The organism is Dictyobacter kobayashii, from assembly GCF_003967555.1.
GTDB lineage: Bacteria > Chloroflexota > Ktedonobacteria > Ktedonobacterales > Ktedonobacteraceae > Dictyobacter > Dictyobacter kobayashii.
In genome coordinates this window covers 3,171,155-3,228,825 of the sequence record NZ_BIFS01000001.1, presented here as the reverse complement: position 1 = coordinate 3,228,825, position 57,671 = coordinate 3,171,155, and the positions used below count along the sequence as shown (strand labels likewise).

At 49.5% G+C, this 57,671-nt stretch carries 52 protein-coding genes, 1 tRNA gene and 2 pseudogenes; 29 read left to right on the top strand and 26 right to left on the bottom strand.

What is annotated here, in order from left to right; all coding sequences use genetic code 11:
- Nucleotides 1–580 precede the first annotated feature (580 nt).
- Nucleotides 581–1,081, bottom strand: a complete 501-nt coding sequence (locus tag EL645_RS14190) for an HIT family protein (protein ID WP_126551065.1) — start codon at nucleotides 1,079–1,081, stop codon at nucleotides 581–583.
- A 115-nt stretch (nucleotides 1,082–1,196) separates the two neighbouring features.
- Nucleotides 1,197–1,523, bottom strand: a complete 327-nt coding sequence (locus EL645_RS14185; protein WP_126551063.1) for a winged helix-turn-helix transcriptional regulator — start codon at nucleotides 1,521–1,523, stop codon at nucleotides 1,197–1,199.
- A gap of 320 nt (nucleotides 1,524–1,843) precedes the next feature.
- Here EL645_RS14185 and EL645_RS14180 point away from each other — a divergent pair, with 320 nt between their 5' ends.
- Nucleotides 1,844–2,977: an ABC transporter ATP-binding protein gene (locus EL645_RS14180; protein ID WP_126551061.1), complete on the top strand. Its 1,134-nt coding sequence runs from the start codon at nucleotides 1,844–1,846 to the stop codon at nucleotides 2,975–2,977.
- A gap of 86 nt (nucleotides 2,978–3,063) precedes the next feature.
- Here the strand turns inward: EL645_RS14180 and EL645_RS14175 are convergent, their stop codons facing one another.
- The 4 genes and pseudogenes from EL645_RS14175 to EL645_RS14160 all read right to left on the bottom strand — a co-directional run bounded on the left by EL645_RS14175 (nucleotide 3,064) and on the right by EL645_RS14160 (nucleotide 6,509).
- Nucleotides 3,064–3,576, bottom strand: coding sequence for a hypothetical protein (locus EL645_RS14175; protein WP_126551059.1), 513 nt, complete (start codon nucleotides 3,574–3,576; stop codon nucleotides 3,064–3,066).
- 162 nt (nucleotides 3,577–3,738) lie between these two features.
- Nucleotides 3,739–5,007 (bottom strand): annotated as a pseudogene (rho, locus tag EL645_RS14170) (transcription termination factor Rho).
- 354 nt (nucleotides 5,008–5,361) lie between these two features.
- Nucleotides 5,362–5,868 carry a hypothetical protein gene (locus EL645_RS14165; RefSeq protein ID WP_126551057.1) on the bottom strand — a complete coding sequence of 169 codons (507 nt, stop codon included), beginning with the start codon at nucleotides 5,866–5,868 and terminating at the stop codon, nucleotides 5,362–5,364.
- A 221-nt stretch (nucleotides 5,869–6,089) separates the two neighbouring features.
- Nucleotides 6,090–6,509 carry a hypothetical protein gene (locus EL645_RS14160; RefSeq protein WP_126551055.1) on the bottom strand — a complete coding sequence of 140 codons (420 nt, stop codon included), beginning with the start codon at nucleotides 6,507–6,509 and terminating at the stop codon, nucleotides 6,090–6,092.
- A gap of 414 nt (nucleotides 6,510–6,923) precedes the next feature.
- On the opposite strand from EL645_RS14160, the gene EL645_RS14155 reads away from it, so the two are divergent.
- A complete protein-coding gene (locus tag EL645_RS14155) occupies nucleotides 6,924–7,397 on the top strand; it encodes an FtsB family cell division protein (protein WP_126551053.1) in 474 nt (157 codons plus the stop codon).
- A 627-nt stretch (nucleotides 7,398–8,024) separates the two neighbouring features.
- Nucleotides 8,025–9,233: a M20 family metallopeptidase gene (locus EL645_RS14150; RefSeq protein WP_126551051.1), complete on the top strand. Its 1,209-nt coding sequence runs from the start codon at nucleotides 8,025–8,027 to the stop codon at nucleotides 9,231–9,233.
- Nucleotides 9,234–9,395: 162 nt separating this feature from the next.
- On the opposite strand, the gene EL645_RS14145 is transcribed toward EL645_RS14150, so the two are convergent.
- Both EL645_RS14145 and EL645_RS14140 read right to left on the bottom strand, forming a co-directional pair.
- A complete protein-coding gene (locus EL645_RS14145; protein ID WP_126551049.1) occupies nucleotides 9,396–12,089 on the bottom strand; it encodes a LabA-like NYN domain-containing protein in 2,694 nt (897 codons plus the stop codon).
- 282 nt (nucleotides 12,090–12,371) lie between these two features.
- The gene (locus EL645_RS14140; RefSeq protein WP_126551047.1) at nucleotides 12,372–12,758 is read right to left on the bottom strand and encodes a hypothetical protein; all 387 of its coding nucleotides are present in this window, start codon (nucleotides 12,756–12,758) and stop codon (nucleotides 12,372–12,374) included.
- Between the two features lie 48 nt (nucleotides 12,759–12,806).
- On the opposite strand from EL645_RS14140, the gene EL645_RS14135 reads away from it, so the two are divergent.
- The gene (locus EL645_RS14135; RefSeq protein WP_126551045.1) at nucleotides 12,807–13,040 is read left to right on the top strand and encodes a hypothetical protein; all 234 of its coding nucleotides are present in this window, start codon (nucleotides 12,807–12,809) and stop codon (nucleotides 13,038–13,040) included.
- A gap of 398 nt (nucleotides 13,041–13,438) precedes the next feature.
- Here EL645_RS14135 and EL645_RS14130 read toward each other — a convergent pair whose 3' ends face one another.
- The 4 genes from EL645_RS14130 to EL645_RS14115 form a co-directional block, all read right to left on the bottom strand.
- Complete coding sequence (locus EL645_RS14130) at nucleotides 13,439–14,260, bottom strand: PHP-associated domain-containing protein (protein ID WP_126551044.1); 822 nt, start codon at nucleotides 14,258–14,260, stop codon at nucleotides 13,439–13,441.
- Nucleotides 14,261–14,617: 357 nt separating this feature from the next.
- Entirely contained in the window at nucleotides 14,618–14,962 is a 345-nt protein-coding gene (locus tag EL645_RS14125; protein WP_126551042.1) for an ArsR/SmtB family transcription factor, read from the bottom strand.
- Between the two features lie 233 nt (nucleotides 14,963–15,195).
- Nucleotides 15,196–15,267 (bottom strand) — tRNA-Lys (locus EL645_RS14120).
- 80 nt (nucleotides 15,268–15,347) lie between these two features.
- A complete protein-coding gene (locus EL645_RS14115; RefSeq protein ID WP_126551040.1) occupies nucleotides 15,348–16,358 on the bottom strand; it encodes an AraC family transcriptional regulator in 1,011 nt (336 codons plus the stop codon).
- A 146-nt stretch (nucleotides 16,359–16,504) separates the two neighbouring features.
- Here EL645_RS14115 and EL645_RS14110 point away from each other — a divergent pair, with 146 nt between their 5' ends.
- Nucleotides 16,505–17,308, top strand: a complete 804-nt coding sequence (locus tag EL645_RS14110) for a phytanoyl-CoA dioxygenase family protein (protein ID WP_246035361.1) — start codon at nucleotides 16,505–16,507, stop codon at nucleotides 17,306–17,308.
- Between the two features lie 107 nt (nucleotides 17,309–17,415).
- The gene (locus EL645_RS14105; RefSeq protein WP_126551038.1) at nucleotides 17,416–18,207 is read left to right on the top strand and encodes a phytanoyl-CoA dioxygenase family protein; all 792 of its coding nucleotides are present in this window, start codon (nucleotides 17,416–17,418) and stop codon (nucleotides 18,205–18,207) included.
- Nucleotides 18,208–18,290: 83 nt separating this feature from the next.
- Here EL645_RS14105 and EL645_RS14100 read toward each other — a convergent pair whose 3' ends face one another.
- Entirely contained in the window at nucleotides 18,291–19,640 is a 1,350-nt protein-coding gene (locus EL645_RS14100) for a hypothetical protein (protein ID WP_126551036.1), read from the bottom strand.
- Nucleotides 19,641–20,520: 880 nt separating this feature from the next.
- Between EL645_RS14100 and EL645_RS14095 the strand changes: the two genes are divergently transcribed.
- The 7 genes and pseudogenes from EL645_RS14095 to EL645_RS14070 all read left to right on the top strand — a co-directional run bounded on the left by EL645_RS14095 (nucleotide 20,521) and on the right by EL645_RS14070 (nucleotide 25,124).
- A complete protein-coding gene (locus tag EL645_RS14095) occupies nucleotides 20,521–21,186 on the top strand; it encodes an MBL fold metallo-hydrolase (protein WP_218031837.1) in 666 nt (221 codons plus the stop codon).
- A 4-nt stretch (nucleotides 21,187–21,190) separates the two neighbouring features.
- The gene (locus EL645_RS14090) at nucleotides 21,191–22,606 is read left to right on the top strand and encodes a UDP-glucose dehydrogenase family protein (protein WP_126551034.1); all 1,416 of its coding nucleotides are present in this window, start codon (nucleotides 21,191–21,193) and stop codon (nucleotides 22,604–22,606) included.
- Nucleotides 22,607–22,627: 21 nt separating this feature from the next.
- The gene (gene acpS / locus EL645_RS14085; protein ID WP_126551032.1) at nucleotides 22,628–23,053 is read left to right on the top strand and encodes a holo-ACP synthase; all 426 of its coding nucleotides are present in this window, start codon (nucleotides 22,628–22,630) and stop codon (nucleotides 23,051–23,053) included.
- On the top strand, nucleotides 23,050–23,181 hold the full coding sequence (locus EL645_RS44155) for a hypothetical protein (RefSeq protein ID WP_281276303.1): 132 nt from the start codon (nucleotides 23,050–23,052) through the stop codon (nucleotides 23,179–23,181). The genes acpS and EL645_RS44155 overlap by 4 nt, the downstream gene beginning before the upstream one ends.
- A pseudogene (dtd, locus tag EL645_RS45415) lies at nucleotides 23,178–23,625 on the top strand (D-aminoacyl-tRNA deacylase). Before EL645_RS44155 ends, dtd begins: the two are co-directional and overlap by 4 nt.
- Before the next feature lie 240 nt (nucleotides 23,626–23,865).
- Nucleotides 23,866–24,579: a YIP1 family protein gene (locus EL645_RS14075; RefSeq protein ID WP_126551030.1), complete on the top strand. Its 714-nt coding sequence runs from the start codon at nucleotides 23,866–23,868 to the stop codon at nucleotides 24,577–24,579.
- A 293-nt stretch (nucleotides 24,580–24,872) separates the two neighbouring features.
- Nucleotides 24,873–25,124 carry a hypothetical protein gene (locus tag EL645_RS14070; protein ID WP_126551028.1) on the top strand — a complete coding sequence of 84 codons (252 nt, stop codon included), beginning with the start codon at nucleotides 24,873–24,875 and terminating at the stop codon, nucleotides 25,122–25,124.
- Nucleotides 25,125–25,204: 80 nt separating this feature from the next.
- On the opposite strand, the gene EL645_RS40010 is transcribed toward EL645_RS14070, so the two are convergent.
- Nucleotides 25,205–25,588: a hypothetical protein gene (locus EL645_RS40010; RefSeq protein WP_126551026.1), complete on the bottom strand. Its 384-nt coding sequence runs from the start codon at nucleotides 25,586–25,588 to the stop codon at nucleotides 25,205–25,207.
- Nucleotides 25,589–25,933: 345 nt separating this feature from the next.
- Between EL645_RS40010 and EL645_RS14060 the strand changes: the two genes are divergently transcribed.
- From EL645_RS14060 to EL645_RS14035, 6 genes are all read left to right on the top strand, one after another.
- The gene (locus EL645_RS14060) at nucleotides 25,934–26,215 is read left to right on the top strand and encodes a hypothetical protein (RefSeq protein ID WP_126551025.1); all 282 of its coding nucleotides are present in this window, start codon (nucleotides 25,934–25,936) and stop codon (nucleotides 26,213–26,215) included.
- Nucleotides 26,172–26,909 (top strand): ROK family protein, encoded by a 738-nt coding sequence (locus tag EL645_RS14055; RefSeq protein ID WP_126551023.1) that lies wholly within the window; start codon nucleotides 26,172–26,174, stop codon nucleotides 26,907–26,909. The genes EL645_RS14060 and EL645_RS14055 overlap by 44 nt, the downstream gene beginning before the upstream one ends.
- 121 nt (nucleotides 26,910–27,030) lie before the next feature.
- A complete protein-coding gene (locus EL645_RS14050; protein ID WP_126551021.1) occupies nucleotides 27,031–27,798 on the top strand; it encodes a TlyA family RNA methyltransferase in 768 nt (255 codons plus the stop codon).
- Between the two features lie 461 nt (nucleotides 27,799–28,259).
- Nucleotides 28,260–28,862 carry an NUDIX hydrolase gene (locus EL645_RS14045; protein ID WP_161977366.1) on the top strand — a complete coding sequence of 201 codons (603 nt, stop codon included), beginning with the start codon at nucleotides 28,260–28,262 and terminating at the stop codon, nucleotides 28,860–28,862.
- Nucleotides 28,863–28,896: 34 nt separating this feature from the next.
- The gene (locus EL645_RS14040) at nucleotides 28,897–29,655 is read left to right on the top strand and encodes a response regulator (protein WP_126551018.1); all 759 of its coding nucleotides are present in this window, start codon (nucleotides 28,897–28,899) and stop codon (nucleotides 29,653–29,655) included.
- 24 nt (nucleotides 29,656–29,679) lie between these two features.
- On the top strand, nucleotides 29,680–31,209 hold the full coding sequence (locus EL645_RS14035; protein WP_126551016.1) for a sensor histidine kinase: 1,530 nt from the start codon (nucleotides 29,680–29,682) through the stop codon (nucleotides 31,207–31,209).
- Here EL645_RS14035 and EL645_RS14030 read toward each other — a convergent pair.
- Nucleotides 31,197–32,102 (bottom strand): serine/threonine protein kinase, encoded by a 906-nt coding sequence (locus EL645_RS14030; RefSeq protein ID WP_126551014.1) that lies wholly within the window; start codon nucleotides 32,100–32,102, stop codon nucleotides 31,197–31,199. The two genes, EL645_RS14035 and EL645_RS14030, sit on opposite strands and share 13 nt — an antisense overlap.
- 437 nt (nucleotides 32,103–32,539) lie before the next feature.
- Between EL645_RS14030 and EL645_RS14025 the strand changes: the two genes are divergently transcribed.
- Both EL645_RS14025 and EL645_RS44140 read left to right on the top strand, forming a co-directional pair.
- A complete protein-coding gene (locus tag EL645_RS14025; protein ID WP_126551012.1) occupies nucleotides 32,540–34,615 on the top strand; it encodes a winged helix-turn-helix domain-containing protein in 2,076 nt (691 codons plus the stop codon).
- Nucleotides 34,588–35,313, top strand: coding sequence for a response regulator transcription factor (locus EL645_RS44140; protein WP_126551010.1), 726 nt, complete (start codon nucleotides 34,588–34,590; stop codon nucleotides 35,311–35,313). Before EL645_RS14025 ends, EL645_RS44140 begins: the two co-directional genes overlap by 28 nt.
- A 56-nt stretch (nucleotides 35,314–35,369) precedes the next feature.
- Here the strand turns inward: EL645_RS44140 and EL645_RS14015 are convergent, their stop codons facing one another.
- Entirely contained in the window at nucleotides 35,370–38,096 is a 2,727-nt protein-coding gene (locus tag EL645_RS14015; RefSeq protein ID WP_161977365.1) for a winged helix-turn-helix domain-containing protein, read from the bottom strand.
- Nucleotides 38,097–38,843: 747 nt separating this feature from the next.
- On the opposite strand from EL645_RS14015, the gene EL645_RS14010 reads away from it, so the two are divergent.
- Nucleotides 38,844–39,023: a helix-turn-helix domain-containing protein gene (locus EL645_RS14010; RefSeq protein WP_126551007.1), complete on the top strand. Its 180-nt coding sequence runs from the start codon at nucleotides 38,844–38,846 to the stop codon at nucleotides 39,021–39,023.
- A gap of 100 nt (nucleotides 39,024–39,123) precedes the next feature.
- Here EL645_RS14010 and EL645_RS14005 read toward each other — a convergent pair whose 3' ends face one another.
- Nucleotides 39,124–40,179: an ABC transporter ATP-binding protein gene (locus tag EL645_RS14005; protein ID WP_218031836.1), complete on the bottom strand. Its 1,056-nt coding sequence runs from the start codon at nucleotides 40,177–40,179 to the stop codon at nucleotides 39,124–39,126.
- 28 nt (nucleotides 40,180–40,207) lie between these two features.
- Complete coding sequence (locus EL645_RS14000) at nucleotides 40,208–40,816, bottom strand: RNA polymerase sigma factor (RefSeq protein WP_126551005.1); 609 nt, start codon at nucleotides 40,814–40,816, stop codon at nucleotides 40,208–40,210.
- An 808-nt stretch (nucleotides 40,817–41,624) separates the two neighbouring features.
- On the opposite strand from EL645_RS14000, the gene EL645_RS13995 reads away from it, so the two are divergent.
- Together EL645_RS13995 and EL645_RS13990 are read left to right on the top strand one after the other, a co-directional pair.
- A complete protein-coding gene (locus tag EL645_RS13995) occupies nucleotides 41,625–41,810 on the top strand; it encodes a helix-turn-helix domain-containing protein (protein ID WP_126551004.1) in 186 nt (61 codons plus the stop codon).
- A gap of 621 nt (nucleotides 41,811–42,431) precedes the next feature.
- Nucleotides 42,432–42,803, top strand: coding sequence for a hypothetical protein (locus EL645_RS13990; protein ID WP_126551002.1), 372 nt, complete (start codon nucleotides 42,432–42,434; stop codon nucleotides 42,801–42,803).
- 82 nt (nucleotides 42,804–42,885) lie between these two features.
- Here the strand turns inward: EL645_RS13990 and def are convergent, their stop codons facing one another.
- Nucleotides 42,886–43,392, bottom strand: a complete 507-nt coding sequence (def, locus tag EL645_RS13985; protein WP_126551000.1) for a peptide deformylase — start codon at nucleotides 43,390–43,392, stop codon at nucleotides 42,886–42,888.
- Between the two features lie 100 nt (nucleotides 43,393–43,492).
- On the opposite strand from def, the gene tilS reads away from it, so the two are divergent.
- Together tilS and hpt are read left to right on the top strand one after the other, a co-directional pair.
- A complete protein-coding gene (tilS, locus tag EL645_RS13980; protein WP_126550999.1) occupies nucleotides 43,493–44,968 on the top strand; it encodes a tRNA lysidine(34) synthetase TilS in 1,476 nt (491 codons plus the stop codon).
- A 13-nt stretch (nucleotides 44,969–44,981) separates the two neighbouring features.
- The gene (gene hpt / locus EL645_RS13975) at nucleotides 44,982–45,566 is read left to right on the top strand and encodes a hypoxanthine phosphoribosyltransferase (protein WP_126550997.1); all 585 of its coding nucleotides are present in this window, start codon (nucleotides 44,982–44,984) and stop codon (nucleotides 45,564–45,566) included.
- A gap of 76 nt (nucleotides 45,567–45,642) precedes the next feature.
- Here hpt and EL645_RS13970 read toward each other — a convergent pair whose 3' ends face one another.
- The 5 genes from EL645_RS13970 to EL645_RS13950 form a co-directional block, all read right to left on the bottom strand.
- Entirely contained in the window at nucleotides 45,643–46,617 is a 975-nt protein-coding gene (locus EL645_RS13970) for a sugar ABC transporter permease (RefSeq protein ID WP_126550995.1), read from the bottom strand.
- Nucleotides 46,614–47,534 (bottom strand): carbohydrate ABC transporter permease, encoded by a 921-nt coding sequence (locus EL645_RS13965; RefSeq protein ID WP_126550993.1) that lies wholly within the window; start codon nucleotides 47,532–47,534, stop codon nucleotides 46,614–46,616. Before EL645_RS13965 ends, EL645_RS13970 begins: the two co-directional genes overlap by 4 nt.
- Nucleotides 47,535–47,702: 168 nt before the next feature.
- Entirely contained in the window at nucleotides 47,703–48,956 is a 1,254-nt protein-coding gene (locus EL645_RS13960; protein ID WP_126550991.1) for a sugar ABC transporter substrate-binding protein, read from the bottom strand.
- A 386-nt stretch (nucleotides 48,957–49,342) separates the two neighbouring features.
- Nucleotides 49,343–49,819, bottom strand: coding sequence for a MarR family winged helix-turn-helix transcriptional regulator (locus tag EL645_RS13955; protein WP_126550989.1), 477 nt, complete (start codon nucleotides 49,817–49,819; stop codon nucleotides 49,343–49,345).
- A gap of 110 nt (nucleotides 49,820–49,929) precedes the next feature.
- Nucleotides 49,930–51,822, bottom strand: a complete 1,893-nt coding sequence (locus EL645_RS13950; RefSeq protein ID WP_126550987.1) for a glycoside hydrolase family 13 protein — start codon at nucleotides 51,820–51,822, stop codon at nucleotides 49,930–49,932.
- Nucleotides 51,823–52,273: 451 nt separating this feature from the next.
- On the opposite strand from EL645_RS13950, the gene EL645_RS13945 reads away from it, so the two are divergent.
- The 3 genes from EL645_RS13945 (at nucleotide 52,274) to EL645_RS13935 (ending at nucleotide 54,673) form a co-directional block, all read left to right on the top strand.
- Entirely contained in the window at nucleotides 52,274–53,287 is a 1,014-nt protein-coding gene (locus tag EL645_RS13945) for an NAD(P)H-dependent glycerol-3-phosphate dehydrogenase (RefSeq protein WP_161977364.1), read from the top strand.
- Between the two features lie 20 nt (nucleotides 53,288–53,307).
- Nucleotides 53,308–53,949, top strand: coding sequence for a hypothetical protein (locus EL645_RS13940; protein ID WP_126550983.1), 642 nt, complete (start codon nucleotides 53,308–53,310; stop codon nucleotides 53,947–53,949).
- Nucleotides 53,950–54,295: 346 nt separating this feature from the next.
- Nucleotides 54,296–54,673 (top strand): response regulator, encoded by a 378-nt coding sequence (locus EL645_RS13935; RefSeq protein ID WP_126550982.1) that lies wholly within the window; start codon nucleotides 54,296–54,298, stop codon nucleotides 54,671–54,673.
- Nucleotides 54,674–54,745: 72 nt separating this feature from the next.
- Here the strand turns inward: EL645_RS13935 and gcvPB are convergent, their stop codons facing one another.
- Together gcvPB and gcvPA are read right to left on the bottom strand one after the other, a co-directional pair.
- Entirely contained in the window at nucleotides 54,746–56,230 is a 1,485-nt protein-coding gene (gene gcvPB, locus EL645_RS13930) for an aminomethyl-transferring glycine dehydrogenase subunit GcvPB (RefSeq protein WP_126550980.1), read from the bottom strand.
- A complete protein-coding gene (gcvPA, locus tag EL645_RS13925; RefSeq protein ID WP_126550978.1) occupies nucleotides 56,227–57,579 on the bottom strand; it encodes an aminomethyl-transferring glycine dehydrogenase subunit GcvPA in 1,353 nt (450 codons plus the stop codon). The genes gcvPB and gcvPA overlap by 4 nt, the downstream gene beginning before the upstream one ends.
- Nucleotides 57,580–57,671 lie beyond the last annotated feature (92 nt).

Here is a 57,671-nt window from a genome sequence, read left to right as displayed (position 1 = left end):
GGAGAATGAAGATGTCAAAAACAACCCTTTCTAAGCGCCCGATTGTAATCACTATGATTGCTGTTCTGACACTTGTTCTATCTGTAATCTATTTATTTTTTCAGGAATTACTATTGTCATCATAAGTCAACGATATTTGACTGGACATATAAATACCGTTACACCTGCACAATTCAAGCTCACACTAAACATTTTTATTGGTCTATTTGGGCTTATCATCTCTCTCGGCCTTTTCAGTCTAAAAAAATGGGCTTATTGGACAGAACTTATTCTGCTTAGCTTAGCATTATTAACGGCTATTTTTACTGTCACTTTTCAAATATCTTCCAGTTCCGATTGGATACAAATCATATGGAGTTCTCTCATGCTTGCGTATGTCATATTCAGCAAAAAAGTAAAAAAAGCATTTTTCGGTTGATGGACACAACAAAAAGCACGAATTGTATGTGCGGGCCTTGCCCGCACATACAATTCGTGCTTTTTGAGCTTTTCCTATCATCTTCGCCTTAAATGAGGTGTATTGCATTCAAAGCCAACCCGGATGTGTGCGCTGACTATGCGCACGCACGTACTGGTTTTATTAACGCTCTAACCTGGTCTCAGCCAGCGCCTGCAACAACTTCTGGTATACCACATCCAAATGTTCAGGCATCACCTTAACATCTCCAATTACCGGCATAAAATTCGTATCCCCATTCCAACGCGGTACGATATGGTAATGAATATGTTCAGCAAAACCAGCACCAGCCACCTTCCCCATATTGATGCCCATATTAAAGCCATCGGGCTTCATCGCAGCCTTAAGGGCGCGGATAGCCCATTGCGCCTGAGACATCATATCAGCCAGTGTCTCCGCGCTTAGCAGATCCAGGGCGCCGATATGCTCATAAGGGGCGACCATCAGATGTCCATTATTATATGGATACAGATTGAGCATCATAAAGCAGTGCTCGCCTCGATGAAGAATATGATACTTCGCATCTTCATGCGCGGCTGGTTGCGTACAAAAAATGCAACCTGGCGGCGGCGGATCTTTCGGTTCGATGAACGCCATGCGCCAGGGTGCCCATAAATTTTCCATTGTATTTCGGCCTCAAATCACGTCGAATAACGTTTTTTCTCCCCCGACCATCATCGCGATAGCCGGGGGAGAAAAAAAAGGGAGTCATGCCCCCAAAGGACTATACAATAGTATCTTATTTCTTTTCAGTTGTATCTGCAAACTGTAATGGATCAACCCATTGCTCAGCCCAGGTATGAATTGCATCCGTTACCGGCTTGAGCGCATAACCTTTCTCCGTGAGTTGATATTCAACGCGCACTGGAATCTGTGGATATACAACCCGCTTAACAATGCCTTCGGTCTCTAATTCGCGCAAGCGATCGCTCAAAACGCGGTCTGATAGCCCATCGACAAGTGCAGTCAATTCACAAAAGCGTCGAGGGCCTTCCATCAGAGCGTTTAATAACAATCCAGTCCAACGCTTACATATCACCTGAACGGCATGCTCATAACGGGACATGAAGTTGCAATGGTTGCTGTTGATATTGTTTGTTCTGTCGGCTTCGTCGCCATAAGTGCTCTGCCTACCATTTCCTATGTATCCCCTCTGGAAGAGGTGACAATAGACATATTGAACGCCAGTATACTATCTCTTAATTTTATGTATTTCCTAGTATACCACGCTTTTCTCTCTAAGGCAAGGATTGTTACGTGTAAAAAGTAAGCCCAGGACTGCCACAAAAATGGTGCTACCTCTGCCGTATCACATTTGCTAAACTCACCACTCACACGATAACATAAAAACAATTGTATACATGACAAGATTGGAGTAAGCCTGGTATGTTGGATGTATCGCTTGAGATGGATATTGATACTTTCCATCTGGATGTGGCTTTTACAACACAATCTGGCCGCACCACAGTTCTGTTGGGTGAAAGTGGCGCTGGCAAAAGTACTATACTACGTTTGCTGGCAGGTCTACAGATGCCACAGAGGGGTCATATCATACTCGATGGTACTACCTACTATGATAGTACGGCACGCATCTCTATCCCGCCCCAGAAGCGTCCATTTGGCTATGTGTTTCAGGACTATATTTTGTTTCCACACCTGACGGTATTTGAAAATGTGGCCTTCGGCTTGCGCGCTCAGCATCTGTCACGCTCAGTGATTCGCAGATCCGTACTCGAGGCCCTTGAGATGGTCCAACTATCCGTGCTGACACAGCGCCTCCCGACCCAGCTCTCGGGAGGACAGCAGCAGCGTGTGGCGATTGCGCGGGCCCTGGCTTTACGTCCACAGTTACTGCTATTGGATGAGCCATTGGCTGCCCTGGACGCCCAGACCCGGCGCGAGGTACGCCAGGAGTTGCGCACAATTCTGCGTGAGGTACAGATTACAACGCTGCTGGTAACCCACCATTATCTGGATGGCTTGCTGTTTGGGGATCAATTGCTGGCGGTCGATCAAGGACGGCTGGTACAGCAGGGAGATCAGCGTGAACTACGTGATTTTCCTCGCTCTTCGTACATTGCCGAATTAGTCGGGGTCAATTTTTTCCGTGGCCAGGTCTTACATGCCGAGAACAATACAACCTGCCTGATTCGCCTGCACCAGGAGACATCCTCCAGCCAACCCAATGAGGTGGTCGCGATGCTCAAAGAGGGGGTTACACAGCCTGCTAATGGAACAGAGATCTTCGTCGTCATCGATCCACGTAGTATTACACTCCACCAGAGACAGCCCGAGGGCTCAGCCCGCAATATCTTTCAGGGCACCATTATGCACATTATCCCCCTGGGGACCAGTACAGGATCTCATGATGGTAAGGTGCGTGTCAGCATTGCACTTAGCCAGACCAATGCTCCGCTGACCGCTGAAGTAACAGAGAATTCGGTCGTCCGAATGGGCTTGCAGGAGGGTCAGACAATTTTTGCCACCTTTAAAGCCAGCGAGGCCAGTGCTTACCTTTAAGCTGTTTTTAGCGCACACAAAAAGCGCGCTAGCATTAAGATGAATACATCTACTTTGCTATATGCGCGCTTGATTATCCAGCGTGCCTATTCGTGAACGGTCTCGCTCTGCCAGTCGCAGCCAGCCGGTAACAGTTTTTTCAAGCTCTCTGCTAATCCATCCAGATCGGTAACATCGTCGCGATAGACGGCCCAGGCCTTGGCTTTCTGATTCGGCTCCGTAACTTTGCGATAGACAATCACGCTAATGCGCTTGCCATTAGGAAAAAATTCCTCTTTGATGCGCGTAATATTTTCCCAGGGCAGATCAATTACTTCGCCGCGACGGCTCTGCTTAACCACTGCCTGCGGCCCAACCGTAATGGTAAAAGGGACAGGCGCAACCAGACGTAAATAATAGACGAAACCCGCAAGAAAAACCACGGCGGCAATGGTACTTCCAATCACAGAAGCATCATTGCGGTTCGCATGTTGATAGACCGCGATCCACAAAACGAGTGCTGTTACCCCAATGAGACCCAGGATAGTCACAACACGCTTGAACAGGCTCAATCCGGGCCCGATAAATACTTGCTCTTGTGCTACTGAAGATGATGCCATGTGATGCTCTCCAAAAAAGTGTAAGCAATTTCCTCTGCGTATTGTAACAATGAGAGACGAATCATGCAACGGAGAGAAAAAAAACCAACCAACATCGGTATAATCCAATACGGAGTCGCACCGATGCTGGTGTGGTTGAAATTAGCGAAAAACGTGGGAGATTTACCAGATGTTTTTGTTAAGGGTAGCTAAAAACTCTGTGTTGTTGCTGGTTTTAGCCATGTGCTGCAGTAATGCTTCAGTTGCCTCCAAACTACTCTTGCCACTCTGTTGATCGGCCAGGGTAGAGAACATGCGACGCATAACTACGATTGAACGGAGTGTCTTATCGTCGAGGAGCAATTCTTCGCGGCGGGTACTGGAGCGAGCGATATCGATGGCGGGGAAGACGCGGCGCTCAGCCAACTTACGATCCAACAACAATTCCATGTTGCCGGTACCCTTAAATTCTTCGTAAATTACGTCGTCCATACGGCTACCAGTATCGACCAGGGCCGTAGCAATAATGGTTAAGCTACCACCTTCTTCGATCTTACGGGCTGCGCCAAAGAAACGCTTGGGCGGGATCAAGGCACTTGGATCTAGACCACCGGAGAGGTACGACCACTGGCTGGACGGCCAGGTTATAGGCGCGGCTCAAACGGGTAATACTATCCAGAAGGATGACCACATCGCGTCCACCTTCAACCAGGCGTTTAGCACGCTCAAGCACCATTTCAGCGACGCGTGTGTGGGCCTCAGTTGGCTCATCAAAGGTCGAACTGATAACTTCGGCCTTCACTGAACGCTTCATGTCAGTGACCTCTTCTGGTCGCTCACCAATCAGCGCAATCATCAAGTGAGTATCGCTATAGTTTTCAGTGATGGAGTTTGCAATGGACTTGAGGAGGAGGGTTTTACCAGCTTTCGGGGGAGAAACAATCAATCCGCGTTGGCCACGTCCGATAGGGGCCACCAGGTTCACCAGCCGCCCGATATATTCGATGGGCCAGTCTCTAGATTAAACATTTCTCGCGGGAAAATCGGCGTCAGGTTGTCAAAATGAGGACGCCGTTTAGCGATCTCCGGGTCAACACCATTGATAGCCTCAACACGCAGGAGTCCGTAGTACTTCTCGTTGTCCTTTGGAGGTCGCACCTGGCCAGAAACCATGTCGCCTGTACGCAATCCAAAGCGGCGAATCTGGGATTGAGAAACATAGACATCCATATTGCCTGGCAGGAAACGCTCCTGGCGCAGGAAGCCAAACCCATCCTCGACAATCTCCAACACGCCAGCGCTAAAGATGTTTCCTTGCTGTTCTGTATTGGCTTGAAGTAGTCTGAAGACGAGGTCTTGTTTCTTGAGGGTGCTGTAACCAGAGAGTTCGAGGTCGCGAGCGATGTCGCGTAACTCTGTAATGGTTTTCGTTTCTAACTCAGCTATGTTCACGTTGTGTAAGGGCGCAGCAGATTCTTGAGGGAAACGCCCTTTCTCCTTTCTGCGGTTGAACCAGGATAGTTAATGGTGGGAAATTTACATATCGGGTCATGTTGAAATATTTACCCTGCTTGAAAGACTTGGATCACAGGTGGCTTTGATGGTTGTTAAGAGGTGCCAGCCTTATGTCAAAGACTTATACTACACACCTTGCCGCAGGCGGGAACCCGCAACAATCTGCTCGGTGTTGTATGTATCTCTGAAGCTAGCTAGAATATACCACAGGCACTAAGGGATGTCAAGTGTGTCACCTGCATCTTCTTCTGTTATATAAAGCAGGGAGAATGCCAGTTATTGTATACCATGCTACTTGCTTCCCCTGGGTGAGAAGCTACTTGTTCCCTGAATACCAGCCCAACCAGCTGCCCGTTGCATATCATAGAATGAATACCAGTAGTTGTCAATCCACTCATTGCAAGAATGCAAGTACGCTCCTAGCTCACGCTGCTCCAGTTCACGATCGACGACTTTGTTGGCATGAGGATGTTTATAGAGTCTGGGTAGCGGTGAGCCAAAACCATGAATGTAGTGCACTAATTCGTGCGCGATGGTGGTAATTAATACATGGTCAGGAACTTGCGGCAGTTGGAGCAGGGTGTTGATGCCGATAAAGGTCATGGTGGCATCCACTGAGAGGCGAATCAGCCCCAGCCTTCCTTTCCAGGGATAACAATAGTCAATGGTAACCTCATTCACCCGTGGAATGTCCGCGAAATAGTTGTGCCAGATCCATTGTAAGTAGTCGCTCAAATGATGCCTATCTGTTGGCTGTAGGTATAAGGCTGCTTCACTTATAAGTATTGAAGGTTGCATCCAGGGACTCCTTCATATAAAAAATACCTATTTATTTGAATAGGTAAGAGATTTTTGGTTTGTAAATTCAGTATACCAACAGCGCTAGCAAAGTTTTTATATGACTATTTTTCAATATGAGAGCAGTTTAAGGAGCAACCTGGAGGGAGAGAAGAGTGATGGGAATTGATATACAAGGGGAGAGGCTGTAGTGGTTGTCAGATAATCAGCACGGACCTTCATTAGCGCATTGATAAGACAAGCATTCCCATGATATCAAAACCCATTAAAATAAGCATCAGGGCCAGGCAAACAAATATGATGCTACGCTGCCAGTTGTGACGCAAGAGCGCTATAACCTGGTCATTTAACAGTGGCTCAGTAACAGGAACTACTGACATGACAGAAACTGCTTCTGAGACAGGGGCAACCGGGCTACGAGGAATACTGTTCAAGCTACCATCACTCAAACGCTTCCATTGGCAGAGGCGATTACTGAGAGCCTCTTCAAAGCCAGCGTAAAGCAGCTCTTCATCAACTGGCTGCTGCTGCGGCAAGGTTACCACAGTCATAGGAGTTGTATCATATTCATCTTCGATAGCAACAGACAGATCACAAACCTCTAAATCTAAATCTGTGATGGGACACAGGGTTGCATTCATGGCCTCTACCTCCTTACTAACTTACTAACATATTCTCTATACGATGAATGATAACGGAAGAAAGACAAAAAGGGAATGGGTCAGATGACATGTTTTGAGCTTATAAGGCTGTGCTTAAGGTAAATCTAATCTGATTTCAAGCAGGATTTAATACTCTGAGAACTAGCTTAAAGGCTAAGCACAACGATAGAGGGTATAAATATAACTACAATGGCCACGCAATCTATAAATACGGAAAGTGCCTGATTGCTCTTTATTATCGGTCCCTGGCCACAAAACTGAAATGCGCAATTACAGCCATGCAAAAAGTCCCGGATCAGTATGCCCAGGATTTCCTTGCGTGTAGTTATGGTAAAATAGAGCCACCGATACTTATCAGGTGTTTGAAACGTATTCTATTTGAAAGGGGGTTACGTGCAAAGTCGTCCTAGAAGACCCCAGTTTGCGTCTCGACCCGAGGGAAGTAGTGCCAATGTTACATCAGCCATCGGCATGGAAGAGACATTTGGCCGCTCCCGCGCTCGCCGCACCTCGCTCTTTACACGTACGGTAATGTGGGTTACTGGACTTGTCTGCGCCGCCCTTTTGCTGGCTACCTTCGCTCAGGCCTGGTCAAATAATCATTTGATGGCCCAGGTGCAACAGGAACAGCAGGTGTTGAAACAGGTCCAGGATAAGCATACACAACTATCCCAGAATGCCAGACACTATCAAGATCCAGCAGTTGTGGAGAGTGAAGCACGTCAACAATTAGGTTATATTCGCCCTGGCGAACATGCGGTTGTCATTATCGATGCCAATAATAAGGGTCAGGGTAAGATCCAACCAACCGCTCCTCCAGCGCCGTCACAGGGCCACTGGCAAGACTGGTGGAAGATCTTTTTTTGATACGGCACATTAGGGAATAGAAGAAAGTCATACAATGGCTTCAATTCCTTGACAGCATATGTATGATGAAAGTATAACGTAAGTATATTTACTGCCTACAAATTACCGCTTTTGGAATAACAAATGAATGCGAAGCGTCAACGTAATGTAATAGCTTACCCTATTATGCAGCTCCAGCATTGGCTGGGGCTTCTTGAGCTTTTACTTAGAAAGGTGCGTTTCGCGAAGTAAATTTTGTACTATCCAAAGCGGAGCGCATACAGCGTTCCGCTTTTCTTTTTTTTATACCTTTTTCAGGTAGGTACGGCTTTGGCTTTGGCTTTCTAAGCACAGGGTGTGAATTATACTTTCTCACTTTTGACAGTTGTTATTCTCCTCTCTTGTGGTATCGATGGTGATCCGCCATTAAGAGTTATGGTTGGCTTTTCTCATTGACCAACCATCAACAGGTCAAACCAGGCCAGACCAGTGGTTATGTGGGGATGGGATACGGTTGATTGCACTTATTAGCAGCATGGGCTACAGCTGCCAGAAAATCTGACCGGGATCACAAAACGCCACCAATGAGCTCGGAACTTTCCCGCAAATGGGAGCAGACCGGAAAATTCATTATGAGTAGGAGTTATTATGAGTACACAGTCTCTGGTGTCGGCACAAACTTCTCTGGCTGAACAATCACCCGCGCATAAGGTGGAATGCTATGTACAAGAGCATTTGAAACGCTACTTACATGAATTGAGCGACCTCTGCGCCATTGACTCTGGAACGGCTTATAAGGCCGGAGTCGATGAAGTAGCACTCTATCTTGCTGGACGTATGCGCGGATTGGATATGGATGTCAATCTGTTTGAGAATGAAAAATGGGGCAATGATGTCTATGGTGTGCTAAAAGGTACAGGTAAGGGCATCATTGTGCTTTTAGGCCATATGGATACGGTCTATCCTATCGGGACGGCGGCCGCGCGGCCTTTACGCGTTGAAAATAATAAGATCTATGGGCCTGGCGTTATCGATATGAAGGGCTGTATTCTCTCTGCGATCTATGCTCTTGAAGCTCTTCAATCTATCAATTATCATGATTTTGCTGAAATTCGCTTTCTATGTGTCTCCGATGAAGAAATTAGTGATCGCCATAGTAAAGAAATTATTCGCCAGGTGTGTAATGGTTGTCATGCAGCCCTGGTGCTGGAAGCGGCCCGCGAAAATGGAGACCTGGTAAGCGCGCGTAAGGGCGGGGCCTGGTATAAGTTACGGGCCTATGGCCATTCAGCGCACGCTGGCGTAGAGCCTGAAAAAGGCTCAAATGCCATCCTGGAGCTGGCGCACCAGGTTGTAAAGCTGCAGGCACTTAATGGCTGGCGCGAGGGTCTGACAATCAATACAGGTCGTATTCATGGTGGCACTGCCACCAATGTAGTGCCCGACTTCGCTGAGGCCTTTATAGATATCCGTTTCGCGCGCACTGAGGATCGCGTGGCTCTGGAGCAACACTGGAATGAGCTACTGCAACAACATCTGATACCAGGAGTCGAGCTGAGCATTGAGATTGACCCCGATGATCGAGATCCGATGGCCTGCACCCCCGAGAATCTACATATGGCGCGGCGAGCACAAGAGATTGCACAGGAACTGGGCTTTGAGGTCCGCCATGCTCCGACAGGAGGAATATCTGACGCCAACTATGCTTCTGGCTTTGGCTATCCCGCTCTGGATGGATTAGGACCGGTAGGTGGCCTGGACCATAGTCCCGATGAGTATATGGAACTGGATAGCGTCGCTCCTCGTACCGCGCTCTTAGCAGGTTTGATCGCTTCAATTGGAACGCGGGCCGAGTAATCAACACTTTGGCGGGACTACCTGCATATCACTTTGATCCCCATTTGCTTTTCTATATTCTTTACAAAGCAGACATAGCAGGTAGCTCTGCAAACATTTTAAGATAGCAAGAAGGCGGCCGATTGGCCGCCTTCTCAGTTTTTGTTTAGCTGTCCATCAATGCTAGGCACGAATCTCTTCTAACATCGACAGGTTAATAAACAGGTCACAGCTCTGGCGCAGTGTGGCCGACATAGCCTCGTCAAAAGCTGCTACTTCGACGCGCACACCGTGATCGGAACAGTAGTCCAACATCGGCATAAAGTCGCTATCACCGCTGACCAGAACGATACAATCTACAGCTCCACCATCTACCAGGCGTACTACATCCATACACAGATCCAGGTCCAGGTCGGCTTTTTTGGCTCCGCTGGAGAAGGTTTTGTAGTTCTTGGTTGTAATACGATAGCCAAGGCCCTTAACAGCCTGCAGGAACATCTGCTCGTCTCCAGGTTGTGGGCTGGTTGGACAGTAGGCATGAGCACGCACCAGACGACGGTTGCCGCGCAGGAAGTCTAGCAGCTTGCCAAAGTCTACGCCGATGCGCAGCGTGCGGGCAGAATAGAGCAGGTTGGCAACGTCTACGAACACGCCGACGCGCTCCGTCGATGGGAAAGGCGGCAGGGTTACCGAGACGTTGGTCGGAGCCTGGCTGATACGGCGGAACTCCGCCACCATGCGATCCGTCTGCGTCTGGAGAGCCTGCGAAACGACATTAGCAAATTGGGTCACTGCGGCCGCGGACAAACCACCTTCCGACGAACGCGCTGATGGGTAAAGCGATGGGGTCGGGGTTGGACGAGTCTCCGCACGTGTGTTGCGGCCATCACGTGTCATAACACTGCCGCGCGCAGGAGAGGGGTCCGGCCCCATGAAAGGTCCAGTCACATCATTTCCTTGATTCATCTGACTTACGGTATAGCCAGAAACGATTGTATAAGCTTGATTGTTGTTATCCGCAGCAGAGGCAGCGGGTGTACGCGGCGACTGCGACTGTGCAGGCATTGGCGCCGGGACCGGCGTTGGAGCTGGTGGCGCAATCGGCTCGTCCGCGATGCTTTCGCTATGCTGGGAGGCATGCGAGGCCGGATTGCTCGATCCGGAGCGATGGCGCCGACGACGACGAGAGCTCGCCTTCTGTAATTCTGAGTATTCCAGTGGTGGCAGATCCTCGGGCGCGATCTCTTCTTTGTTGTTGGCACTGGCTGGCTCAACAACGGGCGTCGGTGTCTCAACCACAGGCTCGTGAACGGCTGCTGGCTGTTCTTTCTGACTATGCCGTCTGCGTCCGTGGGGCTGCTCTGCTGGCTGCGCGCTGGCTGCGCTGCTCTCAGCCTCCTGAGTACTGGTGGCAGCGTTAGTATGCTTCTTGTTGTTTTGAGGTTGTGGCTCAGGAGCGGGCGTAACACTGGCAGGCTGCTCCTGGACAGTAGCTTTGGCCTCTTCGGCGCGCTGCAACTTCTCATCAGTTTTACGCTGGGCCACGGTATGGGTGGTATGCGAGGTCGCAGTCGAGCGCGTTGGTGTATGTACGGTTCCGCCCGCTACATTGGTAGCAGGACGATCGAAGCGATAACGGCGAGCAGGGCGGGCCGGAGTCACCTCTGGGGCTGCTTCAGCTGGCGTTTCAGCCTTGGCGGCACTGGTGGTGTTCTCTTCGGCAACGGGCTGCTGCACTTCTTCGCGTGTATGGCGTCCAAATGAGCCGTGGCGCGGTAAGCGTAGGCGCGAGGCTGGACGCAGCAACGGGGAGACAGGTCGTGTCACAGGCTTTGGCTCTTCTTCATTTGCTACAACTGCAGGCTTCTCTTCTGATTCAGCTGCCGGCTCTTCGCTGGCAGCCGCGATCTCTTCTGCTGAAGCATCCGCAGTTTTTCCTTCGGTAACTAAGGACTCAGTAGACTCAATCGATTCAGGCTGTTCCTGGGCATCGGAATTGACAAGATCAGCGGCGGCTGTTGTCAATCGTGTCAGGGCCTCAACCTGTGAATCCCGTAAGGTAGCCTGGAGTGCTGCCTCTGCCTGCCTGAACTCGGCGATAAAGTCTGTAAATGGGCGCACTTCTTCGGCCCGGGCATCTATGAGGTCGGATCCTTCTACATAGGGAAAGGTGGTATCGGGAACAGGGAGCTCATCGACCTGTGCTTCTATCTCAGGCGCAATGATTGTTTCTTCTGCTACAACCGCAACCTCAGGCAGAACTTCTTGCACTGGTTGGGCGGCCTCTTCCTGGGCTCCGTTCGGCTGCTCGAAACTGGTGGCTTCTGTCGCAGGTGCCTCTGAGGCGCCCTCTTCTGTTGCCTCAGAGGGATGGCTGGCAGCTTCTTTTACATCCGAATCAGCAGGTTTCTCATCATGGGCCAGCGTGGTATCGGCGGCCGTTTCTTTTTCCGGATGCGCTTCACTGATACTGGCTGCTTCCTCAGCCTGAGGTGCGTCTTGCTGGGTTTTCACCTCGTCTTTTGACTCATCCTCAGCTTCAGAAGATGCTTCTGGTTGGCCTTCTCCAAAGAAGGATGGCTCGGAACTAACAGTTGCCTCCTCGATAAAATCGGGAGTGGCAGGAACCTCGCCTGATTCTGGCACGTCAGAAGATGCTGTGATAGCCTCAGCTGACGTCTCTTGCTCGGACGCTGAATCAACCGCCGGTACTGATGCTGCATCCTCTTGCTTCTCAGCAGAAGTTGTCAGCTCCTCAGAGGACGCGGTGTCAGATGCAGAGGAGGTAGCCGTCGTTTCGTTTTCGGGGGCAGACGGATATTCCACGACGGATGCATCAGCGTCGCTATGCTCATGATGCGTATGTTGCGTTGTCACTAAGATCTCCAGTCTCAGTCGCTACGAACCGGGGCGCAAGTTACTTCCGTAGAATACTATCGACTGAAGACAGTTGGGGCGAACATGCTTTTTCAAACCTTTAACCAACTTGATGCCGATGCACTTTTTTTATGGGCGGTACAACAAGAGATCTGTTCTGGCGAATTTTAACAATTCCGCCCCCTCATGATCCTCGGCTGTCTTTTCACTCTGCGCTCTTCTACACAATCCCGGTTCGGTCTTGTCTTTGTCAATGCCGTTACTTATGAGTATTGCTGTATGTCACCATTGAACGGCGGAAGACTGGTACATACAGGGCGAACGTTGGAAATTGTTTACCTCGCTCACCATAAACGTTGTTGGCGCACGACGATTGTCCATACTGGCAGTTTGTCGTCGATAATATCTTTGGTCACACACTTCTAGCGGTTGACGTGTACTACGCCATACGGCGATAATGCGTTCCACTGCGGTCACATTGGAAAGGACCGCCAGCAGGGCAAGTGCCCAAACATCTGTATTCGATAAGAGTCCAATAGCCAGTAAGATGACACGCTCTGGGCGAGCCAGTAGACCTGTTTTACACTCTATTCCCAGCCCCTTAGCGCGAGCATTGGTATAGCTGACCATGAGAGAGCCAAAAACAGCTAAGTAAATGAAAACCACCATCCAGGTTTGCTCATGCGGAGCAGGCCAAAGTGTATCTTGAAGGCCTGGATGCTGCAACGCATATATAAGCAGCCCAAACAGGATGATGCTCTCGGAATAATGGTCAGGCGCCGCATCGAAATTGCGCCAAAGGTTGTGACAGCGTTACAGGAACGAGCCAACGCTCCATTCGAACATGTCAAAACTGTCTGCAAACAATATCAGCAGCTCTCTCATAAACATGTATCCCTGGGTGATGACCAGCGCTGTAACAGTGCTAAGCAGCGGTCCGATACCGGTTAACATGCCGAGATTTACACCAATTCAAACCAGTGGCTGTACTGTCCACGCGGCCATTTATCTGGTTCGTTGCTGTATACGTCTGCTAAACATATTCCTATTGTACCACATTTAAACCGGCTGGGACTAGTAGTTTGTCACTATAGATTTGCAATGCTCAGCAGAAATCATGTATTCTTGGGCAGAAGCCTTTTTGCCATAAAAGCTGGATACACTTTATTTATCCTGACACGCCGCCTGCGGCGGCCTGAGGAGAAATAAGTAAGATGGCAGGGGACACCCCTGCTACCCCGGTCAAGGGCTGCTGCCCTTAACAATCCCGCTTTCTTTCTTCATATTTTAATAATAAAGAGGAGCCCGGATGATGTTTCCGGGCTCCTCTTTGGTCTATAGGGGGATTTTTAGGCGATGGCTGGGCGGCGTGCTGCACGCTGCTCTTTGTTCATCAGGTAGCGGGCCCAGTGATAGTAGGCCTGCATGTCCCACATTTTACCGCCGGGGGCGCTGGCTCCTTGTTCAATGGCAGCCCGGATCTCTGCCGCACTCTGACCGTTAAACCAGGTAACACCACTACCGATGGCGCTCAAGGTGTGCGCGTCGCTATTTCCCAGCTCGGGTAAGCGATAGACCTCACGATTAGTGCCCATGGCGATGTAGTTAGCATAAATGCCACAAAAACTGGCGTTCCAGGTTTCGACTCCGTCGAACCAGACGTCTTTGGAGGCGTGAATATGATCCATTACGCTACGCTGGCAGCTATGGCGGAAGAAGCGATGCAGCGGGTGCGCAACTACAGCCAGCCCTCCCTGCTCGTGGATCAAATCAATACTACGCGCCATGCTTAAACCGTTGGGAATCCTTTTTTCAATAAAAAGGCCCAGGAGATGGCCCTGGGTGGTAGAGACTTCTTCTCCCACCACAAAATCAAAGCGGTATGAGCCTTTGGACCAGAGGTCACGGGCCCTCAGGGAACCATCAATCACATCATGATCGGTAATAGCAATCACATCCAGGTCAGTGTTATTCTGCACATGCGCGAGAATTTCTTCGATTGTAGCACAACCGTCGCTATAAGTACTATGCATATGCAAATCTGCCTTGCCATGTCTACCAATATGCTGTGCCTGCTCACTCGTCATCTTGCGGCGTTTTTTGAGCATCGCAGTACCATGGTTTACATTCTCAAGATCTAGCTTCCCTTGATCGCGTTTGCTTGTTAACATGTCTTTCCTTTTCTGCTTCGGCCTGTGTCTGGCTGAGTGCTCTTTTGTACCTTCATCCTCACCTGACGTGAATGGTATTTATCATCTTGTTATCAGAACCAGACATTTGCTCATCCGCTCTAACCCATCCCCTCCATTATGTCAGGTCCAACAGGCCTACCACCCTCGTCCAGGTTCCATTCACACACTACCACAGGTACGTTAAACTTTCGAATTAAAGCTATGTAATTTTTTGTTAAATTTGCGTATACCGGCTCAGTTCTCAGATTTTTACTTAAAACATAACAAAGAGGCAATGCAGTTGAGAGTGGAGGTCGCGAAGTTTTTTGATGTTGCAGGATACAATCATGATCACGCTTACTCTTCTGACCCAGTATCAGCCTCAATGAGCGCGGTACCGGCTGGCAGTGGTTCGGCCAGAATATTCGGATCGATAAGCCCTTCTAAGCGTTGTAGGCAGAGCCGAAAACGCTGCTGATCCAGAGAGCAGTAGACTTGTCGACCAGCCCGCCGGGTCTGAATTAAACCGGCACGGCGCAATTTGCGGAGATGCCAGGAGACAAGCGGCTGACTGATATTCAGTCGATCTGTCAGTTCTGTCACAGTGACTTCATGACTATGCGACAGATGGTAAATGATGGTTAAACGAGCAACGCCCGCTAACGCTTTCAATGTTCGCTTGAGGTCACGCCAGTCTTCCATAGACTTCGACCCCCTCAATTTTCTGAAGAATACCTGTAGCTGCTACAGTTACTCCTCCTATTCACTTCTCACATTCTCGTTGGGTATTTTTTAATCAGCTCAATCAGCTCAATCCAGGTAAGAAGCAATATATAAAACTGTATTTATATTTTATGTTTCACCTAATACTATGTCAAGATGATGGGAAAAATGGACAAAAAAAAGCTTCCCTGTGCTGGGAAGCTGCTAATTTATGGGTGACCAGGGACTCGAACCCTGAACCTAGCGATTAAGAGTCGCTTGCTCTACCATTGAGCTAGTCACCCGCGCCATTCCGTTTGGCAAAATGATAATAGCATACTGTCCGGTTCCCGTCAAGAGGTGACAAGGATCTATTTTGTTGATCTTATAAAATCAAGCCGCCTGGCTCCTGCTGCGCGCGAAAGGTGCGCCGATAAGCTGTGGGGGTGAGGTGAAAGGTTGAGCGAAATACACGCGCCAGCTGGGCACTATCCCTGAAACCAACCTGGTGGGCAATGCTGGTAGTTGACAGTCCGGTGGTACGCAGTAGGGTCTGGACCTTCTCCAGCCGCAGCTGCTTGATATAGGCGGCGGGAGACATCCCTACTTCCTGTGAGAAGATTTCGCTGAAACGGCTGGGCGATAAAAACATTCTGGCCGCCAGTTGCGGGACGCTGAGTGCTTCATGATAGTTTTCTTCACAAAAACGTAGGATGCCAGCCAGGCCCATTTTTTGCTGTACGTCAGTCTGGGTCACCGGTGGGATGTAGTCTTTGAGGTCGGATTGCTCGTTCTGCCATCTGGCCAGGTGAATCAACATACGAAAAAACTGGCTACGCGTGAGTATCGCTGCATCTGGTGTGAGCGCTGTGTACTCGCTATGAATTTCGGCGATCTTGCGCTCAATCTCATTTTGCTTTTCTGGAGATAGGTGCAGATGGTGGTCGATTGCTTCTTCACGTAGCGCGGGCTTGCTCAAGGTCTCAGGCGCGATAAAAAGCTGCCAGAAACCTGAAAGAGAGTGCAGGGCGAGCAATTCATCGCTGAGAAATAGCTCGGGCTGAAAATAAAAAGCATCAATGACCATCTGACAATAATTGCGATAGGCGTGCACAGTTCCGGGCGTAAGTACATAGACATTGCCGCGCGTAATGGCATAGGGATGGTTATTGATCAAATGAACTCCGCTGCCGGACCGCACCACATAACATGCATAGAAATCCTCGTGCTTATGTAGACCTGTGTCGGTACCCTGGGAATAAATTTCCTGTCGTATCCCCAGGGGCATGTGAGGATGAACTAAAACATCGGTAAAGAAACAGCGCTGCAATTCCTGCTGCCTGGCCGAGGAATTGCTGTATTCATATCTAAAATGCAATTGAGCAGATGTCTGCATCAGTCATCCCCGTGTTCGGTGAAAATGCCAAAATCTCTCTTTAAAATGACAAGCAAGTCGAGCTTAAATTCCTTAGTATTATCACTATATTCCTTAGTATTATCACTATAAATGTAGTATACCTTATCCAATTAGAGGAGAGCGACATGAGCCAGACAGAAGCAGCTAGCACCAGTTATACCCCGTTTATTCAGTCGGATGCTAATAGCGATGCCGCAACCTTGCGCGCCCGCATGGATGAGTACGGTTACCTGTTCTTTCGTCATCTCGTACCCGCAGAAACGGTGCTGGAGGTGCGACGAGCGGCACTCACGCCGATCAAAGAGGCCGGATGGTTAGATCCCAGCCACGATATGATGGATGGTATTACGTTGCCTGGCATCGAGCCCAAAACTGAGGGGCAGCGAGAATATCTGGATGTCTATCGCCAGATTCTCCGTCTACCTGCCTTTCATAATTTTCCTTGCCATAGCTCATTAATGGCTATCGCATCCAGGCTCCTGGATGGTGAAGTACTGGTCCATCCACGCCGTATCGGGCGTATTACTTTCCCGGGTTCACAAAAATATACGACACCACCGCACCAGGATTTCTTCTATATTCGTGGCTCGGTTGATACCTATTCCTGCTGGACCCCACTGGGCGTCCGCTGGAACTGGAGTCTGGCGTCTGGCCCGGTTCTCATCGCCAGGCTTTATCGAGCATACCGCGAGCCATCCAGGAGCCGTCGGGGCAAAGGCGTGCCGGTCGATGAGTCACAGGCCGTCTGGCATACCGATAACTTCGAATTGGGAGATGCGCTCTTCTTCCGTTCCTATACCATCCATAAAGCCTTGCCCAACCTCACACCCGATCGCCTGCGTCTCTCGACCGACAATCGCTATCAATTAAATGAGGATGCTATCGATCCATCCGCCTTACGCCCACATTTTGAGGGTAGTGGCAAATAGTTAATCAGGAATGAGCAACAGGATCATACCCTATATAAATATGCGATGGGAACAATGCTGTTCTCCATCGCATGGAAAGTAAATAGGGCATCACGAAGGAGAAAATTATGACGGCAACGTATCCTATCAGTGCAGAGCAGATACGTTTTTATCAGGAGAATGGCTATATCCAGCTGCTCAATGTATTGACAGCAGAGGAACTGGCTCAGGCGCGCCAGGCATTGGATGAGGTGCTGGAGCAACAGCTGGATCAACAGCATGAACCCGGTGGCGATGCTGAGTATCGCAAAATTTTTGTCCAGAAGGTGAATCTCTGGCAGGTTAACGAAGGTATGCGTCAGTATGTCTTTAATGCCAAACTGGCGGAGATCGCTCGCCAATTGGCGCAGGCCCATACTGTTCGCCTCTGGCATGACCATGCTTTGATCAAAATGCCTGGCGATTCTAAGGCCTCAAGCTGGCACCAGGATATTCCCTACTGGCCGATGCAAGAAGATGGCTCACTATCCTGCTGGATGGCCCTGGATGATGTCTATGTGGAGAATGGCTGCATGGCTTTTATACCAGAGTCACATCGGCTGGGGAGGCTCGAGCCGATTAACTTAAGGGATCCACAAGATCTTTTTAAGCTGGTCCCAGAAGAGCAGGCGCGTACCCTGGATTTTACGGCCCGCTACCAGCCTATGCCTGCTGGTAGCTGCACATTCCACGATGGCCGTACCTTTCACTATGCTGGTCCCAATCAGAGCGCGAAACCGCGGCGCGCCATCATCACTATTTATATGCCCAATGTAGTTCACTACAATGGCAACTCACATATCGTTACGAATGACCTTCAACTCGAACCGGGCGCGACTTTGACCGGTGAACGCTTCCCGGTCCTGGCTCAGGAAGCCTGATAAAAGCTGGCGCAAAGAGTGTGAAAAAAGCACGGAACCAGCTGGTTCCGTGCCCCTTCGTGTTGTTGAAGCTGTAATCTCGCTTATTTAGCTGGTTTAGTGGACTGCGCGGTTGGTTTGGCATTCGCGGCTGGCGTGGCATTCGCGGCTTGATTGACTTTAGCCTTTTCATCATCAACTTTGCGCTGCAGGGCGCGCAGATAAGCCTGCGCTCCATCTAAATCAGACTGTGTGATGGCATCCAGTTGTTTGGGTAGGGTGTTCGCCTGCCCAACCCAGGATTCCAGCACTTTCTGGATAGCGATCAGGGTGGCGTTATCCTGATAGATGCCTGCCAGCAGACCACGTGCAGTCTTGAACGCTTTCAACATACCGGATAGTACATCTCCGGTGATCGTGGCACCAAATTTGATGATGGGTGAGACAAAAACATCATAAGCGACACGCGTGAGGCGGGCCGCGGTAATTGCTCCTTCCAGCGTAAAGCCTTCAATATTCTCCACTGAGACAATAAATTCTTTGCGCGCCTGGTCCATACCTTGCGAGACCCCTTTATTGAAGGCGTCTTGCAACTGGTGCTCGATATTAGAGCTTACATCGCCAACTGAGGTGGGCAATTTAGGAGCAAGCTCGTATGCGGCAATCCCAACTCCGGCAACGGCGGCCGCGCCAGCGCCGATTAATAAACCACGCCGGGATAGCTTCTTCTGATCTTTACTTTTAACACGACGTACCGAAGGTTGATCTTCCTCATATTCATATTTGTAGTCGTATTTATCATCTTCATCTGGATAGATATGATCCAGATCTTCAGGTTCCAGGCGCCGCGTTAATTTAGCCTGCGGCCGCTGACGTACAGGCACCGATCGCACAGCGCGCGGGGCCAGCTCATCATCATCGTATTCATCATATTCATCGCTATAGCGTATGCGTTGGTGTAAGGGCTCTTCTTCTATACCCAGATCGGGATCAACGGCGGCCAGTTCATGCCATTCATCACTATATTCGTCATCTTCAGGTATGTAGAGGGCACTCGTGGGAGGCAGATCTCCACTGGAGCGTATACCTCTATTGGACCTCTGGACGGGTGGCAGATATGCCTCGGTCTCATCTTCATAATGCTCTACCGGGCGGCGACTGGGTCGAGCCCCATAAGGCTCTTCTTCGCCCTCATAGTGATGATCATTAAATTCTATCCGCTCACTCTCATCTTCAACGGGACGTTTACTGGCAATAATACTTTGACGCATGAGCTGCCGAGTTCGTCGGGGGTCGGGGCGCTGAGCAAGCAACATACCAGATCTGCTCGCAGTCTCGCCCTTAGGCGATCTCGAGCTATTTGCGCCTGAACTGCGCAGCGGATCATAATCATAACCATACTGACGTCCAGGACTCTTGCGATATATTCGGCGTTCCAGGTGATCCTTCGACATGCTTTCTTCTACTCCTCCTGAGCTGACAGCTGCCAATTGGGGCGCTCATGCGGCACCAAGACACAGGATAATGAAGGAAGTTCCTTGTAGTTCTCATTCTACCTCACATATTCCATTTCGTCCACATTCTCCCTCTTCAATCGCCTGGATGTGAGGGTTTATTCCCCCGGTTGCGCGCCTGCGGCGCGCAACCAGAAGTTTTGGAGGAGTAAGTTGGCGACTGCGGTCGCCAACTTACTCCTCCATGAAAAATGGTTGGCTACCCACAAGGGGTACTAGGTGACGCGTGTCCCATGGCCGGAGCGCGAGGTGCCCTCGCAACCCTCCCTTCCGGCGAAGGTGGGGGCAGGGGCGGCAGCACCTGACGGAGCGCGAGGTGCCCTCGCAACCCTCCCCCCTTCCGGCGAAGGACGGAGAGCAATAAATTTGTCTTTTTAGAATACTTTTTAAGTATCTAATAGCAATTAACTGCTATAGCGCATTATTTTTTGTGGAATAAAGCGTTCTTAATTGCAGACACGCCTGCCTGAAAGAATTCCGGTGTAACTAGCTACAGAATAAATGGCATTTTCAGATTACTGTTAAGCGCCTGCTATGATGACTAGAAAGTCATTAGTAGCCGGTGAGTGAAACTTTACATCTGGCTCACTCGTCCGATACAAACAGGAAGTACATAAGTACTGTCAACGTGGAAGGAAATCTGGCAGCCTGCCAAAATGGTTCTGGCTATCTGACAACTTACCTGTAAAGGTCAACCTTGCCAGAATAACGCCGTCAATCAACCATCAGGCCAAACCTTTTCTTACTCCTGATTGATGAGAAGCTATGCTATAATGTCTCTCAGTGTTATGTCGCCTGAGGGCTAGGAGGAACACACAGCATGCCTGAAAATGCAAACGACACAGAACAGACGCCCATTGTGAAGTGTGTGACCGTTGGCATGTTTGAAGAAAACTGCTACTTATATGCCTGTCCAGAAACACGTGAGGCAGTCATCATCGATCCAGGAGATGAACCTAAGAAAATTCTTGATGCTATTCAAGAGCTTCAGCTTATTCCCAGGTATATTATTAATACCCACGGGCACATAGACCATATTTGCGCCATTGACGCGGTTAGTGCGGTCTATCCAGTACCGCTCGCTATCCACCCTGCTGATGTTCCTCTTTATACAGATGAACAAACCGCGCAGGAGTACGGATTGCCAGTTCCGCTGGTCAAACGTAAACCCGATATCTTACTTCAAGAAGGTGATACCATTTCATTTGGTACACTAAAACTTGAGGTAATACATACGCCAGGGCATACGCCTGGTGGTATTTGTCTGATCAGTCAGCCTTATTGTGTCTTTAGTGGGGATACCCTCTTCTATCGGAGTATTGGGCGTACCGATTTTCCAGGAGGGAACTATGAACAGATTGAGCAATCGATCCGAAATAAATTATATACCCTTGAAGATGAGCTGGTCGTCTTTCCGGGTCACGGGCAGCCGACAACTATTATAGAAGAGAAGTATGAAAATCCATTCGTAACTGCAGAGGAGTAATATTGTGTCAGTTATCTGTGTAATTGGAACAGGCTACGTAGGCCTGGTAACGGGCACGTGCCTGGCCGATCTAGGCAATACAGTCACCTGCGTTGATATTGTTCAGGAAAAAATTGATCGATTAAATAAGGGTATCCTCCCAATCTATGAGCCCGGCCTGGAGGAGATGGTAGAGCGCAACGTACATGCTGGTCGCCTGCGTTTTACAACCAGTTATCCTGAGGGCCTCGAAAATAGCGAATTTATCTTTATTGCGGTCAATACCCCCACTGGCAATAATCAGGGCGGGGCCGATATGCGCTATGTTGAAAGTGCTGCACGCAGTATTGCTGAAAATCTCGATCACTATGCTATCGTTATTAATAAGAGTACAGTTCCAGTCGGTAGTGGCGATGTCGTTTCTCGTGTGATCAGCAATAATCTGAAGTCCTCTGACGCGAGTTTCTCGGTCGTTTCTAATCCCGAGTTCTTGCGCGAGGGTGCCGCTCTCCTGGACTTCCAGAATCCTGACCGTATTGTGCTGGGTTCATCGGAGCCTGAGGCCGCCCATAAGGTTGCTCGCCTGTATCTACAGTTGCGCGCACCATTTGTGATCACCGATCTCTATACCGCTGAGATGATCAAATATGCATCCAATGCTTTCCTGGCCACCAAAATCTCATTTATTAATGAGATGGCTCAGATCTGCGAGCGCCTGGGTGCTGATGTAAAACAGGTTGCCATCGGTATGGGCTATGACAAGCGTATCGGCCATGCCTTCCTGGATGCAGGTCTGGGCTATGGCGGTAGCTGTTTCCCCAAAGACGTTCGTGCTCTGGCACATATGGCCGATGAGGCTGGCTTGCATCCTCAGATGCTGCGCGCCGTAATGGACATCAACCATGATCAGCGCCGCCTGGTGGTCTCAAAACTGACCAATATGCTCGGCTCACTGCGTGGCACGACCATTGGTATCCTGGGTCTAGCTTTCAAACCTAATACTGATGATATGCGTGAAGCTCCTGCAGTCGATATCATTCACTGGGTAACCAGCCAGGGCGCTCACGTTCGCGTCTATGATCCTGTTGCTACAGAGACTGGTCGCGAAGCACTGGAACGCGAGCATGTAGATTTGAACGATGTTACTTTCTGCAAGACCCCTTATGAAGTGGCCGAACAGGTCGATGCTCTGGTGGTTGTGACAGAATGGAATGAGTTCAAATCGTTAAATATGCAGAAGATTCGTGGAGCGATGCACCGCCCGATCCTGATCGATGGTCGTAATATCTACGAGCCATCTGAGATGAACCGCTATGGTTTCGTTTATCGTGGTATGGGTCGTGCTACCAATCCTGCACCATCAGTCTTGCCAGCAGCGGATACCACCAGCAAGCTTCCTGAAGAAATGGTTCAGGAATCCTTGATTGCTAGCGAGAGCTAATTTAACGGAGTTATTGCAACAATGAATGAAGAAGGTCAGCCACTACTGTTTACTCCACTGGTACACCAGGCAGATAGACCTATACCAGATTGGCTGTTCGGGCCAACTGGTGTGGCTGGTCTTCCCACATCTCTGCATCCTACGCAGGGTGTCAATGTGGCAGTCGGCGTAGACATCATTGAGGTGGAGCGCATTCGCAAGGTCTATGAACGACATGGCGAGCGCTTTCTGAAACGCGTCTTTACAGAACAAGAGGTGGCCCAGAGCCGTGGCAAAATTTCGCGGCTCGCGGGCCGCTTTGCGGTTAAAGAGGCCATTAGTAAGGCTCTGGGCACTGGTATTCGTGGCGTGGGTTGGCGCGAGATGGAGGTCGTACACTTGCGCAGTGGTCGCCCTTCTGTGCGCTTGCATGGTAACGCCAAAAAACGTGCCGAAATCTGGGTTTGAATGCTTTTGATGTCAGCATGGCCGATCTGGCTCAATTCTCAATCGCTATCGCGGTTGCCATCCAGGCCTCCCCTATTTCAACTGCTAATCCATCAGTAGAATTAGAAACAGGAAACCAGGACGAGTGAGAGCAGTAGTACAGCGCGTGAAGCGCGCCAGTGTTAGTGTGGAAGAGCGAATCGTGGGCGAGATCGAACAGGGATTTCTTGTCCTGCTCGGCATTGGCCCTGAGGATGGAGAGGCTCAAGTCACACAGTTACGAAAAGCTGGTACATCTGCGCGTCTTTGAAGATGCCGAGGGCAAAATGAACCTCTCACTGCTGGATATCCAGGGAGCCGTGCTGGTGGTCTCTCAATTTACCCTCTATGCAGATATCCGTAAAGGTCGCCGTCCTAGTTTCACCTCGGCCGCTCCTCCCGCTCTGGCTGAACCCCTGGTTGAACGCTTTAAACAGGCTATCGCCACCCACGGCATCAGTGTCCAGGGCGGTATCTTTGGCGCCGATATGGATGTGTCACTGGTCAACACCGGACCCGTCACTATCTTGATGGATAGCGATCAACTGAGGTAATTTTTTGTATCCTGCTCCACTAAAACAAGGTACACCTTATATAAACAGCTCGCGCGCCTTTGCGCACACATTCAGAGGCTATATTCCCCCACTCTTGCCGATCAATTTCAGCAATTCATCTAATCACAACTATTCTCATCTCATTTGTATTTGCACATTTCTTATAATTTGGGTATGATACTACCGTTCGCTTGCTTAGAAAATCTCAACTGTGAATATGCATGAGAAGAGGTAAAAACCATGAGGTGGAATTCTCAACAACATGCTCAAGCAGCACATGCCCAGACGCTCGGCCCGGCACCGCATCCAATACGCAGGTTGCCATTCTTCTATATCAAAGCGATTACACGGCCTTCGGCCCGCACCTTTGCCAGAGCGGCTGAATATGCCAGTTGGAAGTTGGTCTGGATTCAACTGGCAGTACTTCTATTAATACCGGTGGTAATGGGGCTACTAAGAAGCCTCTTCCGCGATACCTCTACCGGGGTTGATACCCACTCAAACCTCATCTTTGGCCTCTTGAGCGTAATCACGGTAGGAGCAACCATTGGAGCCTTCATACTCAAGGTTATTTTTGTACCGTTACTTTTTTTGATCGAGGTCTCACTACAATACCTTGTAGCGCGCTTCTTTAAGGGCAATGGGCATTATGTAGGACATGCATTCAGTATGCTCCTCTACCTGGTACCGCTGAGCTTTATCGGTGGCGTCATCATCACTCTCTTTGTCGCCTTCCATTTCTCGACGCTCTTCTTTGCTCCTTTGATCACCCTGCTAGTATTCTGTTATGGTGTGGTCATCAACGTGTTTGTCGTGCGGGGAGTGCATAACATTGATCGCGACAAGGCCATCATAGCCGTGGCCGTCCCCTACATCATTGGCATTCTCGCCGTCTTTGGCCTGGTCATCGCGCTCGCCCACTACCTCTCCAGTAGTCTCCCTGGCTTGCATTAAAATGGGCTGACATCACACAGCAAGCTAATGGACCTGGAATACTGCTCCAGGTCCATTAGCTTCTTTATCCATGCTTTCTCTGGACCACACTTCATCTTTTTATAAAACTCGCCACCATACGTCTTAACACTAAGAACAGAAAAGCCACCCCGCACGAAAACTAAAAAGGAAACATATAGTATCCATCACCCCTTGATCAAACGTATTATATCCACAGAAAACTGTGAACTATTTCATTCATAAATAGAAATCATCGCTGTATAACATGAGGAGTACATTTTGAAGGTAAGAATATGACTTCACCAGCAATTTATTTGAAAGGCAACGCGATGGGTAAAAAAATACGCCTGCTTATCCCGAGTGCCCTCATTACTATTTTCTTCCTGGCTCTAAGCGCTTACCAGCTGTCACAGGTCATCCTTGGTACGGCGACCGGCAATGATTTGAAAGCAGCTCAGATCTCAGGCTGGACCTCCCTGGTCCTTTTTCTACTCGGCATCGCCAGTATAATCCTCATTATGCGCAGTGATAGCGCGAACCTCTAAGCAACACCATCCGCAATACGCTTACACAAAAAAGAGAGGAAGCTTTGCTGGCTTCCTCTCTGGTTAATATATAATCCAATTTAATAGCGGGGATACTGTGGTCCCGATTGGAAGTTCTGGCCAGGCGCCTGGGGATTGAATTGCGGCCCCTGGGGATTAACCGGTGGATATTGCGGCCCCTGGGGATTAACCGGTGGATATTGTGGCATGGATCGTACCTGCTGGCGTAACATGTTCAGCTCGCGCTGGATAGGCCATTCGCCAAATGCCAGAATGCAGATGGCCACCAGGTTAGCAATTGGGACAAGCATCAAGATACTCATGGCGCCGCTATAGCCAGCCTTAGAGAAGATTCTCCACCAGATAATTAGAGCAATTACAATAGAAATGAGTGAGATAATTCCGATGATTGCTAAGTATGCTGATACGGCAGTTGTAAATTGCTGGCTTTGAGTTGGTGTCATATCCTGCTCCTTTTTTGTTGCGACAACGACATGCTAAATATCTGCTCCTGCCATCAGAGCGGGCATACATAGATGCGGCTGGAACGCCACCATGCATATGTGGCCATGGGCTCATTCTTGCATATTAAACGCCAGCGTATCAGTTTATTGGGACAGCAAATTCAAACAAATGGATCAACGGAAAGTACTCATATGCTTGCTACATCGCTACATGGTTGCAAACCTTAGCCACCCTTGCTCTGATGGGCGTTTATATAACAATACCCGCGCCTGACCTATCTTGTTCAGTCGGGTGAAATGCAGTATCATCTAGGGTAAGAAAATTCAACCGGAGCAATAAAAGTCATGAACGACCAACAAACAGAGCTGATCCAATCTTCCAAATGGAGTAACACTGCAGATCTCCCTCTGGTTATTGGACTCGATCTCGGTGGTACACAGATTCGTACCGCGGTCCTGCAAGGGGCAAAGTTATTGTCACGCGTAGGATTATTGACGGGAGAAAATCCTTCCCCTGATCGTGTAATCCCACGCATGTATGATTCGATTTACCAGGCATTGCAAGAGGCCCATGTGACATTGGATGAGATTTCCCGGCATCGGTATCGGAGCCCCTGGCCCACTTAACAGCAATACAGGTGTCGTCTTCTCTCCGCCAAATCTCCCCGGTTGGATTGACGTTCCTTTACGTAGTATTTTTAATGAGCGCTTTAATCTGCCGATCTTCATTGAAAACGATGCCAATGCGGCTGCGCTCGGCGAATTTATGTTTGGCGCTGGTCGCGGTAGCGATGAGGTGGTCTATGTTACAATCAGCACCGGCATCGGCGGCGGCGTTGTGACCGGGGGTCGCATCATTGAAGGTATATCTGGGACCGCGGCCGAACTTGGCCATATGACGATCGATTGGCGCGGGCCACGCTGCAACTGTGGTAATATTGGGTGCTGGGAAAGTATTTCTTCGGGTACGGCGATTGCCCGCCGCGCCCATGAATTAATTGCCATGGGGCGTGGTGAGGGACTGCTCAATTTTGCGCTGGCCCACCAGGAACCTGTAGCCGATGCGGATACGCCGACGGATGTGAAGCGAGCTCAAAAAAATGCGTTGCATATCAATGCTCGTATGGTAGCGCAGGCCGCTCAGGCTGGCATTGCTGAGGCACGCGAGATCATCTCTGGTGCCGCTGAAGGTATTGGTGTCGGGCTGATCAACATCGTCCATATTTTCAATCCGGAGCTCATCGTTTTAGGGGCGGAGTCGTTCAAATGGGGGAGCCCTTGCTGGCACCGGCCAGACGGATTCTTAAAGAACGTGCGATGAGGGTTCCAGCCGAGTCTGTTAAGATTGTGATGGCTGAGCTGGGGTCAGATGTCGGATTGGTAGGGGCCGGCGCATTATCATACTATAACCATTAAGATTTAGAGGGGCAGTAAAAAGAAACATGGCAGCCAATAAAGAGCGTCTGGATGTGGCATTAGTACGACTTGGTTTAGCACCAAGCCGTGAGCGGGCCCGTGCCATTATTATGGCCGGCCAGGTCTATGTGGGGGATCGCCTGGTCGATAAGCCTGGAACCCTGGTGCCACTGGATGCGCCATGCCGTATAGCGGAAACTGCTCCAGAATTGAAATATGTGAGTCGCGGCGGCCTTAAGCTGGAGAAAGCCCTGGAGACATTCCAATTACAACCAGATGGCCAGGTCGCCATCGATGTTGGCTCTTCAACTGGTGGCTTCACCGAGTGTCTCTTGGAGCGAGGAGCCATCCGTGTCTATGCGGTAGATGTTGGTCACGGGCAGTTAGCCTGGAAATTGCGCAATGACCCTCGCGTCGTGGTCATGGAACGTACCAATATTCGCCACCTGACCAGCTTACCAGAACCAATGCAGTGCGCGGTTATTGACGTCTCATTCATTTCATTACGCCTGGTATTGCCCGCCCTCGTCCCGTTGCTGGCCCATAATTCAGAAACCTGGATTGCCGCGCTGGTCAAGCCCCAGTTTGAGGCCGGCAAGGCTGAAGTAGACCGTGGAGGTGGCGTCATCAAAGATCCAGAGGTCCATCAGCGCGTCTTACAAGAACTACGCGACTGGATCTCTGAGCAGACCCCGCTGCAGGTCTGTGGAGAGATTGACTCGCCAATCCTGGGGCGCGACGGCAATCGCGAATTCCTCTTCCTGCTGCGCTTCAAAGAGCCTGTCCAGCCCTGACAATCCAGGAATCAAATAGCTCCTGTGCGGGCGTGCGCAGACGCGCCCGAGCTATTTTTATAGTGTGATGCAGAAAATGCGCTGTGCGCATTTTCTGCATCACACTATAAAAATAATTTTGAGCACCGCAGGTGTGAATGCGTATGGACAGAGAGTACGAAGTATATGCGCATTCAAACACTTTCTGAGCGTTCAGACCTCCATGCTCCTGGAGTTTGAGCCCATGCGCGTGGGAACTCATGCTTTTTTATTAGTTGTTGTGGGAAATGCACAATGAGCATTTCCCACAACAACTAATAAAAAATGTGCGGGCGCGGCAGCGCCCGCCGCAAAGGAATAACACGCTTCCCATAAACAGAGGAATCCAACACACCCTCTCTTATGTATTGAAAGGGATACCATCTTGTATGATTCTGTCGTACAATTTAAGTAGAGACCCACCAAGAAAGCGAGAAGAGAGAGTGGCCGAACATCAACCATGGCAAATTCTGTCATATAAACAATTAATCGATTCTCCTTATCTCCGTGTACGCTGTGAACAGGTAGCCGTTCCCAATGGTCCATTGATCGAGGATTACTACATCATCGAAAACTTTGGTTGGGTTGGCGTAGTTCCAGTGACAGAAGATGGACGCTTCCTTTTGAATCGACAATATAAACACGGTCTTGGCATGGAAGTAATCGAATTTCCCGCCGGCGGCATCGATCCACACGAAAAAGAGGACCCCATACAGACGGCCCATCGTGAACTTATGGAGGAGACAGGCTATAGCGTAGCAGCCGAAAATATAGAGCTGCTGGCCCATATGTACGCCAACCCTACAGGAGCACGCACCCGCATCTGGTGGTACCTGGCCCGCAACATCCAGAAGACCGGTGAACAAAAAGTAGATCCTGTCGAGGTCATCGAAAACATGCTCGTCACCCCCCAGGAACTGCTCCAAATGATTCACGAAGGCACCTTCGCGGTCCAGGGCCAGATCGCCGCCGCCTACATGGCCTCGAAAAACTTGGCCACCTCAAACCAATCCAATAAAACACACAAAAATCTTACAAATTCATAGTATTTATTTGATCAGTGATAGGTAAAATAAAGGTATGAAAATTCTGGTCATAGAGGATGAAGCCAATATCACACAGGTAATCCGGCTCTACTTAGAACAGGCCGGCTACATAGTCCTGGCCGCCAACGATGGCATCGCAGGCATAGAGCTTCATGCCCGCGAACATCCCGATCTGGTAGTGCTGGACTTGATGCTCCCCATCCTGGATGGAATGGAAGTCTGCCGCCGCATTCGTACCTGGGCCGATACACCTATCTTGATGCTCACAGCGCGCCAGGGCGAAGATGATCGCATCGCAGGCCTTGAGGCCGGGGCAGACGATTACCTGGTCAAACCATTTAGCCCGCGCGAGCTAGTCAGCCGGGTCAAGGCCATTTTACGGCGTAGCACTCCTGGCGCGCCAGGCAACCAGCCAGAAGTCCAACCTACCCGAGAAGAGCAGACAACCAGCAATGATCCCAGCGAAGAGCTTCGTTTCGGTGGACTCTTGATCAACCTGCCCTCGCGCCGTGTCAGCGCCAATGGCAAACAGATAACCCTGACAGTTAAAGAATTCGACCTGCTGGTCGCGCTGGCATCAGCGCCAGACCGCGTCTTTACACGCGAATCTTTGCTCAACCAGGTCTGGGGATATAGCTATCTTGGTGATGGCCGTACGGTTGATGTGCATATCGGCACCTTACGCAAAAAATTAGAGGCGGCTCCAGGCATGCCCCATCATATTCAGACCGTCTGGGGTGTGGGCTATAAGTTTGTGCCAGCCCCGCCACCACCTCGCAACATGCCTGAGTAGAGTAACAGGGAGAGAGAGTTTAGCATGCGTTCCACTAACCCACAAACATCAACATTTAGTCTCAAATCAAAACTGGTGCTAAGCTATCTTCTTGTGATTCTGGGCACCGTCCTGGTGCTCAGCTTTGCCGTCTCGATTGCAGTTCAGAACTACTTCTATAGCAATCAAGTTGCGCTTGTAAACCACAGTGCCAGATATCTGGCCAATGCGACTCTCAATTATTACAGTCACTATGGTTCAGACTGGAAAAATCTTCCTCCAGGCAACCTGGTTCCTGGAGACCAGGCCTTTGCCCTTATTGTTGATAACAACGGAAATCCAATAGTATGCGTCAATTCTCGACCATTATCCTACAGTAACTGCACAAACTCCAATATCAACCAGGCACTGAAAAGCGCAATTCAAACAGGGAATTCTACTTCTGGCAGTATGCAATTAGATGTCGATGACGGAAGTACCTCTGGCATCTATTCCATTGTCCCGCTGAATAATGGGGGTCAGGTCGTTGGCGCTGTTTTTCTTGCCCAACTAAATTTTGGATATGGTGGTGTACTGAGCCAGATCAATCAATACATTATTCTAGCCAGCCTGGGAGTGGCAGCGATTGCGGCCCTCTGTAGCTATCTCTTTGTGCGCCGCTTCGTACGTCCGCTGGAGTTATTGACCACCGCAGCGGAAGATATGAAACACGGACGCTATACGCAGCGTGTGGTGCAGAATTTTCCCCAGGATGAGGTAGGATTGCTGGCACAGACGTTTAATGAGATGGCGGATACCATTGAGGCCGATGTCAATGAGCTACGGCGCCAGGATCAGATGCGCCGCGATCTGATCGCTAATATCGCCCACGACCTGGCCACGCCACTAACAGCGATCCAGGGGCTAAGCGAGGCACTGGCTGATGATGTAATCTCCGATCCAGAATCCCGTCAGGAGACCGCACAACGTATTGGACGCGAGGTACAGCGTCTGCGCCGCCTGGTAGCCGATGTGCGCCAGATGACGATGCTGGAAGCCGGCCAGATTCGCCTGGACCTGGCTCCCCTGGATCTGCATTCACTGGTAGATGAAACGGTGGCGGTAATAGCGCCAGAATGCGAGGCTCACGGGCTACAATTACAAAATACCATTCCTGCCAGTACCCCTCAAGTTCAGGCTGATAGCGACCGGATCACACAGGTACTCTTAAATCTACTGGATAATGCTCGTCGCCATACCAATGAAGGCGGTCAGATCAAAGTGGGAGCGGTAGAGCAGAATGGACAGCTGCGTATCTCGATCAGCGATACCGGCGTCGGCATTAATAAAGAGGATCTACCACATATCTTTGATCGCTTCTATCGTGCCGATCGCTCACGCGCCGCTAAGACAGGTGGCAGTGGTCTCGGCCTGGCTATCGTAAAGGCCATTATTAGCGCCCATAATGGCCAGGTCTGGGCGGAGAGCACGCCCGGGAAGGGTACAACTGTTTTCTTTACGCTTCCAGTGGCCCAGCAACCACCACTTCAAATTGCCCAGGCAGCAACTATCCCTGCCTCAAATTATGAAGGATAGTGTATATCCTGATGTTGAGGTAGGGAACTGATCATCGGCTGCATAGTATCCAGATAACGATCATCGGCCATTCTCAAGGCATAGGCAAAGTCCTGTATATTGGTGAAACGCTGATACGGATCTTTTGCTAATGCCCTGAGAACAACTTTTTCTATCTGATAGGAAATGGTCGGGATAATATGGTGGAGTGGCGTTGGCTCCTGATATAAATGTTGCTTGCATAACTGGATAGATGAGCCGGCAAATGGGGGGCGACCACAGAGCCAGGTATAGACAAGCACCGCCAGGGCATATTGATCGCTCATCTTCAAGGGATGACCCTCAATCTGTTCGGGCGCAGCATAGAGCGCAGTCCCAATTGATTCCTGCATCCCCTGGAGATTCCACGGCTGTATCGCCACCGCAATACCAAAGTCGCTGAGCCAGACTTCATGTCCCAGGCTGAGAAGAATGTTCTGGGGCTTGATATCCCGGTGAATCACATTGCGATTGTGGATATATTGCAAGGCATTGGCGATGCTGACCACAAAGGGAATGATGGTTGAGGTTGGCTGCGGCACATCCGCTTCAAAGTAATCCTGTAGTGTGCCATTGGCCGCATAGTCCATCACCATAAAAGGATATTTTCCCTTCATACCAAAATCCAGTACGCGCACAATATTTGGGTGGCGCATACTGGCATGCAGCCGCGCCTCCGCACAGAATTTCTTGATCTGCTCATCGGTAGCTATCCAGTTATTCAGAACCTTGACGACCACTTTATTGCCCAGATGAATATGCTCTCCCAGGTAAATCGTTGATACCGCTCCACGTCTCAAGGCCCGAAATAAACGATAGTTTCCAAACAAAAATCCACCTGTACGCTTCTCTAAAAAGTCGTTCGGCATAGACATAAATGATTCATCCTTATCCAGCTATCACAAGCCATCAATAATGCTATCCAATAAACTTGCATTTTTATATAAGGTATATAGCGGAATCTCTGCGACTCTCTTGAGTGTACGTTTTCACAGCGGGACTGTCATCAACCAGAAGGAGGATTCATCCCACACAGGTGGTATGGTCCGGCTATCGCCCAAATGGAGGAAACTCACCACCAACACCTGGCCTTCTCCCATGACACACCACAGCACGCTATGCTATACTATGACAATCAAATAAGCAGTATTTCAGCAAAGCAATCCTCGTATGTATTGAATAGATAGGAAGCTGGCTATCTATTGTTCTATGCTCCGTAGCTCGCCGATAATAAAGAAGGTGTGAGAGCATATTGTCAATAAGAAAATCAAGATATACATTCCGGACCGAGCATGTGGCAAAGGAGTCTCTGATGGAACGAGGAAGTCAAGATCCGCAAATCATTACAACCAAGCTGACAATTCCACCGCACTATCTAAAAAAGATAATTCCCCGTACCCATGTTTATGCGGCCATGGAAGCTGATCTGCAACGTCCATTGATTCTGATTACGGCTCCCGCTGGATTCGGCAAGACCACGCTGGTCAGTGAATGGATTCGACAACGCCAGCTAGCAACTGCCTGGGTCTCGTTAGAGCCGGCGGACAATGATACCTTGCGCTTCTGGTGCTATATTCTGACCGCCTTGAGCCCTTTCTTGCCCGACCTGACCGAACTGATTGATGCCTGGCAAAATGAGCAGCCCGGCCTAAGCATCGAAAGGTTGCTCACACAATTAATTAATACTGCTATTACGCTTGCAGAAGATACATTATTAGTGCTGGATGACTACCATACCATCAGTACACCTGCGATCCATCAAGCCCTTACATTTTTACTGGAACATCTGCCTCTACGCTTACATATTATCCTGATTACCCGCCGTGATCCTCCACTCCCTCTGGCTCGTTTCCGCGTGCAGGGAAAATTAACCGAGCTACGAACTCATGACCTCCGTTTCACCAACGAGGAGGCTACTATATTTCTAACCCAGGCCATGAATCTCGATTTGAGTTCTGAAGATATTATCGAGCTTAGAAAGCGCACCGAAGGCTGGATCGCTGGTCTGCAATTGGCGGCGCTTTCATTACAGGGGCGCACCAGCTATGCCTCAATTGCTCATTTCATCCAAACATTCTCCGGCATCAATCGCAATGTCTTGCACTATTTAACCGACGAGGTCTTGCAACAATTGCCAGAGGATGTGCAGGATTTTCTCCTGCAAACCTCTATCCTTGAGCGTCTCAATGCCTCACTATGCGATGCGGTCACGGGTAACTCTAATGGGGAACTGATGCTCGAATGGTTGGAGCAAAATAATCTTTTTTTAAACGCACTGGATAATCAGCAGCGCTGGTATCGCTATGATCAACTTTTTCTGGAGCTCTTGAACCATCGTCTGAAGCAAAAATATCCAGACTTACTACCAGAGCTACACCACAGGGCTGGGGCCTGGTATGCGCAACAGGGAATGGATATAGATGTAATCAAACATGCCATTATAGCAGAAGATCTGGAGCTGGCTGTACAATTGATTGAGCAGCATGCCTGGCAGTTTATTCAACGCGGAGAAGAAGCTCTAGTTGCGCTATGGCTTTCACAGCTGCCGGAAGCCAGCTTTACGTCTCACCCCATGCTCTCGCTCTTACAGGCCTATACAGCCTTTTTACAGGCCCAGATGGAGCTTTACGAGCAAGCTCTGACACGCTCAGAGAGTCTCTGGCAGCAAGAGCAACACAACAGCCACATGCTCAGTCGGGTCTATGATTTACGGGCCAGGGCCGCCCTCTATCGCAGCGATGGTCCTCAAATTGTACACTATGCCCAGCAGGCATTGGATTTGCTTGATGATGAACACTCCTCGCCTTTTTACTGTAGCTCACTGCTACACCTGGGCGCCGGCTATCTCTACCAGGGAGATCTGATTCCAGCCGCTCACTATCTGGCCGAGAGTTATCGCCTGGGTCAAAAACACGGCTATACAACTATAGCCCTGGCGGCTGCCTGCTACCACGGTCTACTACAAAACATACAGGGGAACCTGCGTACCGCCGCACAAACGTTCCAGCAGGTCTGTGGAGAGACCCATGCGATCGCCACCTGGCCCGTCATCGCCGCCCATGTCTATCTGGCAGATGTTTATTATGAGTGGGATGATATATCGACCGCCCAGCTGCACATCCAACAGGCACGGTCGCTAAGCCAGCAAATCCAGAATGAAGGGCCCGTTACGGCCCAACTTTACCTGGTAATGGCGCGCCTGGCCTGGTTACAGGAGGAGCGAGAGCAAGCCCTGACCTATCTGATACAGGCGGAACATAGCTCTCAACGCTTTGGACCCAATCCGACCTTCCTGGCTCGAATTGCCGAGCTGCGGATGCGTTTTCTATTAGCACAGGGAGATCTTAATGCGGCCCAACAGTGGCAAACACAGTATGCGCCTCCCTGACAGATGATATGTTGCACTATGAACGAGAGAACTGGTTGATAGCGCAGGCGCGCCTTTTAATCGCGCAGGAACAAGGAGAACAGGCACTTCAGCTGCTAGGGCCCTCCTATCAGCAGGCTCATAATCAAGGTAGGAGTAAGAGTGAATTAACGCTCTTGCTTCTGCTGACACAGGCTTATCATATAGAAGGCAACACCCAACATACGCTACAAAAACTCGAGCAGGCTCTGAGTCTGGCAGAAACGGGAGGCTATATTCGTAGTTTTGTGGATGAAGGACCCGTTATGGCGGCACTACTGACCGAGATCTACAGTCGCTATCAGCGCCATGCTTCGGCAGAACAAAACCATAGTTCATCCGACTACATCTATACCCTGCTCTCGTCGGTTGGCGCTGAAACCCAGCCTCCGCGCTGGCTGATTTCGCAAGAAAATGACGATGATATGATCGATAAGCTCAGTGAGCGTGAATATATGGTGCTGGGCTTGATCGCCGAAGGCCTTTCAAATCAAGAAATTGCGCAAAAACTGGTGGTCACGGTCAGCACCATTAAAACGCACTTGAATAACATCTATGCCAAGCTTCACGTCCATACCCGCCTCCAGGCGGTCACGCGTGCCTACGATCTAGGGGTCCTACGCCGTAGTGAGGTGGATACCGAACCATTAATCTATCCACGCTCCACCGAGAAGCTTTAAGGGAACGAGCAGGGATCTTACCAGACTAACTCCATCTTCCAGCGCCCTTCTGCCCACTAAATCTCCAGTAATCCCACTGTGTGGGCTTTAGTTAAAGCTTGCAGACGGGAGTTGACATTTAACTTGCTATAGATATTATTGAGATGGGTCTTGATCGTACTTTCGGCTACCACCAGGGCACACGCGATCTGTTGATTGGAATTTCCTTCTGCAATCAATTTCAATACTTCTAACTCGCGATCACTCAATTGTTCCAACGAGGATTGCGCACGCTGGGCCCGCTTTTGCCAGGAACACCAATCTCGCGGCTCGACATCGCAACCAAACTCTAACAGTAAGGTATGTACATAGCCCAGCACCTGTGATTGTAGTTCTCCCGTATAGCGCTTTTGTTGGCGATGATAAAGATCCGAGAGCAGGCTCATCAGTATCTGTCCCTCCTCCAAAAACAGGCGGTGATATCCTCCAGGTTCAGCAATGACCAGCATATGCTCAAGGGTCTGCCTGGTACGTCGCGCATCTCCCAGCATAAAGTAAGCCTGGACTAAGAGTAGCTGGATCTGAAGCTCATCCGCAATCCTTCCCTGAGCTTTGATGGTTAGCAATAATCCCAGTAATAGCCGGGTGACTTCAGTTGGGCGCTTCCGAGCTAAGAGCCAACGCGCATACGCTTGTTGCCAGCATTCCTGCTCCAATAAGGGAAGATCCTGTAGGTTAACGGGATAGCTGCTCTGCAGCAATTCCTGAACGGCCGCATTCTTACCTTGAGCCAGCCAGTACTTTGTACGCAGCAAGCTGATGCGCGCCAGTTGTTCTGATTGATTGCCTCTTGAGGTTAACGAGCTCTCAGCCTGATCCAGTAAGACCAAAGCTTGCTCTGGCTTACCACTGGCCCAGGCCAGGCGTGTAGCCAGCATGATACTATCAATCACCGCCGAGCTACCCTCTAGCTGGTTACGGCTCTCGTGTGCCTTTCTGAGCTGCTCCTGCGCCCGCTCTAGCTCATTCCACTCCAGATAAAGCAGTCCTGCCTGCAAATGTGCTTGCCTGGCAAACAGGGCCACGCACCCTCCACTATTATTGCTACACTGCTGATAAAGCCTTAGAGCCTCGTGTAGCTGGCCCTGCATAACATACAGGCGTCCCTGGTATAACTGGGCACTGCTGATGGCGATGGCGCAATTCATCTGGCTGCCACAGCGCTGCCCGAGCGTCAGTTCAATCTGAGCTTGCTGGATATCGCCACAACACAAATGTCCGGCCCCACGGAGGATATGTGAGAAGCTGGCTAGCAAGGGTTTATTCTGATTAGCCTCCAGTGCCTGCTGCGTATACATGAGAGCCTGCTCCCCATTGCCGGTACACAGGGCATGATAGGCTTTTAAATCATAAATGCTACTCAACATCTCATGATTATGCCCGCACTGCCAGCTAGTCTGCGCGCTGGCAAGCGCCTGCTCATACATTTTCCATTGCGCTGTATATAAATATATAAATGCATACAGGTAAGAGATAATAGGATGCGTCTGAAGCTCAATACGCCCCTGTAACAACAGCAACCAGTCGAAAATATATGGTAGCTGTCCTCTCACCCACAGTGGCCAGGCGTGCGCTTCTAGTAGATCAGCGGCCCGCTCATAAGAACTGGCCGCCAGCGCATGCTCAACGGCCTCATGCAACATATTTTCGTGTTCATACCAGCAACTGGCTCGTAGGTGTAATTCATTGATGCGTTCCGGATATTTCTGCGCCAGGTGCTGGCGCAAAAGCTCGGCAAAAAGTTGATGATAGCGCTTCCACGTTCCCTCTTCTTCACTGGAAGCAATAAACAGGTTGGCCCGCTCCAACCACTCAAACATCAGCTCCGCGTTTTCCTGACCAGTTACCGCGTCACAGAGATCCGCCCTCATGCGCGTGAGGATAGAAGTTGAAAAGAGAAAATCCTGTACGTCCTCAGGTAAGGTCATCAATATCTCTTCCCTCAAATAATGAGCAATGTGGCGATTGGTGCCCGTAAACGATGAGATCCAGGCCATCTTCTCTTCGTGCTCAGGTCTTCCCTGTAGTGAAATGACTGCCAGTTGTAGGCCGGCGATCCAACCTTCGGTAGCGCGAAATAGATTAACAATCTGCTCTGGCTCTAGCTGCAGTTGCATATCATAACTGAGCAATTGCACAGACTCTTCTACATTGAAACGCAGGTCGTTTGAACGTATCTCAAGCAGTTGTCCACGCACGCGCAAACGCGCTAATGGCAGTGGCGGATCAACCCGTGTGCTGATAAACAGGTGAATATGGGGTGGTAAGTGCTCCAGCAAAAAGGTAAGCGTTTGATGAATAGCCGGCAAGTGAAGACACTGATAGTCATCCAGCACCCATATCAGCGGTTCCGGATAGGCCATTAAGGCATTAATAAAGACGGTCAGCATCTGTTCAATTGAGACAGCTGGATAAGCATCCAGGCACGCTTGCGCGCTAGCTACCAGTTCTTTATCGACACTGGCACAGGCCGCCAGGCAATAATGCCAGAAACGTTGCAGATCATTGTCGTTCTTATCTAAAGAAAGCCAGGCTACTTTGTTGGTGCCACGCTGGCGCAACCAGCTACTGAGGAGGATAGTCTTACCAAAACCCGCAGGCGCGGCAAGTAAGGTTAGAGGATAGCCAGTGCCACGCTCTAGTTTGCTATAGAGACGTACACGTGGAATAACCAGGGGCACATAGCTGTGTGGCAGAGTAAACTTTGTCGCAAGCAGCAATTGCTTCGTAGGGTTAATCTCCATCTCCATCCTCCTTCTTCCAACACGCATCCCTGCTAGCAATACCAGATATAGTGAGGCGAATAATTACTATTATACATTAAACTCACGGTCTTTATCCAGCCATGTCTATATATACACGTATCCCTATATGCAATAATCCAATCAGGTTCATATCTATACGTTACTCTTTTTTATATCATTATAATAACAATACAGGATGGAAATGCTTTAGGATGTGGATTTTTGAGGAGGCATCATACCCATATTTCATGAAAAACTTATGCAGAAATGCCAGCTCAAAAATGAAATCTTGATACACTCTTGGGTCATACAAGTATTACATTGAGTATGCCACCCCACTGGATTGGATAATGAGGCAACTACTCTCTGCTACCATACAGACGTACATGTGTTGATCCTACCTTTTTCTCCACCATACGGTGGAACACACACTATCACGTCCTCACTATACTAATGCTGTAACAACATTGTACGCTAGCTGAGCATAGCGCGAGAGTCTATTTGCACATGTGACCGTAAGAGAAAGGGGCAGACAGAATTATCAAGAACTTCTCAGCCGAGGAGATCTTTCATCAAGGATAGCATGTCTTCCTGTCATGCTGCTTGGCCTAGACGTGGCTAGATTTAATAGACCATACCTAGCGAAGAATAAACAATGGGTTATACAGCGCAAAATCTAGTCATGATGTATTCTACAACACGATGCTAGTTAGATGGAGGGTATACAATTATGGAACAAACTGATGAATGTTGACCGTGCGAGAAGTTGCACGCCGCTTACGCGTGGATGATACGACGGTACGTCGTTGGATCAAGCATGGCACATTAGAGGCTGTCTCGCTTCCTCACGTTGGTAAGCGTCAGGCTTACCGAGTACGCCGTAGCACCATTGATACGCTACTCAATCAGCCAGCCTTACCCGTATAAACAGGTGATGACTTCGCGCTAATTTCGCGCTAACAAAGAAGGGCATCCGATGCAGGATCGCCCTTTCTTATTGACGGCAAAGAATTATAGCGTTGCTCAATCAGGCCAGGGGAACAGTATGAAGTGGAGTTGCGGTCAGTTCCAGGAAGTATTGTTCCAGACTGGTTTCACGCCGTCGAATTTCGGTGGCATAGATACCTCGTGCACCCAGGAAAGCATTTACCGCCTCTGCCTGCTCCATCGTAGCCTCAACCTCTAATACTTGCCCTCCAGGCGGAGTCCAGCTCGTATTCATTGGCGCATCCACAATCCGAGCACGCCGCATCCAGTTCAGTGCCTCTTCAGGCTGCGTATGCAAGACTAATTCTGCTCGCTGCAAGGTGGCAGGATTAGAAAAACCAAGTAAAATACACTGCTGCTCAGAAAGTAGATCTTGTACGCTACCCTGCACCAGCAATTTGCCACGTTTGATAATCGCCACCCTTGAACAAACCTGTTGGATCTCATGCAATTGATGGCTGGATAATAAGATGGTGATACCCTGCTGGGATAACCGACCAATCAACTCACGTATCTCAACTACACCGGCCGGATCGAGTCCATTGGTTGGCTCATCCAAAATAATCAGTTGTGGATAGTGTACCAGGGTAGCGGCCAGGGCCAGGCGTTGTTTCATACCCAGCGAATATTTGCTGTAACTTTCGTTGGCACGCGTGGCCAGGTCAACCAGTTCGAGCACTTCTTCAATACGTTCATGGGTGACCTGGTTATCGGGCATACAGCCAAAGATGGCGATACCACGTAAATTCTCACGGCCAGTTAAAAAAGGATAAAAGACAGGTTGCTCCACGATGGCTCCAACATGGTGCAGGGCTTGATAGCGCTGCTTCTCATCACCCATGTCATATCCCAGGGTGGTAACCTGTCCGGACGTGGGATGGATCAAGCCCAGGAGCATGCGAATCGTGGTAGTTTTACCAGAACCATTAGGACCCAGCAGGCCGTAGACATCGCCATGGTATATCTCGATACTGAGATGATCAACCGCGGTAAAACTATCAAAGCGCTTGGTCAGCTCTTCAGTCTTTAGGATGATCTCGGCGTGCTGTGATGGACGTCTATCGTGGGTGAGCATTTTTGGTGGATCACCCATCATCACTTTTCTCCTTCCTCGCAGATGAAATTTAACGGGACTGTAAGGAGGCGCGCAATTTGGTACAGGCGCGATAGTAGTATGTTTTGGCCGTCGTCATAGGCATCTCTAAAACCTGTCCAATCTCTGAAAAACTACATTGATAGAGATAGCGCAATAAAACTACCGAACGAAATTTGGTGGGCAGCGCTTGAATCGCTTGCTGGAGCGCATGCTGCAGATCATGATATTCCGCAATCTCTTCAGGCAATGGATGTGTATCCGGAATAGCTGCCAGCGGTGGCATCTCTTCCTCTTCAGATTGCCATTCTAAGGCCGAGAACAAAGTCACACGTCTCCTACGTCGCTTGCGCAATTCGTCACGACAACAGTTTTGCGCCACACGAAATAACCAGGGCTTGAGCTGCTCTCCAGTGGGAAGTGTAGGCAAGGCAATATACAACTTGAGAAATACCTGCTGCAACACATCACAGGCCTGATCATACTCACCCAGGTGATGGTAAATAAAGCGGTAGAGCATAGTGTGATAACGTTCCACCAGTGCCTCAAAGGCTACTTGATTGCCGGCTAACACTTCACGTACCAGGACACCATCAGAAAACTCTAACCACTTAGAAGGAACATATTCTCGCTTTTGCATGGGGAGGTCCTTTCTATCACACGCGTCCCTTTCCAAACCCTGGAGATCCTCATTACCAGAGGATCGTATGAGCATATCACTGTAAGACACTACAGCTTTGTCTCTTTTTTCCCTTCCGGCGCGTTACCATATATTCGTGTGCTTGCTCAGAAGTGTAGCGGATTGTTGAGGAAATTGTCATCCTCCAAAAGGACGATTCATCAACTATTGATCTCATCCACCAACCGGGAAAAAAGGTCTAGCAGTAGACGTCAACAGTAAATGGAAAGCGGCCGCCCCCACCCATCTTCTTACTGCCCACTGGCCCAAATGGCAAAAGCTAGACCCTGGCAATCATAGCTTCGGGCGGCTAAAGGAGAAGTTAAGGTGTATGCGGATATAAATATACCGATTTTTTGTGTATTATTTCTATCCAATGTGTGAAAAGGCCGAAAATTCTTCTATGATAGTACAAATTGAAGATATTGGCTAGATTCATCTATATCCATGCTATGCCTTACATATCAATCTATAATTGGCGTTACAATTTCCAATCAAACAAACAACTCACAGTCACATCAACACACATAAATATCACAATTAAGTGTAGCATAGCATCCACCGTTTTTTAAGCTATTCACCTAACATAATACCTAAGTAAAAAAAGTCACATGAATTTCATAACTCATTCAAAATCTCTTTTTGTAGGTCTTTACAAGTCTTCATCAATATTATACAATATTTATACAATGTACTTGTATGAAGATTCTCATACTTTTCTTTTGTAAATATCCAGGGTAAAGTCGCAAAAATTGGTAGGAGGAGCCCTATGAGCAATTTGTTGACCGTGTCCGAGGTGGCCCGCATTCTTCGCGTCGACGACGCCACTGTCCGTAGGTGGGTGAAACAGGGAGTTCTAGAAGCAGTAGTTTTACCGCATGTTCATTCCAGGCAAGTCTATCGTATTAAACGTGAAACCTTAGAGCGGGTTCTTGGTGACAATAGCATTCAATAATGCATCTTTACCGATGTAGCAGATTTTAAAGATATCGCAATGATGCGCCAGCTGCTATGGCGCTATAAAAAACAGTAATCATGCTCTACTACGCGTCTATTCATCGTCTGATTTAGCTCCCGTAAGCTTCACTTCGGACGATGTGTGTATCTTCGCTTCAGGGGGATGAGCGAAGAACAAAGACACCTCCTGGAACACCACTTCTACCTGCCCCGCAGCAGCTCCATCCATCGAGACAACCTTACCCTGGCAACTACCATCCAGAGCTTTTTAATGTTCTCATGAGCAAGCAATAAGATATCCATTCTTTCATGTGTGGAGTGTGGTTAGCGGGCGGTCGCAGCCGCCCACCACACCCTCCCAACCCGGCGCCGCTTTAATTTGCGTCTGGAGAGCACGAGTAAGCAATAAGATGTCCATTCTTTCATGTGTGGAGTGTGGTTAGCGGGCGGCCGCAGCCGCCCACTAACCACACTCCACACTTCCAACCCGGCGCCGCAGGCGCCAAAGAGGAACGTGAAAAAGCCCTGGCTACAATCAAGCAAAGCTTGATTTAGCCAACACCTAAAGGTATAATAACTGAAGTGTTATCCCTTGCATCTGTTTCGGGAGATTTTTGCCTTGAGCAATAACTATACATCTGGGTCTGAAGGTGGAGCATCGAACAATGGCAGTTCGTCTATTAGCCGTCGCGAAGCGCGTGCCAATAGCATTACCGGTGCATTACCTCCTCTGGGCTCATTAGGCATTGAACAAAATACGCAACCAGGCGCGTTTAACTTTGAACAAATGGTGCAATCCCTGAAAGATCTTTTTGAACAAGATCGTCAGATTGCCAGCCAATCAGATGCGACGCGCTGTGGAATCTGCTATCTTCACTTTCACGTTAATGAACTCCATTATCGTGAAGAGGGATTCTATGTGTGTGACAACTGTGAGCACCATTTAGGCTCTCATCATCTTTCGATGTTACGCAAACAACAAAAATTGTAGCCTTTATTAATACAAAAAGGAGCCGCGCTTCTTCCATCAAAATAGGAAGAAGCGCGGCTCCTTTTTGTATTATGCTGTACACTTACTCTACTAAAGCGGGCTCGCCTTCTTCAAGGTCACCCTCGTGCACTTCGCGTAAATCTTCAGGACTATCCAGGCGATCGATAAAGAGGATACCATCCAGGTGATCGATCTCATGCTGGAGGATGCGTGCGAACCAGCCCTCGGCATTGACGCGAATAGCTTTTCCGCGTACATCCTGCCCCTTCACAACGACCCTGGTCGCGCGGCGAATATTCTCACCAATGTATCCCGGGATACTCAGACAGCCCTCAGGCCCTTTTTCCTCACCCTCGGCTTTGACAATCTCAGGATTGAAGATTGCGACTTTCCGATCTTCGTATTCGGCTACAAAGACACGGATGGATTGTGCAATTTGTGGTGCTGCCAATCCTACACCATTAGCTTCACGCATGGTCTCAAACATGTCCTCCACCAGCTTGGGCAGCGATGGATCAAAACGATGGACCTTCTTAGCTTTCTGACGTAGAATAGGATTTTCAGTGGTTATAATTTTCCGAATGGCCATAATCTTCTCAATACCCCTACACAACACACTAGCATGCGATCAAAACTTAAGTGTTATAATTGGCTTTAATCGTACCATACCAAAGGGGTAATACGCAACTATGTTGGAGACCATAGCCTCTACCATTGAGGAGTTTCATTTATTGCCAGACCAGGGAATCGTGGTGGTGGCAGTGTCGGGAGGAGCCGATTCGCTGTGCTTGCTACATGTGCTCCATCGACTCTGTGGTCCGGGCAGACGCTATCCACAGGTAGCGCTACAGGTGGCCCATTTAAATCATCAGCTCCGTGGAGAGGCAAGTACGCAGGACGCGGAAGCGGTGGCTCGGCTCGCCCACTCCTGGCAGCTTCCAGTAACCGTGGGTAGCGTTGATGTCGCCAGCCTGGCAGTCCGGGAACATCGTTCACTGGAAGAGGCGGCCCGCATGGCCCGCTATCGCTTTTTGCGCGAGGTGGCGCAGGGACAACCCATCTCGGTCGCCCACCATCTAGATGACCAGGTGGAGACTCTCTTGCTCCATTGGTTGCGGGGAGGGGGTATCGCCAGTATGGTGGGACTACAACCACGCCAGCAAGATATTATTCGCCCACTGCTGGCCGTCAGTCACGCCGACACACTGGCATACTGCGCCCAACATCAACTGCTACCAATCGAAGATGCCAGCAATAGCGATGTCCGTTTTCTACGCAATCGTATCCGCCACGAACTCCTACCTCTGCTCGAAGACATGAATCCTGGTTTCCGTGAGACCCTGCTGCGCAATGCGGAGGTATTGCATGTGGATTTTGACTGGATTAACACCCAGGTGGACCAGCAGTGGCCAGAGGTTGTCTTACAGGAACAGGCAGATAATGTGCAGCTATCCATCCCCCGGCTCAAGTCACTCTCCCCCAGTCTGCAACACCATCTACTACGCCGGGCTAGCGCCAGGCTCTGTGATGGCCAATCCCCTTTGGAGGCCCGCCACTACCATTTGCTGGACCAATTATTACAGCGTCCAGCTACGCGCGAGATTGTGACACTACATTTACCACAACATCTCCATACCATACGCCGAGGTGATATACTAGTCTTCAAATATATTTCAGAGCAAGCAAGCGAAGACAAAAAAGCAGCGCCTCTTACCGAGGCGACTCTCGCTTTGCCTGGCAGCGTAGCAGTTCCGGGTAGCCCCTGGACTGCTCTGGCTGAATGGGTACCAGAGAATGTGACCCAACAGGTACAAACAGCCTTACACCAAAAAGACTGGGCGACCGTTTGGAATCTGCTACCAACGACACCGTATGCTGTCTATGTAGATGCAGAGACATTATTGGGCGATGGTTCTTCGCCCAATCTCTATGTACGTACACGCCGAGAGGGCGATCGCCTACAACCGCTGGGCATGAACCAGGAAAAAAAAGTTAAAGCTGTCATGATTGATAGGCACATTCCACGCGAGGAGCGAGCCTCTCTACCGCTTTTCTTTTCGGGTTCACGCTGTATCTGGTTGGGGGGCATCCAGCTCGATCATCGTGTCCGGCTGACCGAGGCCACGCGCAAGATTATTCGCTTGTCAATTACCAAGCGCACCTAAAAAAGAGGAAAACATGCACCAGGATATAGAAGAGATTCTTATTTCAGAAGAAGAGTTGCAGACAAAAATCACCGCCCTGGGTGAGCAAATCACCCACGATTACGCGGGCAAGAATCTGCTCCTGCTGGGAACCTTAAAGGGGGCCGTCCCCTTTATAGCTGACCTGGCACGCGCCATTAACCTGCCACTGGAACTTGATTATATGGCGGTCGCTAGCTATGGCAATAGCACCCAATCCAGTGGCATCGTGCGTATCGTCAAAGATCTAGAGGGCCCAATTGATCAGAAACATGTACTGGTCATTGAAGATATCATCGATAGCGGCCTTACTCTGCACTATTTAATTGATCTACTTAGACGCCGCAATCCACTTAGCCTGAAGATCTGTTCCCTGCTCAATAAAGAGCGCACACGCCTCAAAGATGTGCCGATAGATTATCATGGCTTTACTATTCCCGACAAATTTGTGGTTGGCTATGGTCTCGACTATGCCCAGCTCTACCGCAACCTCCCCTATATCGGCATTCTGAAACCATCCGTCTACTCAGAAACCGCCCAGCCCGAAAAACAACACAAAAGTATGGCTGAAGAAGCATAAATCAACATTTATAGCCAGAAGAGGATCGGTAGCGCGCTACCGATCCTCTTCTGGCTATAAATGTGTTGTTTATCTTCTATCCTTTGACACTACCAACGGTGAGGCCGGATTTGAAGAAGCGTTGGGCGAAGAGGAAGACAGCTACCAGTGGCACGGATATAATAATCGACGTGGCCGCAAAATAGCCCCATGGGGTACGGAAGTCTCCCTGTAAACGTACAAGACCCAGGATAAAAGTGAGGTTTGAGCCGGTATCGTTAGCATTCAGAATGTAGTTGGCAATCGCGAACTCGCTCCAACTGCCGACAAAAATCAGCAGTCCAGAGGCTGCCAGTGCAGGCGCTGCCAGCGGCAAAACCACACGCCAGAAGGCTTGCCAGTGGCTGGCACCATCAATGATGGCCGCCTGGTCTAATTCAATCGGCAAGGTATCAAAGTAGCCTTTGATATTCCAGCAGCTAAATACCAGTGAGCTTGCAACATAGATCAGGGTCAGGCCAAGCAAAGGGGCGCTATCCAATAGATTGAGATATTGCAACAGATAGTAGTAGGCGCTGATAGCCAGCAAGCCCGGGAAAGCCTGTAAGACCAGCAAGAGGTTCAGCGACAGCCTGCGGCCTTTGAAACGGAAACGCGAGAGCGCATAAGCGCCTGTCATGGAAAAGAAGAGGCCAAGCACTGTGGATAAACCGCAGACGAACAGCGTATTGCCTAACCAGGCCAGCAAGGGCTCTTGCGTAAAGGCGTAGACATAGTTATCCCAGCTAGGATTGACTGGTAGCAGGTGCAGATCTGTCGTGTACAGGTTCTGGCTGCCAGCAAATGAAGCCTGGAAGACAAAATAGATCGGGAACAGGGCAAAGATCGTCATGACGATCAGAAATAGATAGATCAAACTGAGTTGCAAAGTGGTTACCATTTTGCGTCGACGAATCTTGGCTTCCACCCGCGCGCGATATTTCTTATGCTCAGCAGTTTCAGCTGGCAAGGCCACATCATTAGTGGTGGCAACGGGTTTCTCAATTGATGGCTGTACGATATTTTTGCTCATGCTACCGCCTCCTTTCCAGCGCTGCCCAGGGTACGAGTCAGGAAGGTTACCGAGCCCAGCACGAGGAAGACCAAAATAGCAAAGGCAGCAATCTGTGCATAGTGGATGTTACCAGCATTCTGACCCAGAATTTTATTATAGATATACACCATCACAAAAGAGGTGGCGCCTGGTTTATCGGCACTGGTAATTGGACCACCCTGTGTAATCAGATAAACCACCCCAAACATCTGGAAGGTTGTAATGGAGCTCAGGATAGTAGCCGGCGTAATCGCTGGAATCAACAATGGCAATGTCACCGAACGGAAGCGCTGCCAGGCATTGGCGCCATCAACGTTCGCCGCTTCTCCCAGTTCCGCTGGCACGCTCTGTAACGCACCCAGAATGACAACTGTGAAGAAGGGATAAGACAACCAGACATTTACTAGCACTACAGCGACAAATGCCCAGATAGGATCAGTTAACCAGGGAATGCCAAATTGTGGACCAAAGAAGACACGTCCAATCTGGTTAAGGGGGCCAAAGTCATAGTTGAAGAGGAATTTCCAGATCAACGAAGTGATAGCGTAGGGTGTAGCCCAGGGTACCAATAATACGACACGCCAGAAGGGCAGACCCTTGATTTTCTTATTATTGAGTGCCAGCGCAGTCGCAAGGCCAACCAGCAAGAAAAAAGCGATACAGACTGCTACATAAAGCAAAGTGAGCCCTAACACATACACTAAATCGCTATTAGCAACGCTAAACCAGTAGGTATAGCTGTTCAAACCAGCAAAGTTGTATTCATTGTTGAATAGGGTATTGTTGGTGAACGAAAGGTAGATGGTATAAAAAATTGGAGTGAGGTTGATAACTACGAGAGTTAGCAGCATCGGTAGCAGGTAGAGAAAAATCTGAAAACGTTTGACTCTTAACATCGCTACTCGCCCCTTCTGAGAACGTCAGGTACACTCAGCATAAGAGTAGAGCCTTTCTGTATCTAGCATACATTTGGGATTCACTATTAAGCAGGGAGCAAGGGGTCCTTGTGGACCCCTGCTGGATGCGGACACACCCGCATTCAAATCCCTCTTAATCCTGACAGACTAGGAATTGATACCTTTGACACCTGCTTCAGCAGCTTTCTGAGCGGCGCCGAAAGCGGCATCTACAGACTGGCTACCTGACCACACAGCGGTCAGAGCATCCTGTACAGGCTTCCACAAGGCGGACATGTAAGGTGTGTTTGGCAGTGGAACACCTACTTTGGCCTGACTTGAGTAGGCAGCAATAGCAACGTTTCCTGTTACAGTTGGGTCAGCAGCTGCAGCAGCGTTGGCAGGGATCTCACCAGTAGCTTTGATCATGCTCAGCTGGTTGTCTTTGCTGGTGTAGAACTTCATGATATCAGCGACTGTGGCAGGATCTTTAGCAATCTTAGTCATCCAGAGCGATTTCACACCCACAAATGGGGTAGCTGGAGAGTTGTTAGCAGTCACGATTGGCAGTTGCGCGAAACCGAGGTTCATCTTGGCTTTGGTAGCATAGTCTGAATAAGACCAGGGACCGTTGATGATCGCGGCCGCTTTGCCCTCGGTGAAGAGCGAGGAAGCGATATCGTAGCTGATCTGCTTTGGCATATACGGGCGGAAGGAGCTAATGAACTGAGCAGCTGCCAGCGACTTGGCAGAATTGACACCAACAGTGCCGTCCTCGGTAACGTAGTTACCACCGAAACCATAGAACCAGGGAGCATTGAAATAGGCATCTTCTGTATTCCACACGATACCATATTTGCCCGGATTTTTCTGCTGGTAGGTTTTGGCAAAGTTCAGCATGTCATCCGTGGTCTTGGGCATATCTGATTCTTTCACCAGATCTTTGTTGTACATGATGGTGATTGCTTCAGTGGTCTCAGGCACACCGTAGATCTTGCCATTGTAATTTACAGCTTTGGCAGCGGCCGGTGTGAAGGTGGAGTTGATGTAGTCAGAGCTCAGATACTGATCCATTGGTACAACCATGCGGCTGGCTGCCAACTGACCCAGCGAGTCGTCTGTCCAGGCAATGATGTCGGGACCTTTACCACCTTTTAACGCTGTGATAGATTTGTCAACCAGCTGATCCTGCTGCACCAGTTTGATAGTGATATTCGGATGCTGCTTGTGATATGCATCAAAAATGGCTTTCTTGGCATTTAAATAATCACCCTGCCAGTCATGCCAGATCGTGATGGTTTCGGGTTGATTTGATGGGCCTGAACTTTTCGATGTGTCGCTGCTACCACCACACGCCGACATAATCAAGGCGAACAGGATGGCCAGCGAAAAGAAACTCGCGATCACGCGTTTTGATAACATGATCTAAATCCTCCAAATATAAATACATAAACTCTTGCGTGCCTACGCCTGCGAGGCGTAACACATCATGTCCTGATAACCGTATGCCTGCACAAGGCACAAGGAATTAGCACGAGCTGCACATTCAGCTTGCAAAAGAAAAATTGGGGTTAGCCAGTACCAACTTATGGGCAGCCCAACTAACGATATGGTGTCGATATAATGAAAAAGCAAGGATTGAGAGGAGGATAGATGCGTACTTTTGCCTGTTTGGATGCAAATGCGCAGCAGAATAGGATTATTTGATTTATGCGTGGTCACATCTTTGGATGTGCGTCAATACACAAACCAACGTCTCGGCCTTCATCGCAACACTGCTATAACAGAGCTAAAGAACACGAAATATCTTACTCCGATTGACCAGTATCTACCTGGTGCAACTCCTTTTCAATGCTCTGACTTACCGACCTTAGATACTCTAAAAGCATCTTTTGCTTAGATATATCAAGCACACTCATTAACTCACGAATACGCAAGGAATGTTGTGTGTCGATTTTTTCGCGTAAACGGCTTCCCTCCGCTGTTAGCGTGATCAAGGTCACACGACGATCTTGCACACTGGGAACTCGCTTGACAAGCTTGAGATGCTGTAAGCGATCCACAATTCCTGTGACATTACTCTTGTCGGTTATCAGCAACCGACTTAAATCGACCATCGAGCGGCCATTCACTTCATCTAAATGCTGTAGTGCCCAATATTGCCTGGTGCTCAAGCCATAATCCGCGAAAAAGCGATTATCGCTATCATCCAGTAAGATAAAAGTCTTGGACAACAACTGATAGATTTCAAGTTCAGTGCCAGCATCTTTGCTAACTGGACCCATGAATATCACCCTTACCCATATCCCGGGGGAGATCTGGTAATTTCTATGAAAAGTATACTGTTAAACAGTTGGGTTGTCAACTATTGATTAGTAAATTTTCTGACGAAAAACTAATTTTGTGATATGCATATCTCAGCACTCAACGGTAGCAAGCTCAGTTCGATACAACCATCCTTTACTGGCAGCTCGCAATTCTCTACATCTGAAAGTGCTTTATACAGATGAGTGGACGCTTGCCCACCTGCATAGCCAATTTTTTGTAACAATTCATGTATTTGAATACGAACATGTGCTGGTTTTTCGCTATTATTCAAGACTACCAGCGCGTATGTCTCATCAGTATACCGTATATACGCACCAATTTGCTCTTTGTCTTCATTATTCTCGACATTCTCGACGAAAACTTGCTGTCGTTTTCCGCTGCGCAGCACACGGTGCTGATGGCGCAAGGAGATCAAGCGGCGATAATAGGCCAGCATATCCTGATCCTGTTGCTCGCCCCACAGCATGGGAGCACGGCAATAGGCATTCTCTTTGTGTGCATCATCAGTCTGGGACAGACCAACTTCAGTACCGTAATAGACAATTGGGGTCCCTTCCAGGGTCATCTGGAAAGCTGTTGCCAGTTTCAAGCGTTCACGCTGTCCATCGGCCAACCAGAGGAAACGATGCATGTCATGGTTATCGACAACAACGGCCGAAATCATACTGGCTGGAATCTCCTGACTATGGGTATCCAGAAAGTTCAGCAGTTCTTGCAGGGTATTGGTACGCATGCCAAATGTGCGCCGCAACATGGCGGACAAAGGAAAATCCATAAAGCCATCCATGCGCCCTGCGTAATCGACGATTTCTGGCATCGGTGATGATATCTCACCAATCGTCAGGACCTCGGAACTTACGGCCTTGACCGTCTGCTGAAACGAGGTCCAGAATGCATGCGAGGGACCAGGCACATAATCCAATCTCAAACCATCCGCCCCGTAATGCTCCAACCAGTAGCGAGCGGCACCGTAGAGATACTCACGCACCTGGGGCTCGTCCGTACTCAACTCAGGCATCGTATGAACCTGGGCATAACTACGATAGGTATGGGGAGCGTCGATTTCGGTGAAGTCATACCATTGGGCATAGAGGCTATCAGGATTTTTATGTGCATCGACAAACGCGAAGTGCTCGTCGGAAGTATGATTGGCCACAAAGTCCAGCAGAACATGCATGTCACGCCGATGGGCTTCTTGAATCAACTGCTGTAGGATTTCGTCTGTGCCATAACGCTGGGCTACATGATGATAATCAGAGGGATTATAGCCGTGATGGCTAGGGCTCTCAAATAGAGGGGAAAGCCAGAGGCAATTGATACCTAAAGATTGAATATAGTCCAATTTTTCGATGATGCCCCGTAGCGTGCCCCCAAAGAAATCTGTGATACCGCGGGTCTCTTCGCTGTGCAAAGGAGCCTCATCATGGGCCGCATTAAAGCGATCAACAAATATCTGGTAGACCACGGCATCATGCCACCAGGCAGGTGCTTCCCAGTAATCAACATGATAGGCAAAACAGCGCCCCTTTTTCTGAGATACGGTCACAGGATCTACGCGATCGGCATACCAGTGTAGCGAGGGACTCCATCCGTCCGCGCGGTAGCGGACCAGCGTACCATCTTCCTGAGCCGGTATACGAGCTTGCCAGACTCGTGTAGTGTGCCCGGTCTCAGCGTTATAGCTCTGCTGTTCCAATAACTCGGCACAAAGGACGCTTCCCCGGGTTGCCACACCCCCTTCGCCCTCTGGCTCGGTCCCATCTGTAGTGTAATATACTGCCACCCGTTCAATAGCTTTAGCAGCGTTGGCAAATAATGAAATCGTAACAGCTTGCCCTGGCTGAGGATCAAGAGGCTGTATCTGACTTCCATGAGCCAGTCCATCCTCAATGGAGGCCTTAAGGCGCCGCTTCTGCGCAGAGGCATAGGGAGAAAAAAAGAAGTCTACAAGTTGAGTCATTCCAACACTTACCCCTTCTTCGGGTAGAACTAGGTATCCATGATCTTTTCTTTTTATAAGCTATAAGATACCAGTGTTATATCGTCAAAAAAACGACAGTTGACAAGTCAACTATACTAAGTCTAACGTTTTTGGTCGTTTTGTCAAGCATTATGAGATGATTTTATAGACAATGTGAAAATGTTCCATAAAAACACGACCATAACCCACGCTTATAACACACATACCCACTCGAAAATTGAGCAACGTCAATACTGTTACAAAGTAAAAGAACCATACGCTAAAAAGCCAACAGCAACATTTGCTGCCTGGGACTTACGCCTACCCGCCATTGGCCATGGAAAAGGACGGTCCCGTATTTCTCAACTATGCTACAATGGCCTTGTTCAAAATGTCAGTGGACACAAGCTGTTCAATTGGACATGGGCAATTTGTAAATATAGGAGAAATTGTGATGGTATCTGTTGGTGTCATTGGAAGTGGTGCCTGGGGTACGACGCTGGCACTGTTGCTGGCGCGTAAAGGCATCATGACTACAATTTGGGATCATCGTCCGGAGCGTGCCGTTGAGATGCAGCGCATAAGAGAAAATAGCATATTTCTCCCAGGTATACATTTTCCAGAGACCATACGTGTTACCTCAGATATAGTGGATGCGGTAGATCAGAAAGATCTTTTACTATTGGTGACGCCTTCACAAAAGTTACGGGAAAACTTGCGTGTCCTAACCCCTTATCTCTCGCCCAAAACAATTCTGGTAAATGCGAGTAAGGGGATCGAGATTAGTAGTTTAGAGCGCATGACCGAAGTGATCGCCGAAGAGTTACCGGCTTCACGCCAGCGTATCGCAGCGCTCAGTGGACCCAATCTATCGCGTGAGGTTGCTGAGGGGAAACCAACGGCGGCCGTCGTGGCAGCCAACGTACCTGAGGTTGCCAGGGAAGCTCAAAATATTATTAACTGCAACACCTTTCGTGTTTACACATCCAATGATGTCATCGGTGTTGAATTAGGTGGGGCACTCAAAAATATTATTGCCATTGGGGCGGGCTTCAATGATGGGTTAGGATATGGAGAAAATGCTAAAGCCGCCATCATTACCCGTGGACTGGCCGAGATTTCCCGACTGGGGGTCGCCGCCGGGGCCAATCCGTTGACATTCGCAGGATTGGCGGGCATGGGCGACCTGGTAGCAACCTGCGCCAGTCCTTTGAGTCGTAACCAACAACTTGGTCGTCGCCTGGCCAGTGGTGAGAAGTTGACCGATATCCTTCAATCAACCCATAGTGTGGCTGAAGGGGTCTCAACTACACAGGCAGCCCTACGGCTGGCGGAGCGCTACCACGTTGAGATGCCCATTGCCAGAGTGCTGGGCCAGATACTCTTTGAGGGCCTCGATCCACGTAAGGCCGTGCCAGAGCTAATGATGCGCGATCCAAAAGGAGAGTTGGAAGGATCTTTTTGAGCGAAAGGATAGAAGAGAGAGTGTCACAAGCACAAATACAAACATTTGCTAGCTGTACCCAGGCTACATTCCCTGCTGTACTAAAGCGCTACCAGCACACGCTCAAGCTACTTGGCTGTGAAGATCAGCAGGTGCTTTCCTGGATCACTGATATCGCGTGGCCTACCACTGACGATGATGCCTTTGGCGATATCTATGCGGCACCTGTATTGTTGGCCCCGCAGGACACGCCAACGATTGAATGTTCAGGCATAGAGATTTCACTGTATACACAGCCGGCCATTCCTAGCCTGGAAGAGTTACCTTCATGGATAGGTTTCAACCTCTTGATCGAGAGTGAACAATTGCAAGAGGACATTCCTGCCCCTTACTCGCGCGAGGCGGGAGAAAGTATCTGGCGCATTTTACAGGTATTGGCCCAGAACTTCACGGAGGTAGGCGCATATTTTACCAATGAGTGGCAGGAAAACCAGGTCTGGCGCACAATCGCAGAAAAAGCGGGCGATCCCTGGGTTTTTGATCTAGGTATTTTTCCACGCAAACTGGCCGCGCACTTTGAAATGGTACCTGCCGGTTTTAAAGGAACAGTGACAGATGCGGGCTTTGGCTTCGCCCAACTTAACCGCTGGCAACAGTTGCCCTGGGACAAAGTGGAAGCCTGACGGCCCATTTAGCCCTTGTATGATATACTTGAGTATAAAATTCGTTGTTCATTCATGACCAGGATAGCACGAGAGAAAAGAGCGTTCTCGAATACACTCTAGCAAGCAGTTCTATTTATCGATTACTTTTTTATTAAAGTGAATCTTTGAGCGCGGCCGGTGCGTCTAAAAGCTGACAACAGCCCATATTTGGTCCATAATGCGGTTTCTTTCATGCAAGCACGGTCAACGTTCCAGTGGTAAAATTGGATAGGGAGGATTGCAGGTAATGGGGCAACCGTCAATCCTTCATCGCCACCACTCATGTACAGCCAATGTAATGAGTACTTTTAAAGGAGACAGACACATGGCACACCACATCCTGGTTGTTGATGATGATGAGGGGATAGTCGAGGTAGTACAAATAGTGCTAGAGGGCGAAGGATATATTGTGCGCACAGCGACAAACAGAGAGGATTTGAAGAATCTGGCAGATAATCTACCCGACCTTATTTTACTAGATGTGCTTTTATCCGGCGATGATGGCCGCGATATCTGTAGACAGCTTAAGAGCGATGAGGCGACCAGCCATATTCCCGTTATTATGCTTTCAGCACATTCGGATGCCAGCAAAGTGGCCGACGCTGGGGGTGCCGATGATTTTCTGGAAAAACCCTTTGATGTTGATGTGCTGATCGCTATAGTGGCGAAGTACCTCTCTCCTTCCCAAAGCATGCATATATAGCACAACAAACAAGCATGAAAAAGGCGAGTGGAAATTTTTCCGCCCGCCTTTTTCATGCTAAAAGGGATTTAATTAGTGGGTGACTTCCTGGCCTGAATTCCAGCGCAGGTTGGGTTTGCGCGCGGCCAGGGCCTGGTCCAGGCGACCAATGACAGTGGTGTGGGGAGCCGTCTTCACCAGTTCAGGATTGGTGCGAGCCTCCTCGGCAATCTGATGCATCACACTGGCAAAGTAGTCTAGTGACTCCCGTGTCTCGGTCTCGGTTGGCTCGATCATCATGGCCTCTGGGACAATCAGTGGGAAGTAGACTGTCGGGGCATACATACCGTAATCCAACAGGCGTTTGGCGATGTCGGTCGCGGTCACACCATGCTCTTCCTTCTGCTTACGCGCCGTGGCCACAAATTCGTGCTGACAGAGCAGCGGATAGGCGATCTCATAATCTGAGGAGAGCTGATGACGCAGATAGTTAGCGTTGAGGATAGCGCTCTCAGATACATGACGCAGACCGTCTGGACCATTGAAACGGATATAGGCGTAAGCACGCACCAGGACACCAAAATTGCCCAGGTTGGCACGCACCTTGCCGATCGACTGTGGACCAGCATCTTCCCAGTAATATCCCTCAGCATTCTTGGCGGGCAGGGGTCCGGGCAAGAATGGTACCAGGTGAGATTTTACACCAATCGGGCCTGCACCGGGTCCGCCACCACCATGAGGAGTGCTGCAGGTCTTATGCAGGTTGAAGTGGACAACGTCAAAGCCCATATCGCCGGGACGCGTAATACCAAGTACTGCGTTGGCGTTGGCGCCATCATAATAAAGCTGGCCACCAACCTGATGAATCATACGACCAATCTGCGCGATATTAGCATCAAACAGACCCAGGGTATTAGGATTGGTCAACATGATGGCAGCGACCTGATCACCATGCGTGTCCAGTAAGGTTTTCAAATGATCCATGTCAATGCCACCGGTGGCATCATCGCTCTTCACTTCGACCGCTTTATAGTCTGCCAGAGTTGCGCTAGCAGGATTGGTGCCATGGGCGTTGTCAGGAATCAAGACCAGGTTGCGATGTCCCTGTCCCTTGCTCTGATGATATGCCTTGATCAACATCAATCCGGTGAGCTCACCATGGGCACCAGCCGAGGGCTGGAGGGTGACGCGCGCCATGCTCGAAATCTCGGCCAGGTAGCGCTCCAATTCAAACATCAATTGGATGGCACCTTGCGCCGTCTTGACCGGCTGCAAAGGATGGATATGCGCAAAGCCGGGTAGCGCGGCCATGTCCTCGTTCAGCTTTGGATTATATTTCATGGTACAGGAGCCAAGCGGATAGAAGCCAGTATCTACGCCAAAGTTGCGCTGTGAGAGATGGGTATAATGACGTACCACCTCTATCTCACTGACCTCAGGAAGGGCTGCAGGTTCCTCACGCAAGAGCGAGGCGGGGATCAGACTATCCAATGACTCGGTCGGCACATCCATCGTTGGCATGGTCGCAGCGCGCCGTCCAGGTGCCCCTTTTTCAAAAATCAATGACTCTACGCTCATGCCTGCACCTCTTTCAACACACTGACCAGGGTATCGATATCTTCTTTTGTACGCGTCTCTGTTACACAGAAGAGCATATAAGTGTCCATGCCTGAATAGCTTTCCGCCAGCGGATAACCACCGATGATGCCAGCCTGCTCAAACAATTGCTCCATCCTCTTAGTTGAGACCGGACATTTGATGACAAATTCATCAAAGAAGGGACCACTGAAAGCGGCTTCAAAGCCTGGGATGGCGGTAATCTGTCGGTAGGCATAGTGAGCCTTCTGCAGGCACAACTGGCCCAGTTCCTGGAAACCCTGTTTGCCGATGGCGGCCAGGAAGATGGTCGCGCCCACCGCTAACAAGGATTGATTGGTGCAGATGTTAGAGGTAGCACGTTCACGTCTGATGTGCTGCTCACGCGTTTGCAGTGTCAGCACATAACCGGTCTGCTTCTTTCCTTCTTCTTCAATGGTCTGACCAACCAGGCGACCCGGAAGGAGACGCATGAATTTTTGCTTGGTGGCCATAAAACCAAGGGCAGGCGCCCCATAGCTCATATTATTGCCCAGGCTCATCATCTCGCCGACCGCGACATCCGCATTATAGGCTCCTGGAGGGGCAAGTACACCCAAAGAGGCAGGCTCGGTAATCACCGACACAAATAAGGTTTTTCCTTGATGTGCGATCGGCTCAATTGCACGTACATCCTCAACACAGCCAAAGAAGTTGGGCTGCTGGACAATTACGGCTGCGGTATTCTTATCCACTGCGGCCCGCAAACCCTCAAGGGAGGTAACGCCATTTTCTACGGCAACCTCTTTAATGCTAAAGCCACGAGCAAAGGCGTATGTCTGTAATACACGGCGATACTGAGGATCTACGCCAGCCGAGATCACAACTTCTCCACGGCCACCAGGGCCCAGTGCCATTAAGACCGCCTCGACCAGTGCTGTTGAACCATCATACAGAGAGGCATTAGCAATATCCAGACCAGTGATCTGGCAGACCATGGTCTGAAATTCATAGATGGCCTGCAACATACCCTGACTCACTTCTGGCTGATAGGGAGTATACGAGGTCACAAATTCTGAACGCGTCTGCAAATGAGGTACAACACTAGGAATCGCCCGATCATAGGTACCGGCACCGAGGAAGGAGATAGTCGTATCCAGGCTTTTATTCCTGGCCGCCATCCGACTCATTAAGCGCTTTAAATCTGGCTCAGGCAGCGCAGGTGGCAAGTCGAGGGTATCGTTCAAACGGACCTCTGCGGGCACTGGCGTCAATAAATCTTCTAGCGAGGAAAAGCCCAGGCTCTCCAACATTGCCTGCTGCTCTTCTTGCGTATTTGGCACATAGCTCATTCAGTGAACTCTCCCTTGGGTCTAGAAGCTCCCCGAATACCGGCTTCTTCTCAAATTGTCGTGCAAGGGGAGCCACTACGATATAACCAAAG

What these genes read in the sequence shown, in the direction of transcription:
- EL645_RS13955 (WP_126550989.1), bottom strand. Translation starts at nt 49,819, where the DNA reads ATGGGTCCAGTTAGCAAAGATGCTGGCACTGAACTTGAAATCTATCAG.
- acpS (WP_126551032.1), top strand. Translation starts at nt 22,628, where the DNA reads ATGAATGAAGAAGGTCAGCCACTACTGTTTACTCCACTGGTACACCAG.
- EL645_RS13935 (WP_126550982.1), top strand. Translation starts at nt 54,296, where the DNA reads ATGGCACACCACATCCTGGTTGTTGATGATGATGAGGGGATAGTCGAG.
- EL645_RS14005 (WP_218031836.1), bottom strand. Translation starts at nt 40,179, where the DNA reads ATGATGGGTGATCCACCAAAAATGCTCACCCACGATAGACGTCCATCA.
- EL645_RS13965 (WP_126550993.1), bottom strand. Translation starts at nt 47,534, where the DNA reads ATGTTAAGAGTCAAACGTTTTCAGATTTTTCTCTACCTGCTACCGATG.
- gcvPB (WP_126550980.1), bottom strand. Translation starts at nt 56,230, where the DNA reads ATGAGCGTAGAGTCATTGATTTTTGAAAAAGGGGCACCTGGACGGCGC.
- EL645_RS14190 (WP_126551065.1), bottom strand. Translation starts at nt 1,081, where the DNA reads ATGGAAAATTTATGGGCACCCTGGCGCATGGCGTTCATCGAACCGAAA.
- EL645_RS14105 (WP_126551038.1), top strand. Translation starts at nt 17,416, where the DNA reads ATGACGGCAACGTATCCTATCAGTGCAGAGCAGATACGTTTTTATCAG.
- EL645_RS14035 (WP_126551016.1), top strand. Translation starts at nt 29,680, where the DNA reads ATGCGTTCCACTAACCCACAAACATCAACATTTAGTCTCAAATCAAAA.
- EL645_RS14165 (WP_126551057.1), bottom strand. Translation starts at nt 5,868, where the DNA reads ATGCAACCTTCAATACTTATAAGTGAAGCAGCCTTATACCTACAGCCA.
- EL645_RS14015 (WP_161977365.1), bottom strand. Translation starts at nt 38,096, where the DNA reads ATGGAGATTAACCCTACGAAGCAATTGCTGCTTGCGACAAAGTTTACT.
- EL645_RS14130 (WP_126551044.1), bottom strand. Translation starts at nt 14,260, where the DNA reads ATGTTAACAAGCAAACGCGATCAAGGGAAGCTAGATCTTGAGAATGTA.
- EL645_RS14175 (WP_126551059.1), bottom strand. Translation starts at nt 3,576, where the DNA reads ATGGCATCATCTTCAGTAGCACAAGAGCAAGTATTTATCGGGCCCGGA.
- EL645_RS14070 (WP_126551028.1), top strand. Translation starts at nt 24,873, where the DNA reads ATGACTTCACCAGCAATTTATTTGAAAGGCAACGCGATGGGTAAAAAA.
- EL645_RS13995 (WP_126551004.1), top strand. Translation starts at nt 41,625, where the DNA reads ATGAGCAATTTGTTGACCGTGTCCGAGGTGGCCCGCATTCTTCGCGTC.
- EL645_RS14000 (WP_126551005.1), bottom strand. Translation starts at nt 40,816, where the DNA reads ATGCAAAAGCGAGAATATGTTCCTTCTAAGTGGTTAGAGTTTTCTGAT.
- EL645_RS14025 (WP_126551012.1), top strand. Translation starts at nt 32,540, where the DNA reads ATGGAACGAGGAAGTCAAGATCCGCAAATCATTACAACCAAGCTGACA.
- EL645_RS13970 (WP_126550995.1), bottom strand. Translation starts at nt 46,617, where the DNA reads ATGAGCAAAAATATCGTACAGCCATCAATTGAGAAACCCGTTGCCACC.
- EL645_RS14060 (WP_126551025.1), top strand. Translation starts at nt 25,934, where the DNA reads ATGAACGACCAACAAACAGAGCTGATCCAATCTTCCAAATGGAGTAAC.
- EL645_RS14160 (WP_126551055.1), bottom strand. Translation starts at nt 6,509, where the DNA reads ATGAATGCAACCCTGTGTCCCATCACAGATTTAGATTTAGAGGTTTGT.
- hpt (WP_126550997.1), top strand. Translation starts at nt 44,982, where the DNA reads ATGCACCAGGATATAGAAGAGATTCTTATTTCAGAAGAAGAGTTGCAG.
- EL645_RS14075 (WP_126551030.1), top strand. Translation starts at nt 23,866, where the DNA reads ATGAGGTGGAATTCTCAACAACATGCTCAAGCAGCACATGCCCAGACG.
- gcvPA (WP_126550978.1), bottom strand. Translation starts at nt 57,579, where the DNA reads ATGAGCTATGTGCCAAATACGCAAGAAGAGCAGCAGGCAATGTTGGAG.
- EL645_RS14010 (WP_126551007.1), top strand. Translation starts at nt 38,844, where the DNA reads ATGTTGACCGTGCGAGAAGTTGCACGCCGCTTACGCGTGGATGATACG.
- EL645_RS40010 (WP_126551026.1), bottom strand. Translation starts at nt 25,588, where the DNA reads ATGACACCAACTCAAAGCCAGCAATTTACAACTGCCGTATCAGCATAC.
- tilS (WP_126550999.1), top strand. Translation starts at nt 43,493, where the DNA reads ATGTTGGAGACCATAGCCTCTACCATTGAGGAGTTTCATTTATTGCCA.
- EL645_RS14150 (WP_126551051.1), top strand. Translation starts at nt 8,025, where the DNA reads ATGAGTACACAGTCTCTGGTGTCGGCACAAACTTCTCTGGCTGAACAA.
- EL645_RS14050 (WP_126551021.1), top strand. Translation starts at nt 27,031, where the DNA reads ATGGCAGCCAATAAAGAGCGTCTGGATGTGGCATTAGTACGACTTGGT.
- EL645_RS13960 (WP_126550991.1), bottom strand. Translation starts at nt 48,956, where the DNA reads ATGTTATCAAAACGCGTGATCGCGAGTTTCTTTTCGCTGGCCATCCTG.
- EL645_RS14110 (WP_246035361.1), top strand. Translation starts at nt 16,505, where the DNA reads ATGAGCCAGACAGAAGCAGCTAGCACCAGTTATACCCCGTTTATTCAG.
- EL645_RS14180 (WP_126551061.1), top strand. Translation starts at nt 1,844, where the DNA reads ATGTTGGATGTATCGCTTGAGATGGATATTGATACTTTCCATCTGGAT.
- EL645_RS14040 (WP_126551018.1), top strand. Translation starts at nt 28,897, where the DNA reads ATGAAAATTCTGGTCATAGAGGATGAAGCCAATATCACACAGGTAATC.
- def (WP_126551000.1), bottom strand. Translation starts at nt 43,392, where the DNA reads ATGGCCATTCGGAAAATTATAACCACTGAAAATCCTATTCTACGTCAG.
- EL645_RS14115 (WP_126551040.1), bottom strand. Translation starts at nt 16,358, where the DNA reads ATGCAGACATCTGCTCAATTGCATTTTAGATATGAATACAGCAATTCC.
- EL645_RS14095 (WP_218031837.1), top strand. Translation starts at nt 20,521, where the DNA reads ATGCCTGAAAATGCAAACGACACAGAACAGACGCCCATTGTGAAGTGT.
- EL645_RS14125 (WP_126551042.1), bottom strand. Translation starts at nt 14,962, where the DNA reads ATGGAAGACTGGCGTGACCTCAAGCGAACATTGAAAGCGTTAGCGGGC.
- EL645_RS14135 (WP_126551045.1), top strand. Translation starts at nt 12,807, where the DNA reads ATGCTGCAACGCATATATAAGCAGCCCAAACAGGATGATGCTCTCGGA.
- EL645_RS14055 (WP_126551023.1), top strand. Translation starts at nt 26,172, where the DNA reads ATGAGATTTCCCGGCATCGGTATCGGAGCCCCTGGCCCACTTAACAGC.
- EL645_RS14185 (WP_126551063.1), bottom strand. Translation starts at nt 1,523, where the DNA reads ATGTCCCGTTATGAGCATGCCGTTCAGGTGATATGTAAGCGTTGGACT.
- EL645_RS14140 (WP_126551047.1), bottom strand. Translation starts at nt 12,758, where the DNA reads ATGGTGGTTTTCATTTACTTAGCTGTTTTTGGCTCTCTCATGGTCAGC.
- EL645_RS14030 (WP_126551014.1), bottom strand. Translation starts at nt 32,102, where the DNA reads ATGTCTATGCCGAACGACTTTTTAGAGAAGCGTACAGGTGGATTTTTG.
- EL645_RS13950 (WP_126550987.1), bottom strand. Translation starts at nt 51,822, where the DNA reads ATGACTCAACTTGTAGACTTCTTTTTTTCTCCCTATGCCTCTGCGCAG.
- EL645_RS14100 (WP_126551036.1), bottom strand. Translation starts at nt 19,640, where the DNA reads ATGTCGAAGGATCACCTGGAACGCCGAATATATCGCAAGAGTCCTGGA.